A 57054-nucleotide genomic window follows, 5' to 3' on the forward strand; every position below is an offset into this window, starting at 1 on the left:
ACACCCTAGGCTTTCCTTTAAGCGGATAGCCCTAAATTTGGCGCAATACCTTATATAACATTATAAAATCAGGAATAAACGATGAAACTAAACACCCTAAACCGTTATCTTGCCTTACCGTTGGCGATGACCGCCATCAGCTTAGGCACCGCCCAAGCCCTTGAAGTCAAAGCGTCCAATAGCGTTTTGCAAGGCGGCAGCAATTCTTCCGTCACTTGGCCGGCACCGGCCAGCCAGCCGTATCGCGTCTATGTCCGTGTCCCTGCCGACAGCACCGCCACCAATGCCTTATACCGTGTTTACCCTAACGGCTTGCCAGCCACTGCCGGAGCGTGCTCAAGCACCGACGCAACTACCCCTTGTTTTGAAATCCCCCTAGACACCACGCAATCGCCGGGCGAATGGGTGCAACTGACCTTAGCGAATGATCCGGCAACCCAATGGGACTTCACCCAAAACCCTTACGTTAACGGCAATGTCACGGTTAACGCCAGCAACTTAAATTCTTCGGAAGTTTTGTCCACAGGCTCAGTGCTGTTTGATGCCCCCAGCATCGGCCAAGCCTACCAAGGCGGCATCTTGATCAGTCTCAGTAAAGACGGCAAGCACGGCCTGATTGCCGCCAACCAAGATTTGCCGGGGACTTACAACTTCCAAGCGGCAAAACAAGCCGTAAAAGACAGTGCCAATTATGATGCCGAAGGCCAAAAATACAGCGACTGGCGGTTACCTACCGTCGCCGAGTTGAATACCATTTATCAGCATCAAGATTTGGTCAAAGCTACGGCATCTTTTTATTGGACAGGCGTTTCATCCAGCAAAACGCTGGCTTGGATACAAATTTTTAGATATTCCAGCTACCCTGCCTACAGTGGTTTTCAAGCCAATGACGGCTATAAGACCGGCGCCTTATCGGTACGTCCCGTCAGATCGTTTTAAGCCCGCGTAAGCCTTGCGTATCGGGTTGCCAGCGTGGCGACCCGATATTAGCGCGGCTTCCCTCTGGGTGAGGAATGATACCGTTTAGTGGGGGAGACTTTAACACGCCACACTCTGAACGGTGAAGTTTTCGGTTTTTGGAGCGCGGGCATCTTGCCCGCAACGGGCGGGCAGGATGCCCGCGCTCCACCGCTTACAGTATATATCAACATCCCTACCCCTTTCGCTAACAGTCGCCTACCGTAAACCTAAGCTAAGGATATTCAATCATGTCACGTCATTTTTGGGTACTGGTACACCGCTATGCCGGGCTAACCATAGCTGGCTTTCTGACGGTTGCCGGACTGAGCGGCAGCATTTTGGCGTTCCGCCCAGAACTCGACGCGTGGCTAAATCCGCCCTATAGCGTGGCGGTGCAGGCGCAGCCCATGCTTAGCCCCTTGGTGTTGCGCGAACGGGCGCTGCGCCTAGCACCGCATACCCGTATTAACGCCGTCGATTTACAGCCCAAACCCGGCATAGCCTTTATGCCGAACCTGACCGCGCGTACCGACCCGGCCACCCAGCAACCCTATCCTCTAAAGCGGCTCCATCTTAACCCCTATAACGGCGAGCCGATAGCTATGCCGGAAACGCCTGCACCAACTGGCTACTGGCCGCTGACGCGTCACAATATCCTCGCTTTTATTTATGAGCTGCACTATTCGCTGGTACTCGGCGACATCGGCTTATGGCTGTTCGGCATTACCGCGACGCTATGGACGGCAGATTGTTTTATCGGCTTTTACCTGACCTTACCGATGCGGCGCAAACAGCCTTTCGCCGCCACGCCTATCGCAACAGGCCCAACCCTGGCCAATTTTTGGCAACGTTGGCAAATCGCGTGGAAAATCAAATGGCCCAGCTCCAAACAACGCCTGCATTTCGATTTGCACCGGGCGGGCGGCTTATGGTTATGGCCGCTATTATTAATATTTGCGTGGTCTGGCGTGGCGTTTAATCTGAATGCCGCCGTTTACCGACCCGTCATGCAAGCACTTTTTGAGATGACCGATTTCGACAACTTCCCTGCTTGGTGCACAATTATGCGCCAGCTTAAAGGAAATGGAGTCGACGGTGCAGATTATCCGTTCGCATCATGAACGTTGGAACGGCAGCGGCTACCCTGACGGCCTTAAAGGCGAGGCGATTCCGCTGTTAGCAAGGGCATTCCAAATAGTCGATATTTTTGATGCCCTGACATCGCCCCGGCCTTATAAGCCCGCCCTAGATTTTGCTGCCGTCATCGATATTATTAAGCAGGAAATTGCCGAGGGGTGGCTAGACCCGCAGTTAGGCCGTATCTTCTTGGAATTGCTAGAAACCCGTCCACAAGATTTTGCCGTTATCCCTTCCGTTGACGAAGCCGCTTAAGGCAATGCGCTAAGGGAAGTCGCTGTACTTCCCCCTTAGCGCCGTTGGCGGTAGGCTCAAAATCCTCTTTTGCTAAATCCTATCAAGCGGCCCGCCGCCATTTTTTGCTTTTTCTGTAGGCTAATGATAAAAGCGGCGAGTCTTGTACATTTCTCAAGGCCTATGCCTTATCAAATTAGGGCTTTCAGGGTAAACGGGGTTTATGGTACAAAGGCCATAAATTTTCGCTAGGCTCCTGGGCGACATTGTTGCAGGCGGCCTGTTTTTGCATCACTTCACTAAGGAACATTTGTATGAGCATCAGCTGGGAAACCGTCATCGGCTTGGAAATCCACACCCAATTGGCTACCCAATCAAAAATTTTCTCCGGCGCGTCCACCGCTTACGGGGCGGAGCCCAATACCCAAGCCTGTGCAGTCGATTTGGGCCTGCCGGGGGTATTGCCGGTGTTAAATGCCGATGCGGTGCAAAAAGCGGTGATGTTCGGTTTGGCGATTGATGCCCATATCGCCCCACGTTCGGTGTTTGCGCGGAAAAATTATTTTTATCCCGATTTGCCCAAAGGCTACCAAATTAGCCAGATGGATTTGCCGATAGTCGGCAAAGGGCATTTGGATATTGAGGTCGATGGCGAGGTTAAGCGCGTCGGCATTACGCGTGCGCATTTGGAAGAGGACGCGGGTAAATCCCTGCACGAAAACTTCCACGGTTTAAGCGGTATCGACTTAAACCGTGCGGGTACGCCATTGCTGGAAATCGTTTCCGAACCGGATATGCGCTCCGCCAAAGAAGCCGTGGCCTATATGCGCAAACTGCATGAACTGGTGCGTTATTTGGGGATTTGTGACGGCAATATGCAGGAAGGCTCGTTCCGTTGCGATGCCAACGTCTCGGTGCGCCCGAAAGGCCAAGCCGAATTTGGCACCCGCGCCGAAATTAAAAACATTAACTCGTTTAAGTTTGTCGAAAAAGCTATCAACCACGAAATCGAACGGCAAATCGAGCTGATTGAAAGCGGCGGCAAAGTCGTGCAGGAAACCCGTTTGTACGATGCCAACAAAGACGAAACCCGTTCCATGCGCAGCAAGGAAGAAGCCAACGATTACCGCTACTTCCCCGACCCCGATTTATTGCCTGTGGTCATCAGTGACGACTTTAAGGCCGAGGTAAAGGCGACCTTGCCGGAATTGCCGGAAGCCAAAAAACTGCGTTTTAAGGCCGATTACCAACTCGACCATGAAAGCGCCACCATCCTGACCGCTTCGCGCCCCTTAGCGGATTATTTTGAGGCGGTGGCCGCCCAATCCGGCTGTGAAGCGAAGTTATGCGCCAATTGGGTCACAGGCGAATTGTCCGCCGCGCTGAACAAAGCCGATTTGGACATTACCGATGCCCCGGTCAGTGCCGGGCAATTGGCGGGCTTGCTGGCGCGGATCAGCGACGACACCATTTCCGGCAAAATCGCCAAGCAAGTGTTTGAAGCTTTGTGGCAACAAAGCGACGCCAGTGCCGATGACATTATCGAGGCTCAAGGCCTGAAACAGATTACCGACACGGGCGCGATTGAGGCGGTCATCGACCAGATCATCGCCGCTAACGGCAAGCAGGTGGAGCAGTACCGGGGCGGCAACGAAAAAGTGTTCGGGTTTTTTGTCGGCCAAGTGATGAAAGCCATGCAAGGCAAAGCGAATCCGGCGGAAGTGAATAAAATGCTGATGGCTAAGTTGCAGAAGTGATGGGGCGGTTAGAGGACGGCGTTTAGGTGGGCAAGCGGTATCGTCGGACAATGGGATAAGCCGATAAGCTTGGCATTTTTCATTATTGCCAAGCTTATTCTCTGGCTAGCCGCTTAATTGTATTCTAACAACGCCAATAAGGTCTCTAACAGCAAATGAATATCAGCCGCCTCACGCGCGTCAACCCGCACGACAGGCCAAAGGTAGCCACGGTTTTCCAATACGCCGTAGTAGTCCTTAATAGCGGGGCGGCTGGCTTCGTCAAAATGGGTGATGCCGACAACGGCGGGGTTATCCATTAAAAATTCTTCGTTTAAGTGCAGATAGTAGTCCAATTGCGCCAGCGGGTCGTCGTCGCTGTTATCAATCAGAATGATCAGTCCTAAAGCCCCAGCCGTTAAAATTTCGGTCATGAAGGCGAAACGGATTTGGCCGGGTGTACCATACAAATGGACTTTTTCGCCGTTGTTTAAGGTCAGTTCGCCATAGTCCATCGCCACGGTAGTTTTACTTTTACGCAGCTTGACACTGGCTTCGGTCGAGATGACATCGGTGCTAATCGGCAAGGTTTCGCTGATGGTGGCAATCGCGGTGGTTTTACCGGCACCGACACTACCTGTAAAAATAATTTTGATCTGACTCTTCTCGTGCATAATCCCCTCCTTTTTTTACGTTATTATTATTTTTGTTGGTCAGGCTTTTATAGGTAAACCTGTTTTTACTGTGCTATTTAGCCCTAACGTTGTTAGATATAGCGGATAAAACCCTTTTAGCCACGGCTGAAAAATATGACACAAAATAGCCCATTTGAAAAGTTTGTGCCATCAATTAATGCAAGCTATTGTTTACTAGGGTATAAATTATATAATACTAAAGTTATTTATAGCGTGACTACAATTAAAATATAAAGGGTTTATGATAGCTTTGAAAGCCCCGATGTTGCCGGGAAAGGCAGTTTTGGTAGAGTATGTGATATTCCGGCAGCAAAGCCTTCTTTTCATGAGATAATGGCAGGACAAGCCCCTATTGAGAGGGTGCCAGCGAGATGGGCGCGGCTTCCGACCCTTTAGCTAATCGGCCTAGGCGGCTCTGTGCGGGCGGATAAGCAATGGCTACCCTGACTTTTTAGACTTAAAAAAACGATCATGCTTAAATACATTCTTCCTTTAATCCTATTCATCGTCATGGCGGTGTTTCTGGCCATTGGCTTAAACCTTAAGCCGAATGACATCCCCTCGCCGTTGCTGGACAAACCCGCGCCTAGCTTTACCGCCCCGAAGTTGCAAGCCCCGCAAGAAAAGCTCTCTACCAGCGATTTAAAAGGCCAAGTCTGGTTGTTTAATGTCTGGGCTTCATGGTGCGTCTCCTGCCGTGCCGAGCATCCGGTGTTGAATGGGTTGGCGCAGCATAAAGCCGTGACCCTCATCGGCCTAAATTACAAAGATGATCCGGCGGCGGCGCAAGGTTGGTTGGGCAGTTTGGGCAACCCGTACACCATCAGCATTATGGACCAAGACGGGCGGATCGGTTTGGATTGGGGCGTGTACGGGGTGCCGGAAACCTTTGTGATGGATAAAAAAGGCATTGTCCGCTATAAGCACACCGGCCCCGTAACGGTAGACGATGTCCAACAGATTTTCTTGCCTTTAATCGCCAAATTACAAGCGGAAGCACCATGAAACGCGGCCTATTGATTTTCTGTTTACTGTTGTTGCCTCTGGCTGCCCATGCCATTGACGCACGGCAGTTTGCCGACCCCAAACAGCAAGAAGCTTATGACACATTGACGGCGCAATTACGCTGTTTGGTCTGCCAAAACCAAACCATCGCCGACTCCAATGCCGAGCTTGCGGCGGATTTACGGCGGCAAGTGTATGAAATGCTGGCAAAAGGCCAATCGAAAGAAGAAATTATCCAATTTATGACCGACCGCTACGGTGATTTTGTCTTATATAAACCGCCGTTCACCGCAAAAACCGGCTTGTTGTGGCTGGGGCCGGCAGGCTTTTTGCTGTTGGGCTTATGGGGGGTATTTTGGGTAATCCGGCAAAAAAAAGCTGCCGCCGACCCAGCCAGTGGCCAAGCGGAAAAATTGGCGAAAATCCGCCGTTTATTAGATGAAGGGGATGCGTCTTGACTGTGTTATTTTGGCTGTTTGCCGCCCTGATGGTATTAGCTGCCTTGGCTTTAATCGTACCGCCGTTATGGCGGCAACGCGCGGTCGCCGCCGCCGATATGGACGGGCGCAATATCGCCATTGCCAAAATCCGTTTGGCGGAGTTGCAAGAGCAACGCGAGGTGGGGCTGTTAAGCCCGGCGCAATATACCGAGCAGCGCACCGAGCTGGAATTGGCGTTGGCGGATGATTTGGACATTGCCGCCCCCACTGCCGCCGCAACTCCCCAAAGCCGTTGGCTGGTGTACGCGCTGGTGCTGCTGATACCGTTGTTGGCGGTGTCGCTGTATGCTGATTTGGGTACTTATCAGGCATTGGAACCGACACCGGAAATGCTGGCGACCACCACCCCGACTGCCGCGACCCCCAGTATCGAACAGATTAACCAGATGGTCGCCAAGCTGGCCGAGCGCATGAAGACCAACCCTAACGATGCCGAAGGTTGGGTGATGTTGGGCAAATCGTATAAATATCTGCAACAATTCCCTAAAGCCGCCGATGCGTTTGGTCAAGCTTATAGGCTGTTGGGCGACAATTCTGAGGTGATGTTGCTGTATGCCGACGCATTGGCGTTTGCCAATAACGAGCAAATGGCGGGCAAACCTGCGGAGTTGGCGTTTAAGGTCTTGGCGAAAGAGCCGGACAATGTCACCGCCCTTTGGTACGGCGGTATGGCGAAAGCCCAAGCGGGGGAAGCGGTGGAAGGCGTTAAATTATGGCGCAAGCTCGCCGCCTTATTGCCGCCCGGCTCGCAAGCCCAACAAGAAACGCAAGCGATTTTGGCCAAACTGGAAGCGACCGTACCCGGCGGTGTGCCTAAGGAAGCGGGGACGGCGGCGACACCGGCCCCAGCGGCGGGCGTAACCCTGCAAGTACAAGTCAGTTTGGCGGCCTCATTACAAGCCGCCGCCGCGCCGGACGATACCGTATTTATCTATGCCCAAGCTTTGACCGGGCCGAAAATGCCGCTGGCGATTATCCGCAAACGGGTCGCCGACCTGCCCGTCACGGTCAGTTTAAGCGATGCCCAAGCCATGTTGCCGACCATGAAACTCTCGGCCTTCCCAAGCGTCAAATTATTGGCGCGGGTGTCCAAATCCGGCACCGCGACCACGGAACCGGGGGATTTGTTGGGGGTTATTGAGCCAGTGGCGACCGGCAGCAGCCAAAGCCAAGCCATCGTCATTGACACGCAGGTACAATAAGATGACGGAAGCACGGATTATCGAGCTGGAAATCAAAGCCGCCTATCAGGAAGATTTGCTCCAGACCCTAAATCAAGTCGTCAGCCAACAGCAGCAACAGATTGACCGCTTGGAAAAGACCTGTACATTGCTGAATGAGCGGATTAAGAGCGTCTCTAATGAACGCCGCGACGGCGGTAACGACGGTAATGGGCATGAGGTACCGCCGCATTATTAATCACGCTGCACAGGTAAAACCTATATTATGATTGACGCTATCGAGCTGAAAAATTTTGGCCCCATCACGCACTTGGCTTGCCCGACGCTGGGCAACATCAATCTGGTGATTGGTGAAAATAGCACAGGCAAAACCTTTTTGCTGAAAGCCCTGTACAGCACCATGCGTACCCTGGAAGACTACAAGCGCGGTAATGAGCAACGCAGTGCTGCCGAAATTCTCGCCGATAAGCTGTATTGGACATTCCAGCCGGAAAAAATCGGTGATCTGGTCAGCAAAAGTGCCGATGGCCCACTAGCGTTACAGTTGACCTTCAACGGCAAACCGTTTAGCTATAGTTTTGGCAAGGACACCAATAAGTCGATTACTGTCGATAACCAAGTGCCGCCCCGGGCCAGCAATAGCGTTTTTCTGCCTGCTAAAGAGGTGCTGTCACTGCATCATATTATTTTAAAATCCCGCGAGCAGGATAGGCTGTTTGGTTTTGATGACACTTATTTTGATCTGGCCCGCGCTTTGCGGCAAATGCCTGTAGCAGGGGATGGGGGCTTACAGAAAACAGCTCTTGCCACTATCCAATTTGGCCCATCCCGCAAGCAACTGGAAACTATCTTGGGCGGTAAAATCCAGTATGATGAAGAATCACAGCGCTGGCTGTTTAAAAAAGGCAACCAAAAATTCCCTATTGGGGTGACGGCAGAGGGGGTTAAAAAAATCGCCATTCTCGACACTTTGCTAAGTAACCGTTATCTTGATACCCAAGCCATTATTTTTATGGACGAACCGGAAGCGGCTTTGCATCCGGTCGCCATTGGCAAATTATTGGCTATTGTGGCCGATCTTGCAGGGTATGGCATCCAATTTGTCATCGCCAGCCACTCGTATTTTGTGGTGAAAAAATTATATTTGCTGGCTCAAGAGCGGGGCATGTCCATCCCCGTGTTATCTAAAGAAGGCGATAGTTGGCAATTGTCCGATTTACAGGATGGTATGCCCGATAATCCGATTATCAATGAATCGATTCGGCTGTATGAGGAAGAAGTCGGTTTGGCTTTTGCATGAGCGACGCTTTTATTACCGAATCTGGCATGACCTTTGGCCCCCATGCCGAAGGCTACCGTTTTGATATTGAGCAATCCGCCACGCTTAGCCAGCTTAATAAACGGGCAAAAACTCACGAAGGCATAAAGCCTGCCGAATTTTTGTTGCTACGCACAGATAACGGCAAGCCGACAATTTGGATCATAGAAGCAAAAAGCAGTGCGCCGCACCCTAGAAGCCAAGAGGATTTTTCTCAGTATGTTACCGACATTAAAGAGAAATTTGTTAATTCTTTAGACTTGTTTATGGCACTGTATCTAAACAGGCATCCGACCAGCGACGAGTTGCCAACGGCTTTTAGGTCTCTTGATATGGCTAGCGTTGACTTTCGCTTAGCCTTAATTATTAAAGGCTTTGACAAAGCGTGGTTGCCGCCTTTACAAGATGCCTTTAGCAAGGCCCTGAAACTTACCGTTAAAATCTGGGCGCTACCGCCTGCTTCGGTGCTTGTTATCAATGACAGCATTGCTAGGGCTTATGGCTTACTTAAGCCCGCCACCCCACCTTACTTGGATAAGCGATGAAAAAAATCCCCATCGGTATCAGCAGTTGTTTGCTGGGCCATAATGTCCGTTTTGACAGCGGCCATAAACGCGATGCCTATATCGTCGGTACCTTGGGCGAGTTTTTCGACTTTCGGCCTTTCTGCCCTGAAATGGCTATTGGCCTAGGTGCGCCGCGCCCGACCCTGCATCTGGTCAAGAGCGATGGCGAGCCCCGTTGCGTCGGCGTGAAAGACCCCAGCCACGATGTCACCGAGCGTCTGCGTGCTTATGCGGCGCAAGAACAACCCGCTTTTGCCGATTTGTGCGGCTATATTTTTAAAAAAGACTCGCCCAGTTGCGGTATGGAGCGGGTAAAGGTTTATACCAACGGGCAACCGCGCCGCGAAGGCATAGGCATTTATGCCGCCGAATTGCTGCATAATAACCCCTTGTTGCCTATGGAAGAAGAAGGCCGCTTGGGCGATCCTGGCTTGCGGGAGAATTTTATCCGCCGCGTGTATGTCTATCATCGGTGGCGGCAATTATTGGCGGAGGGGCTGAGCGTTAATAACCTGATGACCTTCCATGCCCGCCATAAATTGATTATTATGAGCCATGCCGATTACCGGGGTCTGGGGCAATTGCTGGCCTGTATCGGCAAGGACAACCTTGAAGCGGTGGCGGGCCAATATATTAAGGAGCTGATGCGGTTACTGAAAATCATCGCCACGCGGGGCGGCCATGTCAATGTCCTGCAACATATCCAAGGCTATTTGAAAAAAGACCTCTCCGCCGATGATAAGGCCGAATTGTGCGAGGTGATTGAAAGCTACCGCAATGGCGAAGTGCCGCTGATTGTGCCGCTGACCTTGCTTAAGCACCATTTCCGCCACTCCCCCGACCCTTATATCGAAAACTCTTATTACCTGTCGCCTTATCCGCAGGAGCTACGCTTGCTCAACCAATAACGCCCCGTCCGTTATTTTTAAGCTAGGCACACTTTTTTAACGCCCGCCCAATCTGGCCGACTCTCTAACCGCCAGATTGGGCCTATCTTCTCCTCTCTCTAAACTGAAAAGATTATCATGAACATACAACAAAAAGCCCACCCTTGGCACGGTATCAGTGCAGGCGATAATCCGCCTAATATTGTCACGGCCTTTATTGAGATAGTGCCTTCCGATACCGTCAAATATGAAATCGACAAAGTCAGCGGTTATCTGATGATCGACCGCCCGCAAAAGTTTTCCAGCACTGTGCCGACCCTGTACGGCTTTATTCCGCAAACCTATTGCGCCGAAGAAGTGGCCGAATTTGCCGAACAAAAATCGGGCAAAACCGTTGCCAAAGGCGATGGCGACCCCTTGGACATTTGCGTCCTCAGCGAGCGCACTGTCACCCATGGCAATATCATCTTGCAAGCCATCCCTATCGGCGGTTTCCGTTTATTGGATAAGGGCGAGGCCGACGATAAGATTATCGCGGTGATGAAAGGCGACGAGTTTTATCGGCAATGGAATGATGTCTCCGACTGCCCCGAATCGTACATCAATCGCTTGAAGCATTATTTTTTGACTTACAAAAACCTGCCCGACGAACCCAGCACTTGTGAGATAACCAATGTTTATGGCCGCGAAGAGGCCCATGAGGTCATCCGCCGCGCCCAGCGCGATTATCAAAACCATTATGGCAGCAGCCCTTGGGTTAAACGGCGGGTCACGGATACGGATTTGGTGTGACTGGGTTTTAAGTAATGGCTGATCGTGGGAGGCCGTAGCTAAAAGCCAACGGTTAGCAAACGGATGGCCTTTCTTAAAAGGCAAGTCGGGTCCGTCATGGTGATTATGCCACCAAATCAGGCAAAACACCTCTACATTCAATGCGGCAAGCCAAGCCCCCTGACGTATTAACGGCAAGGGGCGCACTGCGCCGCCCATACCAAAGCGCCTGCCTCAGCCGCTGCCCGTCCGCGCCACTTTTGTGCGTTAAGCGGAGAAAAATCCGTAATATCACTATTGATAAGCAGATTGGCTTTAATGGGCTTGCGTTTCCCCGCAAGTTACGATGAAATAGCAGGAATATTTTTATCCTCTGATTTTGTTAATTGTGTAATGACCGAAAAATATAAAATAGTCGTTGAGGCCAAGCCGCATTACATTGCCGCACAATCCGCACCGCAGGAACATCGCTATGTGTTTGCCTATACCATTACTATCACTAATCAAGGCACGGCGCCGGCCAAGCTGTTAAGCCGCCATTGGCTGATTACCGACTCTAATGGTAAAGTCCAAGAGGTTAGGGGCGATGGTGTTATCGGCGAGCAACCCTATCTTAAGCCGGGCGAGATGTTCCAATACACCAGCGGGGCGATGCTGGACACGCCGGTCGGTACCATGCAGGGCGAATATACGATGAGCTCTGATGAGGGCGAACATTTTAACGCTCTTATCCCTAAATTTACTTTATCCATACCCAGAACCTTGCATTAAGCCATGGCCATTTACGCTATCGGCGATATTCAGGGTTGTTTTGATGATTTGTTAAGACTTCTGGATGTTATCGCCTTCGACAAAAAAACCGACCAACTCTGGTTTGCCGGAGATTTGGTTAACCGTGGCCCTAAGTCCCTAGAAACCTTGCGCTTTGTCAAGGGTTTGGGCGACGCGGCGGTCACGGTGCTGGGCAACCACGACATGCACTTGCTGGCGGCGTCGTGTACACAGAAAATAGCCCTGAAAAAAGACGCACTGACCCCGGTGCTGGAAGCCCCCGATGCCCAAGAGCTGATCGATTGGCTGAGGAACAGGCCGCTGTTCCATCACAGCAACGGCTTTTGCCTAATCCATGCGGGTCTGCCGCCGCAATGGGATTTGAAAAAAACCCAAAAAATGGCGCAGTTGGCGGAAGCGACCTTAAGGGGGCCGGATTATGCGATGTTTTTAAAGCAAATGTACGGCAACAAGCCGAATATGTGGTCATCGAACCTGAAAGGCATGTCGCGGCTACGTTTTATCATTAATTGCTTTACGCGGATGCGTTATTGCGATGAGGCAGGGCGTTTGGATTTTGCCAATAGCGGGCCGTTAGGGTCGCAGCCGAAAGGCTTGATGCCGTGGTTTCAGGTACCTAACCGCAAAAGCGCGGGGTTGCGCATCATTTGCGGGCATTGGTCAACGCTGGGCTATTATGAAGGCGACAACTGCTATGCCATTGATACGGGCTGTTTATGGGGCGGACAACTGACCGCCATCCGCCTAGGCGAGACGGTCGAGCGTTTTAGTATTGATTGCCTTGGCGAGAAAAAGCCGGGCAAGTCGCGGCTGGTTGAAAAAACATCAGCGAAAGCGCAGATGGTAGGGACGGCGGCTTATTCATAAGGCTCGCCTGAGCCAAACCTGTTGATTAAGCTCTGATGTTACGCAGTCACTTTTTCGATATTGAAAAATGTAGCGATGAGTCGCTGTCGCGACGGTTTTTTTAATCGGGTTCTCGCACCCGAAGGCGAGATACTTTCTTTTGCTCCGCCAAAAGAAAGTATCCAAAGAAAAGGCGGCCCGGTTGCCGCTCGATCCTGCGCTTCTCGGTTTTGTCGGGGGTCGGCAGAGAGGGCTCCTGCCCACCTGCCGACGCGCGGCATCCCTGCCGCGCCCCTTCGGGCTGATCCCGACAAAACCTGCGATGCTCGGCGCGGCAAACGGGGGTAAAGCACGTTACTGCGTAACGTCAGTTAAGCCCTTATTGCGCCGCTTGCAAAAACTTGCGGTAATCGATGGACACTTTCAGCCCGGCAAACTTGCCCGCCATGATAATCAGGGCTTGGGTGTTCTTGGCAAAGGTGAGTTTAACTTCCGTCAAGGCATTATCTTCGTAGCCTTTTTCAATGCGGGGGGTGTCCAGTAAAAACAAGTAGCTGTATACCTCCTGTTCCGGTTCGTCCTCAATTTTTAACGGTGGCCCCAGTTTTGCCAAAACGGCGGCTTTACTTGGCAGCGGCGCGGTGATTTTGCCGATATGGTCGGTATTGGCCCGTAAAGATTGCTTCTCCTTATCAATTTCCGCCCCGGCGATGGAACGCAACGACACTTCTAAAAATTGGGGCGGGGCGATTTCTAAAAATAACCCCGAAAACGACCAGTCGGTGAGTTTTTTCTCGGCATTAAAAACCAATTGGGAATAAAACTTAATTTCCGGCTTCAGCACCTGTTTGTCCTGCCCGACTTTACGGAACCAATACCGCCACCGCCTGCCGTCCTTAAGGGGCAGGTCTTCGCTGGGGTAGAGATTGGCAAGGGCGACAAAGTCGCTGCTGTAGAGTCTTGGCTCCTTAAAATGCAGGGTAAACTCGTCGCTGACCTGCACGTTAAAATGGCGGTCGAAGTCGCTCATTTGCAGATAAGTCTGGTAGGCGTGCAGCCACTGCAAGCAGCCGGTCAGCGCGGCCGCTAGCACGAGGATGCCAAGACGGCGGGAATGGCGGGCTAACCAGCTTGGGGTCATTATTTTAGCCTAAACGTTAGTGGCGGGTGGTGGAGGTGATCGCCAAGCCTTCGGGTGCGAAGAGGGTTTCGGCATCGACTTTGTCGAAGCTATAATGCGCCCCGCAAAACTCACAGATCACTTCAATCTGGTTTTGTTCCGCCAAAATCCCTTCCAACTCGGCGCGGCCCATGGCGCGTAAGGTGCGCTCGATGCGCGGACGCGAACAGGCGCACTGGAAGGCGACGGGTTCAGCCTCAAAAACCCGCACTTTTTCTTCATTAAACAAGCGGTACAGCACTTGTTCGCAGTCCAGTTCCAACAATTCTTGGCGGGTAATAGTGCTGGCCAGCAGTTCGACGCGCTCCCAGTCGGCCTGAAAATGTTTCTGGGCGGGCAGTTCCTGCAATAACAGGCCGGCGGCATGGTATTGGTCGGCAAACAGCCACAAACGGGTTTTCAGTTGTTCCGACTGCACGAAATAGGTTTCCAAAGCATTCGCCAGCGATTCGCCTTCCAGTGGCACAATGCCTTGGTAGGGATCGCCATTGGCTATCTCAATGGTCAGCACTAAGCGGCCTTCGCCAAATAACTCGCTTAGGCTGCCTTGGTCTATCGTAGTGTTACTGCGCACCAAGCCGCGTATTTTCCGGTCATGGGTGGCTTGGGCGACTAAAGTCCTGATAGGGCCATCGCCTTGCGCCTGTAAAATCATCGACCCGGAAAATTTAACGGTGGCGGACAATAGGGCGACCGCCGCCAAGGCCTGCCCCAGCAGTTCTTGGACAAAAGCGGATTCTTGCTGATGTTGGCGGGCCGCTTGCCAACTGTCGCCCAGTTTGATCCATTCGCCGCGTACGCCTAATTCTTCGAATAGGAAACGGTGTAAAATATCTTGTTTAATCATGTTACTCTCATTAAAGGTTTGGCCTTTATTATAAGGCAAATTCCTGATAGTCTTAGGTAAAGGCTATTTCCGAACAGAACTTTACCTAAAATACCCGCCATTTAAAAGGTTGCCAATGATTTTCTCTACTAAAAAACTGGGCTTACCCACACCTGAAGAGGCTTTGCCGGGGCGGGACACGCCTATGCCTATCGTTAACCGGCATTTTGTCAGTGGCGAGCCGATTGCCCCACCTTTTCCTGAGCATTGGCAACTGGCGCTGTTCGGAATGGGCTGCTTCTGGGGGGCGGAGCGCAAGTTCTGGCAACAGCCGGGTGTGTGCAGCACGGCGGTGGGCTATGCGGGCGGCTATACGCCTAACCCGACCTATCAGGAAGTCTGCACGGGCGATACCGGCCATAACGAAGTGGTCTGCGTCTTTTATGACCCTGCCCACACCACTTATCAGGCGTTGCTGGAAGTGTTTTGGCAAGCCCATAACCCTACTCAAGGGATGCGCCAAGGCAATGACCGGGGCAGCCAATACCGCTCTGGCCTGTATACCTATACCGATGCGCAATTGGCCGAGGCTCTGGCTTCCCGGCAGCATTATCAAGCGCGTTTGCTTAAGGCTGGGCTGGGGGAGATTACCACCGAGATTCTGCCCGCACCGACGTTTTATTATGCCGAAGACTATCATCAGCAATATCTCGCCAAAGAGCCGCAAGGCTATTGTGGCTTGGGTGGGTTAGGGGTGGCGTATAGTTAAGGGCAAAAACGGCGGGCAAAAAAAAGGCGGTTAAAAAAACCGCCTCAAGAGTATTAGGAAGGATATAACGCAACTTTCAGCCAAGTAAGCTCTAGGAGCTTCAAAAGTTAGGTTAATAATATCAACACAGAGTGCAATTAAAAATGTGACATATTGTCGCAGGTGTGCAACAGGGCCGCTTAGGGCCGGCAAAAGCCGCCGTGGTAAGGCAAGAAAACGGTTTCCTAATGTATAGGCTGATTCGGACGACATAGTCTTATACCGTTAATAGGCTGATTTTTATGCTAATTAACACTATATCCTACTAAGGCACTCGGTTTTTAGCCGTTACCAGCCGTAACAGTGTACGCTTTTGGATACACACTATATCTAAAACCCCTGCATCAAACCAAGCCTTCCGAAAGCGTTTATGGGCGGCAGTCTGTGCCTCTGTCATTAAAAAGAGATTAGAAATGTTTGCCCACCCTATGGTACTAGGAATTTTGTATGTATGAAGTACATCCGGTTTTTGAGCAACCATCAGACGAAAACGAAAAAGTTTGGCGTTATATGGATTTTACAAAATTCATATCTCTGCTCGAATCAAGCGCATTATATTTTACCAGAGCTGATAAATTTGAAGATCCTTTTGAAGGCTGTTATCCCAAAGAGGAGATTTTGGCAGTCGAAGAAATGCTTGATGTTGACAAAAGCAGTCGTACTGAAGAACAAAGAAGACTCGAGATGGAGTTTTTTTGTGATAAAAGTCAGAGAAGAAAAAAGTATGTATTTATCAATTGCTGGCATCTAAATAACCATGAATCTGCCGCAATGTGGAAACTGTATTTGAAAAGCAATGAGGGCATTGCTATTCAATCCACATATCAAAAATTAAAAAACGCCTTTATATCCGACCAACGAATCTATCTCGGACACGTTAAATATATCGACTATGAGACTGAATATTTTGATCGCCGTAAACACCCATCAGCCAACTTACTTAGGCCTTTTATTTATAAACGAAAAAGTTTCGGGCATGAGAAAGAAGTCAGGGCTATTATTGAGAAATTAGATGGCTATACAGTAAATGAAAATCCCCATGAACAAAAAAATACCATTCATGGATTACAGGCTGCAATTAATCTTGATGTGTTAATTGAAAAAATTTATGTTGCTCCAAATGCCGAGCCTTGGTTTTTAGAAATAGTAAAATCAATTATAAGGCGTTACGATAAACACTATGAAGTGATGCAATCTGATCTTTATAAATCACCTTTATACTAATTGGCAGCATCAGGTTAGCTATAGGCCAAGTAGCGATAGGCGTGACCTGACAATTGCCGTTTGTATGAAAACACCTACTTTAAGGTTTATGGGGATAGCATAAGAAAAAACCGTCCATGGTTTGCTTTAAAACGGCATTTTTGCCCCAAACCTAAACAACAATAAAGCCGCCAAGCTTGCCCCCAAGGTATCCGCAACCCAGTCCATACTGTCGGAACTGCGGCCAGGGACAAAGCTTTGGTGCCATTCGTCAGACAGCCCATATAAACTGCTGAAAGCAATACTGGCCACCGCCAGTATAATAGGCGGCTGGACGAAGGTGCGGAAACCGCGCCACGCCAGCACCGCCAAGATAAAATACGCCCCGCTGTGGTAGAGCTTGTCTTGTCCGGCAAACCACATCGGTGCGGGTAAGGACGGCTGGTCTGACAGCCAATAAATAAAGCCGCAATACGCCAACAACCCAAAAACGTCTATACTTCTAACCATAATGAATAACCTGTTTGACTACGCGCAAGCCTGTTTGCATAACGCGGACATTGCCGAGAAATTGGCGTTAACCCATGAAGCGAAAGCCCGTTGTAGCCGTGGCGAGTTAAGTCTCGCCCAGCTAACGCCCGTGGCGGATATTAGCCACGTCACGTTTCCGGCCCAGCCGCAGTGGTTGCCGCCGCGTTTGGTGCCTAACCGCAAACTGACCCAAGCGGGCGGGGTGGCGGCGTTTTTCCATGCCATTGCCCATATTGAGTTTATGGCGATTTATCTGGCCTGGGATATTCTTTATCGGTTCCGTGGCTTGCCTGACGCATTCTATCAAGATTGGCTGAACATTGCCGACGAAGAGGCGCAGCATTTTGAAATGATTTGCCGCCATTTGCAGACCTTAGGTCTGGGATACGGCGACTTGTCCGCCCATGGCGGCCTCTGGGATCATGCGAGGGACACCGCCGATGATGTGCTGGCGCGTTTGGCCTTAGTGCCGCGCTGTATGGAAGCGCGGGGCTTGGATGTGACACCGGGCATCATCAAAAAATTCACCGCTATGAACGATACTGCCAGTATTGCGGTCTTGCAACGGATCTTGACCGATGAGGTCGGCCATGTCGAACGCGGCTCTTATTGGTTTAACACCCTGTGCAACCAACAAGGCTTGGAGCCGGAAAGCCATTATCGGCAGTTAATCCGCCATTACTACCAAGGCGGCAAGCCAAAAGGCCCATTTAACCGAGAAATGCGTATAATTGCAGGCTTTTCTGCTACTGAATTGGACTGGTTGGAAGAAGCATCCTCATGAAGACAAAAACACTATTCGATTACCCGCTGTTTGCCTTGGGCTTTAGGGCGTTTTTCGTCCTCGCTGGCCTGTCTGCACTGATGCTCATCTTGCTGTGGAACGCCATGTTGAAAGGCCAATGGCTACACGCCAATTACTTCGCCCCGAATGTTTGGCACGCCCATGAAATGCTCTTAGGTTATTCGGTCGCTGTGGTGGCGGGTTTTTTGCTCACTGCCGTGAAGAACTGGACAGGCCGCGCCACCGTCACCGGTGGTGCGTTGTTGGGCTTATGCCTGTTATGGCTGTATGGGCGCATTTTGCCGTTTTATGCGGGGCTGTTGCCGGATGGCCTGATTGCCTTAGCCGATCTGGCTTTTTTGCCGTTATTGGCGTTCCGGGTCGGCGTACCTATCGTCCAGGCTAAGCAGTATAAGAATCTGGTTTTTGTGCTGATATTACTGGTCTTAAGCGTCGGTAACGGCCTGATCCATGCCCAAGCCCTCGGTCTTGCCGACACTGCCAGCGTCGGGCTGGAACTGGTGCTGGCGACGTTAATCATCCTAATTTTGGTGATTGCCGGACGCATTTACCCGTTTTTTACCGAACGCGCCATTTCCGGCACTTTAATCCTGAAAAACCCGCTCATTGAAGGCTTGGCTATTGCCGGTGCCGTGCTGGTGTTCAGCCTGCAATTGGCTGACGTGGCGGGCGGCTGGCTGGCGTGGAGTGCGGGCTTTGCCGCGACGGTCAACTTCCTGCGCATCGCTAACTGGTATGTGCCTAGAATCCGCTATGTGCCCTTACTGTGGGTGTTGTATGTCGGCTATGGCTGGATTATCGCCGGGTTTGTCCTTACGGCTTTAGCTGCCTACGCCTGGGTGGCCCCGTCTTTGGCTTTACATGCCTTTACCGTTGGCGGCATCGCCGTAGTCACCTTAGGGATGATGGCGCGGGTGGCGTTAGGCCATACCGGACGGGCGCTGAGGGTCTCCAACGCCATTGCCTTGGCGTTTCTGCTGATTAATCTGGCTGCGGTGCTACGGGTGCTGTTGCCCATGGCCTTACCCGGCGGCTATGACTGGTTTATTTATGCCTCGACTTTATGTTGGTTGGCGGCGTTTGCGTTATTCATCTTCATCTATTTGCCGATTTTGACCCAGCCGCGCATAGACGGCCAAGAAGGTTAGCCCTGCCATGCTTTCACACGTCTCCCCCAAATCCGAATTTTCCGCCCGGCAAAATCTGCGCTGGCTGTTTATTTTAAGAAATCTGATGATCCTCAGCGAATCTTTGCTGATTATCCTCTCGACGTATGGTCTGAACATCCGCTTGCCTGAGCAACAGCTCTGGCTGGTAGTATTTATGATCTGCGCCTTAAACTTTTACACCTCCATGCGCCTCCAGGCCGAAGAACCGGTTAACGAGACGGAACTGTTCATCCAGTTAATTATGGATGTGGTGGCTATCGGGGCCTTGCTGTATTTGACGGGCGGTGCGTCCAACCCGATCATTTGGGTGTTTTTATTGCCGGTGATCATCACTGCCATCATGCTGCCGCACTCTTATGCGTGGTATATGGTGATTATCACCACCTCTATGTACACGGTGCTGATGGCGTTTAACATCCCTTTGCCCGCCATCGAGCCGCATTCGCCCAGCCCGCATTTGCTACATTCGACCATGAACTACGATCTGTTGCAGCAAGCCCATGCCATGAGCGACAAGCACTATTTCAACCTGCATATCTTCGGCATGTGGTTTGGTTTTGTGTTCAGTGCGGGTTTGGTGGCGTTTTTTGTCGTCGAATTGGCGATTGCCCTGCGCATCCAAGAGCGTAACCTTGCCGAAGCGCGGGAAAATGCCCTGCGTGATGAGCGCGTGGTCGCCCTCGGTACCTTAGCCGCCAGCGCGGCCCACGATATGGGCACACCGCTGGGGACAATCGCCATTGTCGCCCACGAGTTGGAACAAGAGTACCCCGAACACCGTTTCCCGGATCTGCACGAAAAGACCCTGATTATGAAGCAGCAAATCGAACGCTGCAAAGCCGCCTTGTCGGTGATGTCGGCTTCGGCGGGGGAGTTACGCGCCGAATCTGGCCGCGTCATCTTGCTGACTGAATATATCGACGAGGTGATCAAACAATGGCGCACCCATAAGGTCTCGACCAAACTCAGTTTTGTCATTGACCCGGATGTGCCGTTTGATGCGCAAATTATCGCCGAGCGTACCCTGACCCATTCGATCATTAATATCCTCAATAATGCCGCCGAAGCCTCACCGCCAGAAAAAGGCATCGAATTCCACGCCGACTGGAGCCGTCAACAGGCGGTTATCCGTATCCGTGATTTTGGTACCGGTCTCCCCCCGGAACTGCTTAATTTTGCCGGCAAACAGCCTGTGGTCAGTAAAAAACGCGGCTTAGGGGTCGGGCTGTTTCTTACCTACTCCACCATCCAACGTTTAGGCGGCAAAATTAACCTTTACAATCATGACGCAGGCGGTGCCTGTGTGGAGATTACTATTCCCCTTTTACATGCAGAAGAGCAACATGATGACCTTACAGGAATTGGACAAGCCCCGTTTATTGCTGGTGGATGACGACGAAACCTTTTGCAAGGTTTTAAAAGCGGCGTTGGAAAAACGCAATTACGAAGTCCTCGTCGCCAATAATGTCGGCAGCGGCATTGCCTTAGCCGAACAAAACCTGCCCGAATATGCGGTGATAGATTTGCGTATCGGCTATGAATCCGGGTTGGAATTGGTCAAAAAATTGATCTCGCTGGACGATAACACCCAAATCGTCATGTTGACGGGTTTCGCCAGCATCGCCACCGCCGTCGAAGCCATCAAGCTCGGTGCCACCCACTACTTGACCAAACCCGCCAACGCCGACGAAATCGTCAACGCCCTGAATAAAAACGAAGGCGATGCGTCTGTGTCCATTAGCGAAAACCCCTTATCGGTGAAACGCTTGGAATGGGAACATTTGCAAAAAGTGCTGATGCAGTATGACGGCAATATCTCGGCAGCGGCGCGGGCTTTGAACATGCACCGTCGGACTTTGCAAAGGAAGTTGGATAAGCGGCCCGTGCGGGAGTGAGTGTTGCAGACTCCCTCCGTTAACCGTTCCGGCAAGGTATCAAAACCAAACTGGCGCGGTTTTTTAGGGTAAGCACATAAACAATCGATTATATAATAATCCCTTAGACAGTATCAGGAAGTTTGTCCAGATACTTTTTATTTTTTACCAAGAGCCACCCCCATGACCGCCAAAGACCCCAAAGCCATCCGTATCGCCCCGAAAAAACAAGGCAGTACCTTATCGGCGGCGCAAAAACGCTTTAATAACCTCATCAAACAAATCGATAAAAATAAAAAATTGTTGCTGGACTGGAAAGACACCATTCCGGTTTACCAGCAAAAAGTCGGGCAAGAATACGAGCCGCTGTTCGATACCTTTAACGGCTACCGCTTGGAATGGTTACAATTATTAGACCAGTATTATGAGCAACCGCAGTTTAAGAAAACCGATAAGGCCAAAATCAAGCATATTATCAGCGCGGTCTGTGATGATTTAGTGGTTGATATGGAGTCGGAGGCGGTGAAAGCTCTGTTCAATAAATACAAAGACACCGACTACGATGCGATGGTGCAGGAACAGGAGCAAGCCATGGCTGAGATGATAAAGGGTCTCGCCAAAGAAATGTTTAAGGTCGATATTGACGACGACGTGGATGTCAGCACCCCAGAAAAATTCCAAGCCCATTTGCAAGACAAGCTACGCGAGCAGGCTGAGGCAGAAGAAGCCGTAAAGGCCGCTAAACCGAAGAAAAAAACCGTCAAGCAATTGGCACGCGAAGCCAAGCAACAGGAAGACGAAGCCTTAGCGGGTAAATCGGTGCAGGAAATTTACCGTAAGCTGGTCGCCGCCTTGCATCCTGACCGCGAACCGGACGAGCAAGAGCGGGCGCGTAAAACCGAGCTGATGCAGCGCGTCAATACCGCTTACGGCAAAAAAGATTTGTTGCAATTGCTGGAACTGCAATTGGAAGCGGAGCAGGTGGATGCCGCGCAATTAGGCCATATCGCCGATGACCGCTTAAAGCATTTTAATAAAATACTCGGCGAACAATTGGCGGAATTGACAGAGGAAATAGGCCATATCGAGATGACGTTCATGGAGCGTTTGAATATGCCGTTTTTTGGCAAAATCACCCCCAAACATTTGTTAGCGGAACTTGCACACGATATGCGGCAGGTCAAACAAGATATTGCTTATATTAAAGAAGACCTGCAAGACCATGCCGACCCGGCCACCTTTAAGGCGTGGCTAAAAGCTTACCGGATACCTAAGCCTAAGCGGCGGGATGCTTTTGATGAGCTGTTTGGCGGCGATCCTTTTGACTTTCGCTAACAGTCTGCATGGCCCTAACGCCTGTTAGGGCAGGTCAGCGGACTATGCCTTTGTGCTCCCGTTTTATTATCGGCTTATCCTTACCTTGGCGGCGGCTAAGGATACCGTAACCGTTTGTTACCTTGCCGCCCTAACCGAAAACCGATATGTTAAGAATCACCGAACTGAAACTCCCCCTAGACCATACCGAAGCCATGCTGAGCGCCGCTATTATCGGGCGGCTAGGCATTAGCCCAGAGCAGCTAAACGGCTATACCATTTTTCGGCAAGGCAATGATGCCCGCAAACGCGCGGCGATTTTGCTGGTCTATACCCTAGATGTGAGCTTGAGCAATGAGGCGGAGGTGTTGGCGCGTTTTCACGCTGACCCGCATATTTTGCCGACCCCCGACACCACTTACCGTTTCGTCGGCCAAGCCCCCAGCAACCTGAGCGAACGGCCTATTATTATCGGCATGGGGCCGTGCGGTTTGTTTGTCGGGCTGATTTTGGCGCAAATGGGCTTTAAACCGCTGATTTTGGAGCGTGGCAAGGAAGTGCGCGAACGCACTAAAGACACCTTCGGTTTGTGGCGCAAACGGGTGTTTAACCCCGAATCGAATGTGCAGTTTGGTGAAGGCGGGGCGGGGACATTCTCCGACGGCAAGCTCTATACCCAAATCAAAGACCCTAACCATTATGGCCGCAAGGTCTTGACTGAGTTTGTCAAAGCCGGTGCGCCGGCAGAGATTTTACGCGTCAGTAAGCCGCATATCGGCACGTTTCGGCTGGTGTCGATGGTCGAGCAGATGCGGGCCAGTATTGAGGCCTTAGGCGGGGAAATCCGTTTCCAATGCCGGGTTGATGATCTGGCGATTAGCGGCGGACAAGTCCAAGGCGTGACCCTCGCCAGCGGCGAAACCTTGCGTAGCCGCCATATCGTCTGTGCGGTCGGCCATAGTGCGCGGGATACCTTTGCCATGCTCTATGAGCGCGGTGTTTATATCGAAGCCAAGCCATTTTCGGTGGGATTGCGTATCGAACATCCGCAATCCTTAATCGACACCTGCCGCTTTGGCGCGGCTGCCGGACACCCCTTATTGGGCGCGGCGGATTATAAGCTTGTCCACCATTGCCAAAATGGCCGCTCCGTGTACAGTTTCTGCATGTGTCCGGGCGGTACAGTGGTGGCGGCGACCTCGGAAGCGGGGCATGTCGTCACTAATGGTATGAGCCAATATTCGCGCAATGAACGCAACGCCAATAGCGGTATTGTGGTCGGCATTACCCCGGAAACCGATTACCCCGGCCACCCCTTAGCGGGCATTGCCTTACAACGCCAGTTAGAAGCCCATGCCTTTGTCTTAGGCGGCGGCACTTATGATGCGCCGGGGCAATTGGTCGGCGACTTCCTCGCCCAACGCCCCTCGACCACCTTCGGCAGCGTTTTGCCTTCGTACACGCCGGGGGTGCATCTGGGCGATTTGTCCACCGCCTTGCCTGATTATGCCATTACCGCCATCCGCGAAGCCTTGCCCGCCTTCGGCAAAAAAATCAAAGGCTTTGCGATGGATGATGCGTTGTTGACGGGCGTGGAAACCCGCACTTCGTCGCCTATCCGCATCAAACGTAACGGAGATTACCAAAGCATCAACACCAAAGGCCTATATCCGGCAGGCGAAGGGGCGGGTTATGCGGGTGGGATTTTGTCGGCGGCGGTAGATGGTATTAAAGTCGCCGAAGCGGTGGCTTTGGCGATGTTAAGGAATGAGTAGGGGCTTACAAGTGTAGGTTTTTAAAAAGTGACGGGGCAAAGCGTTGAGGGTAAATTGATGAGTGTCATCAACATCCGTTTACCGAAGGTGCCGCCATGCCCCGCCATCCAGAACTATAGCTAATACAGTATAAGTTGATTGTAAAACCGTTCGCCCTGAGCTTGTCGAAGGGCTATGATGGTTCGACAGGCTCGCCACGAACGACATCATTTTATTGTGCTTTAGCCTTATACCAATGGATCGACACGATTGCCATGCATTTTCCGTCCCTCAGCAAGCCAGAGGCATTGGGCTTGGCGTTGTGGAGTTTTGGCATGGTCGTCGCGCGTTCATGCAGCCTGACCGCCGTGGCCGACGTGTTGTCGCCGCTGCTGGGGCAAAAGTACAACACGCTGCGTGAAAGGTTGCGGCGGCTTCCGGGATGGTCAGGCCCTGTTCTTTCATCACTGAAAGCAGTTTTTTTCTGAATGCCGCTGGATAAGCCATTCGTTTTCCATTCAAGATGATCGTTTTTACAATAGCCTATTATCATATCAAATTATATTGGCTTGGCTATATATTGACTTAAGCGTGTTAAGCGACGGTAAGATAGATACCACTAATGCTAAGGTGACTATTGGGCTTTCGCCAAATTTGCCCGCTAACACATTTATTCCCGGAACCTATATAGATGGGCAAGGTGCTACTTGTACGGTAGTGACTACGGTACTTCAGGGAGGACGTACGGAAGCAGCACTGTCATGCTCTGGTGATTTTGGTTATACTTTTCAAGCAAATTGGGTGACCGGCATTATTTTAGGCCATCCGTATGAATTGGACTTAAGGGCGGCGGGAATAGATAAGCTCAGCTCTTATACCAATTACTCTTGGGGTAAGGTTGCTAATAGTAGTTATGGTTGGTGGGGGTGCATGGATGCGAATGATATTGTGAGTGCCAGACAGATTGGCAATACTTTGGCAATCGGCGGGTACAATACGGCAAATCTAAAAAAATGTGGCGTTAACTTGACAAAAAAATAAGGTCACTGCGGGGAGCGGTAAGCTAACAGGGTGTTACGCCTTGTTAGCCTACCATCAGGCTTTAAACCGGATTCAACAAATTAAACAAAGTCTGTGCCATTTCTGCCGCTTCGTGGCCGATGGTGGTTAGGTAACCGCCGTCTGCTTGGGTGGTCAGGCCTTTGCTGTGTAGGCGTTGGGCGGCGGCTACGGTGGCTGGGCTGGCGCTGGAGCTGTGGACTTTAAGGCCTGCCAGGGTGGTGTCCAGATTGTAACGGGCCAACAAGTTCAGTTCGTCAATGGTGTCTTGGGTATAATTCATCGTTTATTCTCGTGTGGTGTGCCAAAACCTTTGCGGGTTTCGGCGGATATTAGGGTAGTGCTTACCCCGATGTTGCTTTTATTATTGTGAACCAATGCGCAAGTGGCGCAAGGATGGTGTACCGTACACCCTGACAGGGTTGTTTAGCAAGCACGTTTATACCACGCGGTCGGGTGGTTCGGTGCCGGCAAAAAATGCCGCGATATTATTCAAGACCCTATTGCCCATCGCTACCCGTGTTTCTTCACTGGCACTGCCCAAATGCGGCAATAAGGTGACGTTATCCAGCCCCAAAAAGCCGGGGTTAAGGTTTGGCTCGCCTTCGTAAACATCTAGGCCTGCTCCGGCGATCCAGTGTTCTGTTAAGGCCTTAATCAGGGCGTTGCTGTCCACTACGTCGCCACGCGCGGTGTTAATCAAGTGCGCGGACGGGCGCATCAGTTTCAGGCGTTGTTCGTTCAGCAGGTGTTTGGTGGCCGCGCCACCGGGGCAATGCAATGACACGAAATGGGCTTCGGTCAGCAGTTCTTCGACGCTATGGCAGCGTACCGCTTGCAATTCTTCGACGATTGCCGGATCGGGCGTAGACGGCACATAAAAGAGGATTTTCATGCCGAAGCCGTGGTGGGCTTTACGCGCCATTGCTTGGGCGATACGGCCAAAGCCGATCAGGCCTAGGGTTTTGCCGGTGACTTTTTGCCCGACCAGTTGCGTAGGCCCCCAGCCTGTCCATTGCCCATTCAGGATGAGCCGTTCACCTTCGGCGGCGCGGCGGGCGGACATCAGCAGCAACAGCATGGCGATGTCGGCGGTGCAGTCGGTGAGGACATGGGGGGTGTTGGTGACGGCGATGCCGTGTGCCTTGGCGGCGTTAATGTCGATATTATTGTAACCCACGCCAAAGTTGCCGATGATTTGCACCCGCCGGTTTTCTACACCGATAATGTCTGCGGTAATCGGGTCGGTGACGGTGGGCAATAAGGCATCGGCGGTTTGCATGGCGAGCTTGAGTTGCTCGGCGTTCATGGGGATGTCGGATTCGTTGAGTTGCACGTCGTACAAGTCTTTAAGCTGGGTTTCGACTTCGGCGGGCCAGCGGCGGGTGACGATGATTTTGGGTTTGTTCATGGATGAGGCTCCGTATTTTTAAGGGCTTCAAGTTTGGCAAGCAAGCTTTTGACTGCATGGAAGTGTTGGGCAGCTTCGGCACGATTGATATGCAAATGAATGTCGTAGTCGGCTTTGGTGCGTTTGTTTCGGCGTTGTCGGATGAATCCGCCTAATCTTTGTCAATGGTTGTTGTCATGTCGTTCACATTTAATGAAGACTTTTTCGTGGCTTCCTAGTTGCTGGTATGCCGATTCATCTATAGGGATAGGGAATGTTGCGGCAATGTCCTAGCTTAATAAAAATACCGCGTAGCATGAGCGGCTTATTAAGTTTCTAAAATCTATTTCCGTGCTGTTGGAATTATTCAGCAGGGCTTCGGCGGATTTAAAAAAGTCTTTAAATAATAAGCCAGTATCCAGATAACGCAAGGCTATTTTGATACTGGCCCAATTAAAACCCAAAAACGCTGAGCCGAGGCGCCCTCACGCCGCCTCGGATCTTAAGCTTTGTTGCGGATTTTGTAACTATTTCGCCGTCGCGCGATAATACTCAATCGCCGCCGCGACACCGCTACCGGGTTGGATGGCAAAACCGCAATCCAATAACGCCATTTCTACGCCCGCAATCGCGCCGAGCATGGATACGTCGTTCATATCGCCGACATGGCCGATACGGAACACTTTACCCGCCAATTCGGACAGGCCTGCACCCAGCGAAATATTGTATTTGCTGAACGCGGTGCTGATGACCAGACGCGCGTCTTTGTCTTCAGGCACGACCACCGCTGTGACGGTGTTGGACTCAAAGCCTGGATGGGCGCATAAGCCTAAGCCCCATGCGGCGACTGCTTTGCGTGTGCCTTTTGCAAGGCGGTAATGGCGGGCGTAGACATTTTCCATGCCTTCTTCCAGCAACAGGTCTAAGGCTTTGCGCAAACCGTACAGGATAGGCAGGTTAGGCGTGTAAGGGGTATATCCAGCGGCGTTGTTGGTCATTTGGTCTTTCAGATCCAAAAAGCACCGTGGGTAGGTTGAGGTTTCCACGGCTTGCAGGGCTTTTTGGCTGAACGCCAGGAACGCGCCGCCCGCAGGCAGCATAAAGCCTTTTTGTGAGCCGCTGATTGCACCGTCCACACCCCATTCGTCCATGCGGAAGTCTAGGCTGGCGATAGAACTTACGCCGTCAACAAACAAAAAAGCGGGGTGGTTGGCTGCGTCCATCGCTTTACGCACCCCGCCAATGTCGCTGGTGACACCGGTGGCGGTTTCGTTATGGGTGGCTAACACGGCTTTAATGTCGTGGTTAGTGTCTTCTTTCAGGCGGGCTTCCAGTTTGTCTAAGGGAATGCCTTTGCCCCAAGTTTCTTGGTGGATTTCGACATCAAAGCCTAGGCGTTTCGCCATTTCCGCCCACAAGTGGCTGAATTGGCCGAAGCGGTAGATCAAGACCTTATCGCCAGGGTTTAAGGTGTTGGTCAGCGCCACTTCCCAACCTGCCGTGCCCGTGGCCGGAAAAATAAAGGCTTGTCCGGTTTCGGTGTTAAAGATTTTTTTCAAATCTTGTAATAAGGGGGTCAGCAATTTGGGGAACACCGGCGAGCGGTGATCTTCCATGGTGACGTGCATGGCGTTCAGCACTTCGTTAGGGACGTTAGTCGGGCCTGGGATATAAAGGTGGTTACGACCAGCCATGGGGATTCCTCTTGTAAATGTAAGGTTAAGTAAGGGCGTGCCGCGCCGTACCACGGGGTACCCGTGCGGCGCGGCAGTGCGGACAGGTGCAGGTGGTTGACTTTATTTAAAAAAATAGGCCAACTGCCAGCCCTAAGTATAAGGCCGTTGGCAGTTTTTAATAAAGTCTCAGCAAAAAAACGAGCAATGATGACATAGCCACTGCCAATCGGCAAGATTTCATTGACGATTTCTCGCGGTAACAATTGACTTTACGGTGTCTGAAAGTAGAATGGGCGATTTATTTGTTTCTGGGGTATGCCAGAATTATTTTTTTCAGGTACTGCTGGTCAGTACGTTAACACCCAAAAAGCAGGAATGTACAGATGAGTCACACTTTATATACAGCGTCAGTCCAACGGGTACAGCGCTGCGAATTGGCTGTTCCGGGTTCTAACCCCGATATGTTCGAAAAAGCGATGAAGAGTGGCGCGGATTTTATTTTTTTGGATTTGGAAGATGCGGTCGCCCCTGACGACAAGCTACGCGCCAGAAAGAACATCATCGAGGCCATTAACGATTTGGATTGGCAAGGTCATGGCGTGACCGTTTCCGTGCGCATCAATGGCCTGGATACCCAGTATATGGTGCGTGACGTAGTGGATTTGGTCGAACAGGCCGGCAGTAAGATCGACACGATTTTGATTCCGAAAGTCGGCGTTTATGCTGATGTGTACATGGTCGAAGCTATGCTCAACCAATTGGAAATGCAGCAAGGCCTGAAAAATAAAATCGGCATTGAAGCCTTGATTGAAACCGCCTTAGGTATGGCCAATGTCGAAGATATTGCCCGCCAAGGCGCGTGTGGACGTTTAGAAGCCCTGCATTTTGGCGTTGCCGATTATGCCGCCAGCAACCGCGCCCGCACGACGAATATCGGCGGCCTTAACCCTGATTATCCGGGCGACCAATGGCACGCGGCCATCAGCCGTATGACCGTGGCCTGCCGCGCTTATGGCTTGCGCCCTATTGACGGCCCCTTCGGCGATTTTAAAGACCCTGACGGTTATGTGGCGGCGGCTAAACGGGCGGCGGCTTTAGGTTGCGAAGGCAAGTGGGCTATCCATCCTTCGCAAGTGGCGTTGGCTAACGAAGTGTTTACCCCGCCTGCGGCAGAAGTTGAAAAAGCCAAACGCATTTTGGTGGCTCTGCAAGAAGCGGCGGCACAAGGCAAGGGTGCGGCAGCGTTAGACGGGCGCTTGATTGATGCCGCTTCGGAACGGATGGCCAATAACGTGGTAAAAGCGGCGGAAGCGATTGCGGCGAAACAAAAATAATTATTTTGGCAGGTGACGGTAGTGGCATCTGCATTCAACTAGACATAAAGGAGATGCTGTGGATATTCATGAGTATCAAGCAAAAGAAATTTTAAGCGGTTATGGTATAAAAACCGCTGAAGGGGGCTTAGCGTATAGTCCTGAAGATGCGGTGCAACGTGCCAGAGAAATCGGCGGTCATGTTTGGGCGGTTAAGGCTCAGATCCATTCGGGCGCGCGCGGTAAGGCAGGTGGCATTAAAATCTGCAAAACGCATGATGAAGTCGAAGCTGCCGCCGAAGCCCTGTTAGGTAAACGTTTGGTCACGCATCAGACCGGCCCTGCGGGTAAGGTTTGCGCCCGTTTGTATATTGAAGCGGGTACTGATATTGCCAAAGAATTGTATTTTTGCTTTCTGGTCGACCGTAGTTCTGAGCGTATTGTGATGGTCGGCTCCGCCCAAGGCGGTATGGATATTGAAGAGTTGGCAGTGACCAATCCCGAAGCCATCACCAAGATTTATATTGAGCCTGCGGTCGGCCTGCAAGATTATCAGGCTAGGGAAATGGCTTTTGCGTTAGGTTTGGATGCCGAAATCATCAGCCATGCTGTCAAAACCATCCGGGGCTGTTACCGCGCCCTGCGTGATTTGGATGCCAGTATGTTGGAGATCAACCCCTTGGTCATCACCCGCAATAATGAGTTGCTGGCTTTGGATGCGAAAATGGGCTTTGATGAGAACGCCCTGTTCCGGCAACTGAAAATCTCCGAATTGCGTGATAAGACCCAAGAAGACCCCCGCGAAACCGCTGCCGCTGACCGTGGCTTAAGCTATGTCGGCCTAGATGGCGACATCGGCTGTATGATTAACGGCGCGGGCTTGGCAATGGCGACAATGGACATGATTAAGTTGGCGGGCGGTGAGCCAGCCAATTTCTTGGACGTGGGCGGTGGTGCTTCCGCTGAACGTACCGAGAAAGCTTTCCGTTTGGTACTGGCGGATAAAAACGTTAAAGCCATGCTGGTCAATATTTTTGCGGGTATTAACCGTTGCGATTGGATTGCCGAAGGGGTGGTGCAGGCGGTCAGAAAAATTGATATGAAAGTGCCGCTGATCGTCAGATTATCCGGTACAAACGTCGAAGAAGGCCAACGGATCATTAAGGAAAGCGGCTTGCCTATCATCACCGCTGAAACGTTGGCGGAAGCGGCGGAAAAGGCCGTACAAGCGCGTAATGAAGTTGTTGCCCGTACTACAGCGGCTTAAGGAAATATTATGGCTATTTTAATTAACGAAACCACCCGCATCATCGTTCAAGGCTTTACCGGAAAAATCGGCAGTTTTCATGCCCAAGACATGCTTAACTATGGCTCGCAAGTCGTCGGTGGCGTCACCCCCGGCAAAGGCGGCCAAACCCATTTAGGCTTGCCGGTTTTTAATACGGTCAAAGAAGCCGTGCAGCAAGTCGGCGCGGAAGCCAGCATCGTCTTTGTACCGCCCGCGTTTGCCGCCGATTCCATTATGGAAGCCGCTGATGCAGGCATTAAATACTGTGTGGCGATTACTGACGGTATCCCTACCCAAGACATGATGACGGTGAAAAACTTCCTGCGCCGCTTCCCGAAAGAACAGCGCATGGTGTTGACCGGCCCTAACTGTGCGGGCACCATCAGCCCAGGCCGCTCCATGCTGGGCATTATGCCGGGGCATATTTATCAGCAAGGCAATGTCGGTATTGTTGGCCGTTCAGGTACTTTAGGTTACGAAGCCGCTGACCAGCTCAAACGTTTGGGTATCGGTATTTCCACCTCGGTCGGTATCGGCGGCGACCCGATTAACGGCAGCTCGCACCGCGATATTCTGGAAATGTTTGAGGCAGACCCGGAGACTAAAGTGGTGGTGATGATCGGCGAAATCGGTGGCCCGCAAGAAGTGGAAGCCGGGTTGTGGGCGCGGGACAATATGACTAAGCCGGTTGTGGCATATATTGCCGGTTTGACCGCCCCCGAAGGCCGTCGCATGGGCCATGCCGGGGCGATTATTTCCTCGGCGGGCGAAAGCGCGGCGGAAAAAGTCGCTATGCTGAGGGAGTTGGGCGTGATTATCAGCCCGACCCCGGCGGCGATGGGCGCGACTGTGGCGGAAGTATTGGCTAAGCTGTAAAAATTGCTGGAAATAAGCCTATTGCGCTGTATGGTGCGGTAGCAGGGTGATGAAAAAGGGGTAAAACGTCTGTTTTACTCCTTTTTTTGTGCCTGAATTTTGGTGGTTTGCGTTTTAAGGCATATTAAAAATCGCCAAGCCTTAAATGTTTTGTTATATTTGTAACAAAAAAGTTATAATAAAGACATGAATACTTTATTGTTGATTATCTCTCTTTCCACCGACAACACCGCCGGACGGATGCGGGCGTGGCGGGCTATTAAAGCGTCGGGCGCGGCGGTGTTGCGTGACGGGGTTTATCTGTTGCCGGAGCAGCTTGCGTGTCTGACGGCTTTCCAAGCGGTGCAGGCCGATGTGCAGCGCTGTGGCGGCACGGCTTATCTGCTGAAAATAGCGGCCTTGGACGAGACGATGGATTTGCCCGCGCTCTTCCGGCGTGACGGCGATTATGCCGTGTTGTTACAGGCCATTCAGGCGGAGCGGCAGGGCGTGGCGGCGGGTTTGCCCCCCGATATTTTGAAAAAAACCGCCAAGCTGCGTAAAGAGTTTACGCAATTGGCCGCGATTGATTTTTTCCCCAATGCTGCGCAACAGCAAGTCGGTGCCGCCTTAGCCGAGCTTGATAGTGCTATCCGGCGGTTGGTTGCACCTGATGAGCCTCAGCCTACCGATGCGGTGCTGGCACCGTTACGTTGCGCCGATTATCAAAACCGTTTGTGGGCGACACGTTGCCGACCGTGGGCAGACCGTTTGGCCTGTGCGTGGCTGATCCGCCGCTTTATTGACCCGCAAGCGCGGTTTGTGTGGTTGGAAACGCCGTCGGCTTGTCCGCCGGAGGCTTTGGGGTTTGATTTTGACGGCGCGGCGTTTACCCATGTCGGCTCTTACGTCAGCTTTGAGGTGTTATTAATCCGTTTTCAGCTAGAGACGGCCGCCTTGAAGCGCTTGGCGGCTCTAGTGCATTATTTGGATGTTGGCGGCGTACAGGTCGCCGAAGCTAGCGGTGTGGAATCGGTATTGAAGGGCTTGTCGGCAACGTTTAACGATGACGGGCAACTTTTGGCGGCGGCCAGCGGCGTGTTTGACGGTCTGCTGGCGGCTTTTGCAATGGCAACAGAGGAGTAAGGGGAATGGCAAAAACAAGCAGCACGGCATCCGCCGTAACAAGGCCTGCCGCCGTGTCTTTGGCAACGGCTTTTAAGTTTTGGCTAAAAATGGGCTTTATCAGTTTTGGCGGTCCGGCGGGGCAAATTGCCATTATGCACCAAGAGCTGGTGGAGAGCCGCCGTTGGATTTCTGAGCGGCGGTTTTTGCATGCACTGAATTTTTGTATGTTATTGCCGGGGCCGGAAGCCCAGCAATTGGCGATTTATATCGGCTGGCTGATGCACAAAACGTGGGGTGGCATTATCGCTGGGGTGCTGTTTGTTTTGCCGTCGTTGTTTATTTTGATTGCCTTATCGTGGTGTTATGTCGCCTTTGGCGATGTGCCATGGGTGGCGGGGCTGTTTTATGGCATTAAGCCGGCGGTGACGGCTATTGTGTTGCAGGCCGCGCACCGTATCGGCTCGCGGGCGTTAAAAAACCGTGTCTTATGGGCGTTGGCGGGGTTGTCGTTTGTGGCGATTTTTGCCTTTGACGTGCCGTTTCCGGCGATTGTCGCCACGGCGGCGGTGATTGGCTATGTGGGTGGACGGTTTACGCCGGATACCTTTAAAGCGGGCGGTGGGCATGGTAAAGCCGATAAGTCTTTCGGCCCCGCCCTTATTGACGATGACACGCCCAAACTGGCGCATACGGTTTTTAAAGGTTCGCGCTTGCTGATGCTGGCGGCGGTCGGCGGCATATTGTGGCTAGTGCCGATGGCTTGGCTGACCGTGCAGTACGGCTGGGATAATGCCCTCACGCAAATGGGCTGGTTCTTCACCAAAGCGGCGTTGTTAACCTTTGGTGGGGCGTATGCGGTGCTGCCTTATGTCTATCAGGGGGCGGTGGAGCATTACCATTGGCTGATCCCGCAACAGATGATAGATGGCCTAGCCTTGGGCGAAACCACCCCAGGGCCGCTGATTATGGTGGTGACGTTTGTCGGTTTTGTCGCGGGTTGGACACAAGCCCTGTTCGGTGGCGAGGCTTTGTTTTGGGCAGGGGCGGTAGCAGCGACTGTGGTCACTTATTTCACCTTTTTACCGAGTTTTTTATTTGTGCTGGCAGGCGGGCCGCTGATTGAATCCACCCACGGTAACTTGCATTTTACCGCTCCGCTGACTGCCATTACCGCCGCTGTGGTTGGGGTGATCCTCAACTTGGCGTTATTCTTTGCGTGGCATGTGTTTTGGCCGTCGGGTTGGGCGGGGGCGTTTGATGCCGTCGCGGCGGTGGTGTCGGCTTTGGCGTTGCTGGCTTTATTACGTTATAAAATCGGCGTGATTAAGGTTATTGTTAGTGCGGGGGTGTTGGGTTTGGCGGTGACATTGGCCAAGCCTTGGGTTATGGCCTTATTGGCTACAGCAATGACGGGAGCTTAAGATGCAATGGATTACGCGTGAGCGGCCAAAAATAGACCGTATAGCTTGTCCGTGGCTGGTGGCGCGGTTTATTGATACAGAGGCCGAATTTTTGTATGTGCCAGCGGCGCAAGTGTTGCCGATAGCCGAAATGACAGGCGCGATACCTTACGATGTGCCGGATGTGGAATTGTCGCATGTCGGCGAATTGTGCAGCTTTGATGCGTTTTTGTTGAAGTATGGGCTTGATGATCCGGCTTTGGCGCAACTTGCTGTTATTGTCCGTGGCGCCGATACCTCGCGTTTGGACTTAAGCCCGCAATCGGCGGGGCTGTATGCGATTTCTTTAGGCCTGTCGCACACCTTTGCCGATGACCATGAGTTGCTTAAATACGGGATGGTGATGTATGACGCTTTGTATGCCTGGTGCCGGGATGGTCAGGCGGAGACGCATAATTGGCCACCGCAGTAGGGGGGGGGCTAAATTTCCAGCAAATTTTGAAATGATGATAAGCGTCTTTTTCCTGAGCGGTCAGAGCTGATAAATAGGGGCGGTTTTCCATATCTATACTTTGCTTGATTTTCTATATTTTTTCAAGGGGAGGGGGCTGGGCAGTTACTTTTAAACACAATCAATCGCATGGTTTCTTAACGCACCCCATAATCCGGTACAATCAGAAATAGATTTCAATACACTGTTTAATTCATCAACTATTGTGGAGTAATGACATGTCGGCTGTAAAAAATATCGGTTTGATCAGTGAGGAAGATTATTTACAAGGCGAAATGGCCAGTGAAGTCAAGCATCAGCTGGTTGACGGTCATGTTTATGCTATGGCTGGAGCGAGTGAAAATCATGACAGAATTTCTGGAAATATTTATCGGAAATTTGGGAATCACTTGGAAAAATCACCTTGTGAGCCTTTTACATCAGATATGAAGCTAAAAACGTCCACGGGCAATTTTCGTTATCCCGATTGTATGGTGGTTTGTGATAAGGATGATGAAAATCAGTTTTACAAAACAAAACCCGTCATATTGGTTGAAGTCCTTTCCCGTTCCACCAGAAAAGCCGATGAAAAAGATAAGTTGATAGAATACATAAACATTCCGACATTACAGGAATATGTTTTAATCGAACAGGATTATGTCGACATAACCGTTTACCGTAAAAGTGATAATTGGCATTCGGTGCATTATTTCTTGGGCGAAACGCTCTATTTTGAATCTATTGACCTTACGTTATCCGTGGAAGAAATCTATCATCGGGTACAAAATGACGATATGGCGGAATTCTTAAGCAGTAACGTGGCTGGGGTATGAAAGTGCAACTTGACAAAAATAGATTCTAATACACGGTTAAATTCGTCAATTATTTTGGGGTAATGCTATGTCAGCAGTAAATGCTATTGGTTTAACCAGTGTGGAAGACTATTTGAAATGGGAACTGACCAGCGAAGCCAAACACGAATTGATTGATGGTCATGTGTATGCAATGGCTGGAACGAGTGCCAATCACGAAAGAATATCTGTAAATATTTTAAGAAAATTCGGTAATCATTTAGAAAATAATCCTTGTGAACCGTTTGGTTCAGATATGAAATTGAGAGTCAATTCAAATTTTTTCTACCCTGATGTGATGGTGGATTGCAATTTTGACAATTCCGAGCCTTATTTTACGAAAACACCTGTCATCATTGTTGAAGTTTTATCTAAGTCCACTCGACGAAAAGATACAACCATTAAGTTTATGTCGTACATAAACATCCCTAGCTTACAAGAATATGTGATGGTTGAACAAGACATTGTGGATGTCCAGATATTCAGAAGAAGTGAAGGTTGGTTAGCAAAACATTACTTCCTAGGCGATGAAATCACTTTTGAATCCATTGGGTTAACCTTGTCAGTAGAAGACATTTATCATCGCGTACAAAACGATGATATGGTGGAATTCCTGAACAACACAGCCGGACAGTAGTTCTGTTTTTTTGATCCCTTAGGGATACCATTCCAATAGTTCGAACCATGGGTTATTTTTTAGACGGAAAGCCGAAAAGTCTGCTTTATCAACAGTTAATATCTGTTGTTGCCGATAGGTATTGGTCAGCCAAACCACAGCGGCATCCGTAAAATCAATATCATGGTCAGCATATTTTTCAATAGTTTGTATTATGTCGCCATAAGCCATTACTGGCACGTCAATCACGGTGATTCCCCCGCAGGCCGCCCAGTTTAATAAGGCTATTTTTGCTTTTGCATCTAAAAAATAACAGCTTTCGGCAATTACGGGGGCGGCAGTAATTAATGCTTGTTAGTTTTGCCGGAGAAAGTTTAAGGCATGTTGGTGCAGTTTATCGCGCCGAATAGAGAGTGCGACCAAAAATCCCGTGTCAATTATCAGTATTGCCAATAAACCGTGCTTTTAGCAAAGCCTTACTCTGTTGGGCAATGTCGCCTTCGTGGGTTTGGTCTGCACCAAAACCTGCCTTGCCTAGTTCGTAGGGGCTTAATGGGCTATTAGGGATAGTCAGTAAGCGTCCGAGAGCCAAGCGGATGGTTTCAGTTTTGGACACTTGATGTTGTTGGCAATACAGGGTGAGTTGCTGTTCTAGGTTGTTGGGATAGTGTGAAAGCTTTAATCTGTTTCGTCAAGCCGATAGCTACACAAGCAAAACGCTGGGGTAGATACCCATTGCCCTCTTGCCACTACTTAAGTTCAATCATTATCCTCATCAGGGATTTGTCCGCGCAGTTCTTCGGACAGGAGCATTTGTGCGCCTGTGGTGACGAGGGTGTCGCCGGGTTTAAGGGTGTCGCTGAGGAAATAGCCTTGGGCGGTGGGGGTGTAGTGGCTGATGGCGCGGCGGCTGAAGGTGTCGTCGGTGGTTTTTAGGTAGACGTAGGCTTGCCCGTTAGCCCAGCACACGGCGGAGGTGGGGATGATGACCCCGGTGTGTTGTTGGCCTTGTTCGGGTAGCCACGCGCTGACGCTCATGCCAGTTTTGATGGCTTTGCCGCTGGTTTGGAAAAAATAGCTGATGCCTTGGTTGGTGCTGTCGGTTTGTGGGGAGCTGGCGATCAGTTCGGCGGTCTGGGCTTGGTTGCGGTCGCCGGAGGCGGCCACGGCAATGCTGTGGAGGTTTTCGGCGGGGCTATGGTGGCTGGGCACGGTGACTTGTAATAAGGTTTGTTGGCCGCTCAGAAACGGGTTCAGTTTTTCGGCCCGTGCGGTCAAAGCCCAAGCGGATAGGGTGGCTCCCCAATTGAGCAGGGCTTCGTCAAGTAAGGCTTGGTCTTGGTATTGGGTGGCATCGAGCAGGGCTTTGTCGGTTTGCCATTGCGCCTGTTGGTCTTGCAAGTTGCGTTTAGCGGTGACACCGTGTTGGTATAAGTCCTGTTGACGTTCGATGCTTTGCTCGGCCTGCTTGAATTTGGCGGCGGCACGGTTGCGCTCGGTCAGTGTCGCCAGATAGCGGTGGTGCAGGGTGACCAAGGGTTGGACGCTGATGGCTTTGCCGTAGCTTAAGAATTCGGCATAGTGTTGGGCGGCTTGCAGTACGGTGGTGGCAAGGCCGGACAGTTGTTGGGTTTTCTCTGTCAGTTTGATGACGGTTTGGCCGTTGGCTTGTTGGACTTTGCGGTTGGTGGCCGTGTCGTCGTCATCGTCGTCCGCATGGGTGCTGTTAAGGCACAGCAGGGTGATAATCAACAGGGTAAGGCCAGGTTTCGGCTTTGGTGTTAAGTGTGTTAATCCAGCCATTAAGATAGGTTTTTGGGGGGTTGGTGGGCTTGTCGGTTAAAGGCGGCTATTTTAGTTGATATGGGCTGTTTCTGCTTGCCTGAAAATAAAAAAGCCCTGGCTGAAACCAGCCAGGGCTTTTAGGGCGTGCTAAGGTTTAAGTCTGACTTATTCTGGTAATGCGAATACAGTCAATACACCGCCTAATTTAGTGTAAGAGCTTAAGCTTCTGTACGCGCCTACTGCACCCAGGCCTTCTGAGCCAGATTTATCGGTGCCGTCATCCAGACCAGCGGCGATACCGATACCTGCCCAGCCGCCGATACCTGACATTACGCCGACATATTGTTTGCCGTTGTATTTCCAAGTATTGACGTTACCGATGATGCCTGATGGGGTTTTGAATTTGTACAATTCTTTACCAGTTTTAGCATCAACCGCTTTCAGGTAGCCTTCCAGTGTGCCGTAGAAAACGACGCCGCCAGCAGTAGCGACTGAACCTGACCAAACAGAGAATTGCTCTTTGTTAGACCAAGCAATTTTGCCAGTTTTCGCGTCATAAGCGGTGAATTGGCCCAGGTTGGTAGTGCCGTCTGGTTTACCTGTCAGGACATCAGCACCAGCTGGCATCATGGTCAGGGTGGCGCCAACGTAAGGTTGGCCAGCGGTGTAAGCGACTTCAAACGGTTCGTAGTCCATACACAGATGGTTGCCTGAGATGTAGAACAGGCCAGTTTGTGGCGAGTAAGAAACAGGCTGTTGGTTTTTAGAGCCTAACGCCGCAGGGCAAGCGCCTTTGGTGTTGACATCTTCGCCGTTGTGTTCGGTACTGAACTCAGGCACCACTTGTGGGCGGCCTGTTTTCATGTCAACGTGGGTTGCCCAGTTAACGGATTTGTCGAATTTTTCAGCAACCAACAGTTCGCCAGTTTCACGGTCTAAGGTATAGCCAAAGCCGTTACGGTCGAAATGCACGATAGTTTTGTGCATTTGGCCTTTCACTTCTTGGTCAACCAGAACGGTTTCGTTGATACCGTCAAAGTCCCATTCGTCGTGTGGGGTCATTTGGTAAACCCATTTTACCGCGCCGGTGTCAGCGTCACGCGCCCACAATGACATAGACCATTTGTTGTCGCCAGGACGTTGTACTGGGTTCCAAGTCGATGGGTTACCTGAGCCGTAATAGACCAAGTTCAGTTTAGGGTCATAGCTGTACCAGCCCCAAGTGGTGCCGCCGCCGATTTTCCATTGGTCGCCTTCCCAAGTGCTGGTGCTGGATTCTGGGCCAACAGGGGCTACTTTGCCGTCTTTCCACGCTGTGGTTTTTTTGCCGTCAATCAGGGTGTCTTTATCAGGGCCGATGCTGTAGCCTTTCCACGCCAATTTGCCGGTGTTGATGTCGTAAGCGGCCAAGAAGCCACGGACACCAAATTCACCGCCGGAGATACCGGTCAGGACTTTGTCTTTAACGACTAAAGGCGCGTTGGTGTTGGTCATACCCAGTTTTGGGTCGCCGTTTTGTACGCTCCAAACACGTTTGCCGGTTTTTGCGTCCAGTGCAGTCAGGACAGTGTTGGATTGTTGCAGGAAGATTTTGCCGTCGCCGTAAGCTAAGCCGCGGTTAACGGTATCGCAGCACATGACAGGGATGGTGACATCAGCATCTTGGGTTGGGGTGAATTCCCAGATGACAGATTGGGTTTTTTGGTCGATTGCGTAAACAGTGTTAGGGAACGGGGTGTGGATGTACAGGACATCGTCAACAACCAATGGGCCGCCTTCATGACCACGCAATACACCTGTGGAGAAAGACCATGCCGGTTGCAGATTTTTGACGTTGCTGGTGTTGATGTCGTTCAGTTCGCTATAACGGGTACCGGCATAGTTACCACCCCAAGTCGCCCAGTTGGCAGGGTTTTTGGTCAGTTGCTCAACACCGCTATTAGCAGTTGAAATCGCTGGTGCGGCTAATAAAGCGGCTACGCTAGAAGCAAGTAGCAAGCTTTTTAAAGGCTTCATCATAATTTATTTCTCCTGATATTTTGTTGTACAACAAAATACTGATTATGTTTTTTTAGACTAATATTAGTTTTTGGGTGAACTTCTTTCATCCCCTCGTGTGCAGGAAATTTTCACGCCAAGTGCCTAGATTTAATGATTTTGGGTCAAAAGTCAACTATTAATAGAAGCGGCATCGTTTGACAGGGTTTTATCGCCGTTAAGACGCTCCATTGGGGATGCTTAGCCCCTTGTTTCCTAAATAACTTCTTAAATAATTTCGCGTCGGTAAGCCCCCCCGTTCCAGCTCAATGCCTCGCCTGCTTGCTTATGCCATGCCGCAAGCACAAAACGTTGCGCCGCTTGGCCGTCAACCGAGAGATCATGCACGGCGGGGCGGTGGGTATGCCCGTGGATCAGGCGCAGGCAAGCGTATTCGCGCAAGGTGTTCACCACGGTATCGGCATTAACGTCCATAATGGCCTGACTTTTTTGGCGTTTATGGAAAAAGCTCCGCAGACGGAACCAACGGGCGGCGAGCAAGCGTACCAGCAACGGCTTGCTGAGGACGTTCTGTTGCCATTGCGGTGTCCGCGCTTTGACGCGGAAGGTTTGGTAAGGCAGGTCGTCGGTACACAGCAGGTCGCCGTGGGTCAGCAGGGTAGGGATGCCGAACAAGTCGATGACGGCGTAGTCGCCTAACAGGGTGATACCCGTCTCTTGGCAAAAGCGCTGCCCCAGTAAAAAGTCGCGGTTGCCGACTTGCAGGTAGACTTTTGTGCCTGAGTCGGTCAAGTGCTTGAGGTGGCGGCGTAGGCTACGGTTAGGCGGGGTGTAGTCATCGTCGCCTAGCCAGGCATCGAATAAGTCGCCGAGAATGTACAGGGCGGATGCTTGCGGCGCACGGTGCTGGAGAAAATCCACAAAGTGGCGGGTAATCTCTGGTTTATCGAGTGCCAGATGCAGGTCGGATATGAACAGGATGTCTTGGGGCATGGGCTGAAGACGGTTGGCCTGAGGTTGCGGGGCGGTTTAGGAGGGCGTAAAAACGTTTTTGCGCCCTCCGCAAATCCTGACGGCAGTTTAAGGCTTATTCGACCACTTCGGCCTTTTCGACGATAATATCCGTTTTTGGCACATCTTGGTGGCCACCGCGGTTGCCGGTGGGGGCTTTGGCCATGGCATCGACGACTTCCATGCCGGAAATGACTTCGCCGAACACGGCGTAGCCCCAGCCGCTAGCGGTTGGGCTGGTGTGGTTTAAAAAGGTGTTGTCTTTCAGGTTGATGAAAAATTGGCCGGTAGCGGAATCAGGGACGTTAGTCCGCGCCATTGCCAAGGTGCCGCGTTTGTTCGCCAGACCATTGTTGGCTTCATTTTTGATGGGTGCGTGGACGGCTTTTTGCGTGAACGAGGTGTCAAAACCGCCGCCTTGCGCCATAAAGTCAGGGATTACCCGATGGAAAATCGTGCCGTTGTAAAAGCCTTCTTTAACATAAGTCAAAAAATTGGCGGATGAAATAGGGGCTTTTTCGGGGTTAAGCTGAATGGTGATTTCACCTAAGGAGGTGGTCAGTTTAACTTTAGTCGGTTCGGACATGGTTTTTTCCTGTGCAAAAGAGAGCGATGTGGTTAATGAAAACAGTAGGGCAAGCATCAGTGGACGCATTATTTTTCCTCAAATTAATGGAAACAGGCAATTCTATGTGTTTTTATCTTGAAAGAGAAGTACGCGCTTGGTAAATTGTACAGATTTGTTGCTAACGTATTGCTAAATAATTGGGCCTAATGACAGTATGCTAAAAATTTATAACACTCTGACCCGTAAAAAAGAACCCTTCCGCCCACGCGTGGCGGGTCAAGTCGGCATGTATGTCTGCGGCATGACGGTTTACGATTATTGCCATATCGGCCACGCCCGCGTGATGGTAGTGTTTGATACGGTCGCCCGGTTCCTGCGCCATAGCGGCTACGCACTGACTTATGTGCGCAACATCACCGATATTGACGATAAGATCATCCAACGCGCCCATGAGAACGGCGAGGCGTTTACCGCATTAACCGAGCGCTTTATCGAGGCGATGCACGAAGACGAGCGGGCGTTGTCGGTATTGCCGCCGGACATCGAGCCGAAGGCCACCGAATCCATCGCCGATATTATCGCCATGATCGGCACCTTAATCGCTAAGGGGCTGGCTTATGTCGGCGGTAACGGCGATGTGTTTTATTCGGTGCATAAGTTCGCCAATTACGGGCAGTTATCGGGCAAAAATCTGGCTGACTTGCAGGCGGGCGAGCGGGTCGATATTGACCATGCCAAGGATAATCCCTTGGATTTTGTGTTGTGGAAAATGGCGAAACCGGACGAGCCTGCTTGGCCGTCGCCTTGGGGGCTGGGTCGTCCGGGCTGGCATATCGAATGTTCGGCCATGTCCACTTGCTGCTTAGGCCACCATTTCGACATTCATGGCGGCGGTATGGATTTGCAGTTCCCGCACCATGAGAACGAAATCGCCCAATCCGAGGGGGCGACGGGTGAGACGTTTGTTAATGTCTGGATGCACAATGGCTTTGTGCGCGTCAATGAAGAAAAAATGTCCAAATCATTGGGCAATTTCTTTACCGTGCGCGAAGTGCTTAAGGCCTATAAGCCGGAGATTATCCGCTTCTTCATTTTGCTGAGCCATTACCGTAGCCCCCTGAATTATTCTGATGAGCAACTGAACGAGGCGGGCGTGGCCTTGACGCGCTTGTATACGGCTTTGCGCGGTTTGGACAGTACGGTGGCAGGCGTGGATAGCGCTTATGTCAGCCGTTTTGAACAGGCGATGGACGATGATTTTAACACGCCTGTGGCGTTGGCGGTGTTGTTTGATCTGGCGCGGGAGCTAAATAGCGCCAAGCAGGCGGCAGATACGGCCAAAAGTGCCGAATTGGCGGCGACTTTGCGGTTTTTAGGCAGCTTGTTAGGTGTTTTGCAACATGATGCCGACAGTTTCTTGCAAGGCGATGCCGACGACGCGGTAGCGCAACAAATCCAGGCGCGTATCGATGCCAAAAAAGCCAAAAACTGGGCGTTGGCCGACCAGATCCGTGATGAACTAAAAAGCCAGGGCATAATCTTAGAAGACGCGCCAAACGGCACAACGACGTGGCGGCGCGAAGCCTAAAGGCATTTCGCGGCCTAGGCCCTTTAACGCGGCAATTGCTGTCTAACCCATTATTGAATGATTAACCCCATGACTGAAATAAAAGATAAATCCATCCAGCTCTTTCTGGACGAATTGGCCAGCAAATCACCTACGCCCGGCGGTGGCAGTGTCGCCGCGCTGATGGGCGCACAAGGGGCGGCATTGCTTAGCATGGTGTGCAATTTGACCATAGGCAAGCCGCAGTATGCCGAGGTTGAGCCGCAGATGCGGGAGTTGTTGGCAAAAGCTGAAATCTTACGCGCCGAATTGACCGCGCTGGTCAAGGCTGATGTCGAGGTGTTTGGCCGTTTGATGGCGACTTATGGGCAAGCTAAAGAGACTGACGAAGAAAAGGCCGCGCGTAGCGAAGCCATACAGGCGGTTTTGAAAGAGGCTACCGAAGTGCCGCTGGCTTGCGCCCGTGCTTGCCATGAAGTGATGGTGTTAAGTGAGATTGCCGCTACCCACGGTAATCTGGGCGTTATCAGCGATGCGGGTGTGGCGGTGATGGCGGCGTACAGTGGTTTAAAAAGCGCGGCTTTAAATGTCCATATCAATACCGGCTGTTTAAAAGACGAAGTTTATGCGCAGGCGAAGGTTGCCGAATTGGCGGAGGTGTTGGCCGGGGCGGACGCACGCGCCGAAGCGGTATTTGCTAAGGTTAAGGGTAAGTTATAGACGGCGGGTTTGCGTTATAAACGCCTGCCAGAAACCTGTAATATATACTGTGAACGGCCAAGTTTTCGGCTTTTACAATTCACCGTAGGGTACGCTGTACCCTCAGGGGCATAAATGCGTACCTTTTGCACTTGACCGTTTGAAGTATAGTTTAATAGGTGGCTTTTAGGAGCGCGGGCATCTTGCCCGCTCTTGCGGGCAAGATGCCCGCGCTCCCAGCTTAAGCCAAACGGTGTTTGCACTTGTTGTAATCCTAAGCTTAGCTGGCTTGGGAGTGACCTAAGGGGAATCTGCCATGACCAATAGCGAATCTGTCCGCATAGCGGAGAATGTCGGCGAGCAGCCGCCATGGTGGCGGTGGGGGCCGTATCTCAGTGAGCGGTCATGGGGGACGGTGCGGGAGGATTATAGCCCTAATGGTGATGCGTGGCGGTATTTGCCGCATGATTTGGCGCGGAGCAAAGCCTACCGCTGGGGCGAGGACGGCTTGGCGGGGATTTGTGACCGTTACCAGCTTTTGGTGTTCGCCCTCGGACTCTGGAATGGCCGTGACCCTATCTTGAAAGAACGCGCCTTTGGCCTGGATATGTGGGAAGGCAACCATGGCGAAGATGTCAAAGACTACTACTTTTATCTGGACAACACGCCGACGCATAGCTATATGCGTTATCTCTACAAATACCCACAAGGCGAATACCCCTACCAAGAACTGATCCGCGAAAATCAGCGGCGGGCAGGCAGCGGTGCTGAATTTGAATTGTTGGATACGGGGATCTTTAAGGACAACCGTTATTTCGATGTCGAAGTGGAATATGCGAAAGTGTCCCCCGATGACATTTGCATCCGCATCAGCGCTCATAATCGCGGCCCTGATGCCGCCCCGCTGCATATCCTGCCGCAGTTGTGGTTCCGCAATACTTGGGCATGGTCGGAACCGCGCGGCCCTATCCCGACTATCCGCTTGTTGAAGAAGGCGGGGGTTTATACCTGTCTGTTGGCGGACAGTTCCGAACTGCCGCCCTTACCCGGCCTGTTGTTTCCTTATCAGCTAGGTAAACGTTATCTGTATGCCGATGGTGACTGTACACCCTTATTCACCAATAATGAGACCCATAGCCAGCGGGTGTACGGAGGTCATGCCGCTAATCCCTCGCCTTATGTAAAAGATGCCTTTCACCGCCATATAATTAATGGCGAAGCCTGCGTCAATCCCGCGCAGACCGGCACGAAGTCCTGTCTGCATTATCGCCTGGATATTCCCGCTGGCGAATCGGTGCAATTGACTTTACGGTTAACGCCCACCGCCATGCAACAGCCGTTTGCAGACATTGGCCGCGTGTTTAGCCAACGCCGGGCGGAAGCCGATACGTTTTATGAGGCTCTCCATCCGCCTAAAGCCACGCTTGAGGAGCGGCGGGTACAACGGCAAGCCCTGGCGGGATTGTTGTGGAGCAAGCAGGTGTATAGCTAATCCGATATAAAAAGATGTCCTGTAACCGCCCCAGTGAAGAGGTCGTCAACGGAACATCGTGCTTGGTTGCGGATGGATTTAAGCTGTGCCCATTTGTGTTCGATAGGGTTAAGGTCTGCTGTAATCCTGTGTAGTTCTTGGCACTACTATATAAGTATCTTTGGGAAGCAAGACAATCAAGATTGTCTATTTTATTCTGTTCAATATTAATCATTTTATTTTTTATTACCAATAAGTAGGAAATTCAGAGCCAAATATTTCTCTCCATTTATTTATAGATTCTTTTTGTTTTCCTTGATCCTCTAAGCTTCTTGCTTCTACTGATCTATCGTAATCAAAGTTTGCTCTATCCCAGATCTTTGATTTCTCATCATAAGTTAAATGGTTTATATTACCTTGTATTCCCTTGGGATCTTGAACAGAATTGTAAACATTATTCCTTATATAAAGAAATATATTAGGAAGTTCCATATCAACATAATTACTGGCATCATCTCTGTATTCATAATAATTTAATATCATATTTTCTATTAGATAAGATGACATTGAAGGCATTGTTGGTCTTTTGTTCCAAAATTTCATTATTCTTATAACATTTAGAACATTTCCTTTATTTTTTTGATTTATGTCCGATACCTTTTCTTGGTCAATTCTTGGGTCTGTTTTTTTCCAGCTCCCGCTACCATTAGGTATTAAGTAAAATGTTTTTCCATAGGAGTCTTCTCTGGTAAAGAAGCAGGGGACTATATCGAAGCTCCAATCGTAACTTGTTAAGTTTAAAACGGCGGCCTCTTGTCTTCTATTTATTTGAGAATTTTTATACTGCGAAACACTACTTAAGGAACTAACAAATTTATTAACAACTTTTATTGAGTTCAACTGATAAGTATTTGGGTTGCATAAATATTTTAAATTTTTTTCGTTATAGTCAATTGTTATTTCAATATTATCATGACTGTATTCAAGATAAGTTCCACCCATAGCATTTAGGCAAATCATCATATCAATATCATCGAGAAGTCGTTTTTTTGTATTTCTATCGAATGAACCGAAATTTATATCTTTCTCTGAATATAGAGCTGGAAAACTTGAATCATGTATTGGAAAATCGTGTATTTTTCCTTTAAGCAAAGTTCTACTAATTCTTGCCGACTTTACATCATCGGCATCTAAATTAACTGTATCCTTTAAAAATTCATTGAAAGCTGATATTACGGTTGATGCCATAAATTTTACCTGATATTAAAAATTAAACTGATCTACCCACTAATCCCATCAATAAATGTATTAACGAAATTCATTATTTTTTCAATAACTCGCTCAACAACATTTTTTCTTTCAAGCAACTTTGGTTTTTCTTTGAGAATTCCAACCACTTCATCACGGATTGGCTTTCTTTCGGTGTAAATGTAGTTCCCTATTACATCCTGGAGCTTTTCAGGTATTAAGCCCTCTTCTTGGCACATCAGGTCAAAGGCTTTTTGTTTTTCAATTTCCCAATAGCTTTCAAATTCCGCCCCAACATCCGTATCTTCGTTAGTTTCGGATTTTATCAAGCTGGAGTTTATGAAATTTTCAATCAGCTCTTTTTTGCTTCTAAGATTAGCTTCACCCGTCAACAGGTCAATAATCGCTTTTTTCTTCTTTTCCCGTTCTGAGGTGTCGCCTTCTTTAAGTTTAGCCAGTAATTGCAAAATATAGGCAACATTGACTTCATCACGGTGAATAAGCTCTAGTTCAAAGTCCACATCTTCCAGGATCGAGACTTTTTCTTTAGTGTGATCGCTTTTTACCTTGTCGTGCAAGTCTAAATATTTGCTTTTATAATCCTCAAAGCTTTGTTCAGTCATAGCCAAATCACTAAAATTGAAGTCGGCAAAGCTGGTTAGCACATTTTTTAACCTCATCAACTCCCTAAAGGCTTTGATAAATTCTAGTTCTTCGGTTTCGCTTGGAAGGGTATCAACACTTTTAACCGTTGGTGCAATCGCCAACAACTGAGAAAAAGCCTTGTTGAACTTTTTTACATAGTCCTCGTAAGGCTCAACCAGAATAATCTCTTTGGCTTCTAAATTAGAGAACAAAGCAATGGCATCATCGGTTAGCTTTTTCAGGTTACGGAAACAAACAATATTCCCTTGTGATTTTTGTTCGTTTAAAATCCTATTAGTTCTTGAATAAGCTTGTATCAAACCATGATATTTTAGGTTTTTATCAACATACAAAGTGTTTAGTGTTTTGCTGTCAAATCCCGTCAAAAACATATTAACGACAAGTAAAATATCAATCTGCCTTTCTTTTACTTTCTTGGCAATATCATTATAATAGTTGTAAAAAAGTTGGCTGGTTTTGGTTGAAAAATTTGTATTATATAGCTTATTGTAATGCCCTATATATTCATCCAGCTTATCCCTACTATGCTGGTTTATAGTCGCCCCTTCTTTTATTTCAATTTCAGTATCAGGAATAAATCCATTGGCATCCTTATCATCTTCATTAGCGGTAAAGCTAAAAATAGTAGCCATCCTTAAATTATGCTTGCCTGATTCTTTTTTTGCATAAAAAAGATCATAATATTTTATTAATGTCTCAATACTGCTTACACAAAATAAAGCGGTATAGTCCTTGTTGTGGGTTTTTCTATTGTGATTGGCAATAATATAGTCGGTTATCTTTTCTAGTCTCTGTGGGCTTTCCAGTAGCTCTTTTGTGTCAATATCTTCGACTTCAATATCAATTTCATTTTTACTGCCCTCTTTTTCCTTGTACTTCCCGATGTACTCAATAGAGAATTTCAAAACATTTTCGTCTTTTATGGCATCAGTAATTACATATTTATGCAAACGGTCGTCAAATAGCTCTTTAGTGGTTCTTTTCCCGCTTTCATTGGCAACGGCATTTTGCACAAAAATGGGTGTTCCGGTGAACCCAAACATTTGATGATTATTAAAAAATTTCTTGATTCTCTTGTGGGTTTCGCCGAACTGTGAACGGTGGCACTCATCAAAGATAAAAACAATTTTTTTATCCTGGAGCTGTTCCATTTTTGCTAAATATTGCTGTTTGCTGATAGCGGTATTGAGCTTTTGAATCGTGGTAACAATCAGCTTGGTATCGTCTGAAAACTGCTTAACTAAGGCTTTGGTGTCGTCTGTCCCGTCAATACTACCCTTTGAGAAGGCATTAAATTCTTTGGTCGTCTGGTAATCCAAATCTTTCCTATCCACCACAAAAACCACCTTGTGGACTTGGGGCAGTTTCATCAAGACTTGGCTGGTTTTGAACGAAGTCAGGGTTTTTCCTGATCCGGTGGTATGCCAGATATAGCCGTTTTTCGTGCTATTTTTTACCCTATCAATGATGCTTTCCGTTGCATAATACTGGTAAGGGCGAAGCACCATCAAAACCTTTTCGGTTTCATTCAGCACGATGTACTTCGTGATCATTTTTGCGATGTGGCAAGGCTCTAAAAAGTCCTTGGTAAATTCCTCTAGCTGGGTGATGTTCTTGTTATCGAAGTCCGACCAGTAAAAAGTCTGTTTAAAGGACTGGTGGCGGTTATTGGCATAGTATTTTGAGTTTACACCGTTGCTGATAACGAAAATTTGCAAATATTGGTACAAACCATGAGACGAACCGAAAGAATGCCTCTGATAGCGGTTAATCTGGTTAAAAGCCTCTTTGAGTTCAAGCCCCCTTCTTTTTAGCTCAATCTGAACCAATGGCAAGCCGTTGATAAGAATCGTTACATCGTAGCGATTTTTATAACTGCCTTCCATTGTGACTTGGTGAGTCACCTGGAACTGGTTTTTGCACCAGTGATCCTGATTAATGAATTCTAGGTAAGCTGTTTCGCCATTGTCCCTTTCAAAATTCATTTTGTCCCTGAGAATTCTCGCTTTTTCAAACACATTACCCTTATTAAGATGATTTAGCACTTTGCTAAATTCTCTGTCCGATAGTGTTGTTTGATTATGCTTTTCAAGTTGGGCTTTTAGGTTTGCCAGCAAATCAGCTTCATTTTTTATAGTAACCGACTGATGACCTAATGAATTAAGCTGTTTAATCAGGTTCGATTCTAAAACTTGCTCAGGTTGTGTACTCATCCATTGCCTTATTAGGAAGTAAATTTAAACAAACATTTGTTGAAGTAAGCCTTTTTTATACTTTTTAGTCCCTTCTAGTTGTTTTGATGCTTGATTTATTTTTTCGTCTATTTCGGTTAGGAATTTAGCTATTTTTGTTTGTTCTGGTAGTGATGGAATATGAATTTTTAATTTTCTTATTTTTCCTAAAGCAATAAATTTTTGTGTATTTCCAACAGTGACATCATCAAATTGTTTTAAAACAAGACTACTATTTAAATAATGGACAAGAAATATATTTTTAAGCTCTTGTTTTTCTTTAATTAAAGCAACATTTTTAATCGCAAAGCCTGACGTTTTTATTAAAACAGGATTTCCAATCGTTCCAATCATTCCGAATAAAATATCACCAATATCAACTTTAGATCGTTTATTAAAATTATTAAAATCAAGTTCAGAAATTAAACTAACATTTTCAAAGTCTATTGAACCATTTGCTAATAAATTTTTTGATGTAATAAATGCAAAGCCATTTTGATGATATTTTGGTGAATCATGTGTACCATCTCTAACATCAGAAATATCGCCTAATTCTTTTTCTTCCCAATCAGGGTAATCATTCCCTTCATTATCTTTAAAACGAAGTTCCTGATTAAAAATATTCTGCATTACTCCTTTTTTATATTTTTCTAAAAGCTGTTTTTTCTTTATGAGTTTTTCTATTCTATTATCTATTTGTAAAAGAAAATCGGCTATTTTTTGTTGTTCTGAAATCTGAGGAAAACTTATAGGAAAACCTGCTACATCACTTCCCGTTATATTAGGGTCTTTTCTACTGCTTCCTGCGAATTTTCTCCAAAGATTAACTTTTGCATTAAGCCAAGTTAATAAATATTGAGGTAAAACCACTTTTTCATTGGTATTTAAAATAGAAAGAGCTTGATTTGTTGTAGCATCAACTTTCAATATCCCTGTTCTTCCTATTTGATTAAATCCACCATACATAGCTACTAAAACAGAATTTTTCGGGTATATTTTTACAGATGTTTCTTTAAGTGCTAATTCAGTTATACATTCTTCCGTTTTTATAATATTTGAATTATTTAAATCGGTTGTCTTTACCCACCATATATGTCCATTTTTAAAAAAATCTTTATTTGACCTTAATGGAGTTGAACCTGATTTAATTGTAGAAATATCCTTAATTTTCTTAACTACCCACTCCTCTGAAAACTCAGGAAATCTCAGCACTGGCACTTTTTTTGTATTTTCCATATTAAAAAGGTGTTGAAATATTAAGCTGTTTACAGAATTCGGCAATGTTTGAATCCGTTATTTTTATTTCATCATCAAGCGATGCTAATTCACGGGCTACCGCTTCCAAATCAATAGATTCTTGCTCTTCAAAGGTATCGACATAACGGGGAATATTGAGATTATAGTCGTTGTCTTTTATTTCTTGTAACGAAGCTAAATAGCTGTATTTTTCTTGAGTGGTTCTGGCTTTGTAAGTTTCAACTATCCTTTCAATATTTTCAGGTCTTAAAACATTTTGATTGCCTACTTTTTCAAAGCCTTGACTGGCATCAATAAACAATACATCTTCGTTGTGTTCCCTGCACTTTTTGAATACTAAAATACAAGTTGGTATGGATGTGCCATAAAAAATATTGGCTGGTAAGCCGATCACAGCATCCAAGTAGTTCCTTTCTTCAATCAGGTATTGCCTGATACGACCTTCAGAACTAGCTCTGAATAAAACTCCGTGTGGCAAAACGATTGCCATTTGCCCGTTGTCAGCAAGCTGGTGGATCATGTGTTGAACAAAGGCAAAATCAGCCTTGGTTTTCGGTGCTAGGCTTCCGTATTGGCTAAAACGGTCATCACTCATAAACAACGGGCTTGCACTCCAATGAGCCGAAAATGGCGGATTTGCTACGATAGCCTCAAATCGTTCGTTTATATGTTGAGGGTGTTCAAGGGTGTCTTCTTGTTTAATGTCGAATTTTTGATAATGAACCCCGTGCAAGATCATATTCATTCTTGCTAGGTTATAGGTTGTACGGTTGAGTTCTTGCCCGTAGAAGTTTGAGACATCCTCAACTTCCCTTTTGACACGAAGCAACAACGAACCAGAACCGCAAGTGGGATCATAAACCGACTTTAAGCGAGTTTTCCCGACCGTTACCAGCTTGGCTAACACGGTTGAAACTTGTTGTGGAGTGTAGAACTCCCCTGCTTTCTTCCCCGCTCCACTTGCAAATTGCCCGATTAAATATTCGTAGGCATCCCCCAAAACGTCAGATTTTGGATCATCCAGGTTAAAGCTGATTTTGTCTAAATGAGCCAATACCTTGGCTATCAGGCTGTTTTTATCTTTTTCGGTTCTCCCCAGCTTGGTAGATGTTAAATCCAGGTCTTCAAACAGGTTATCAAAATCATCTTCGCTGGCTGTCCCCATCGTGCTTTGTTCGATGTTCTTAAGGATTTTCCCTAATTCTTCAAGGATGAAGTTATTTTGATTTTCGTCCTTGATTTCCGAGTTTCCTTTTTTAGCAACCTCGCTAAACAATTCAGAAGGCTTTAAAAAATACCCCAAACTTTCAATGGAGGCTTCTTTTACCGCTTCAAGGTATTCTTTTCCTTCTTTGCTATTTTCGTCAATTTGATTGTAAATAAGAGCATCTTCCTTTAGTTCATTATTAGCAAAAATGAACATTTTTTCAGAAAGATATTTATAAAAAATGAATCCTAAAATGTAATCGCGAAACTCGTCCGCATCCATTTTCCCCCTAAGTGTATTGGCAATATTCCAAAGCTGTTGCTCAAGTAACTTTTTTTGTTCTTCTGACATGAAAATCCGTTTTTTTAAGTAAGTAAAAAATTATTAATTAGCTATATGTTTATTATATGATTATTATATAATAATCAAGTTTTTTAAACATTAAATGTCTATTTTAATGTGCTTTTCCGTTTATTGTTGAAATTTAAACTAACGCCTATCATTAGCTTTAATATGCTTATAGCTTTATTTTCAGCAATTAAGGTATATTCTGAAAAGAATCATACCACCCTAGACGGCAAACTTGCTTTGTATTCGGAAATTTAGTGGGGATTATCTTACCAGTAAGTGTTAACCATCGGCATTAGATTTCTCGTCTTAAAGCCACGCTAAAGACTTAAAATCCCGCTTCGGTCAACTTCTGCTTAATATATTGATCTCTCCTTAGCTCAAACTGAGGAATCTTCTTTATAATCCACATACCAGCAATAGGGCTACTTAAACCTTTCTTTTTTAATAGTGAAACAGACATGCTATCAAGCTGAACCTCTTCAAGAATTTGGTTTTTAAGTTCTTCTTTTTCGGCATCGCTTAGTGAATTCAAGAATTTTTCCTTTTCTGATCTACCAAACTCTAACGAGAATTTTGATCTTAGCTCTTCCCTTCTTTCCTCCAGCTTTCTTTCCTTTATAACTTGATCTTCTTTCTTCTTGTTATCAATTTCAAACAATGAAACCGTGTTTGCATAGTCATTTTTGATAGCATCCACTAGGTAGCCAGTCAGATTTTTACTCACATTACCGCTTTTATACTCTTGCTTAGTGTATTCGATATTCCTTATTATTTTTTCTTCACTAACAGTTTCAACAATTTTTAAGGCTATCTTTTTACTGATTTTGTATTCATCCACAAGAGTTTTAAAAATTGCCAACCCCTCCAAATCTGATTTTTTATCAGCATCCAGTTTTTTAATATCCTCACTTATAGGTAAATTTTCGTAATTTTTATTATTTTTAAAAATAAGGAAATTTATTTTTTCAACCTTTTTTCCTTGTTTTATTTCTTCAAATTCAAAATAAATATCTGTTTTTTCTTCAATTTCCTTTTGAGCAACTAATATGACTTTAGACTTAAAATGACCATATTGATGATATTTATCAGATTCAATCATTAAAAAGTATCTAAGTTCATTTAAAGAAATTTTCCTGCTTTTAATTTTTTCATACTGTTTTAGAAGTTCATAAATCCTTATTGAGTAGGAGCTTTTTAACCGAGCAATATTTTTAAAGTAAAACTGAGTATAATTCCCATTAGATAACTCAATAATAAATGGTTTTAGTAAATTATTAACTTGAAAACCAATAAGCCCAGCTTTTTTTATAAAAATGTTGGGAAACAATGTAGCTAAAACTTCGCCATCATCTAACAAAATATTTATATCTTCTGTTTTTTTCATGCTTTCGGCTATTTCTTTTAATGCCTTATAATTTTTTTCATTGCTATTAATTTCATCCAATAACTGTTTTATTGAAAACCAATAAACGTCTTCGTCTGGACTCTCACTAATAGAGATAATAATTTTACAAAAAAGCTTAATTTGAACAGTCGATTTAAACAATGGAGCTTCCAAAAGTTTATTAGATTGCCTCACTAACTGATTTTCAGTTTTTTTATTTATTTTCATATTGCCACTAAAAAATATTTTTAAGTATTTTAAAAATATAATAATTTTTGTCAAATTAAATATCACCTTTCACAAAAAAAGTGATAGTTTAACCGTAAAAAAGTGATCTTTACCTTCAACGATAGGCACTTTTACGGAATAAAAAACAGTGATCAACCCCTTCAAAAATTAGCCAACCGTAAAAAGGTGATACTTGACCGTAAAAAGGTGATGTTTACACCGTAAAAAGGTGATACTTGACCGTAAAAAGGTGATGTTTACACCGTAAAAAGGTGATACTTGACCGTAAAAAGGTGATGTTTACATGCAAATTATAGCTATAAATCAATAATTAAAGACTACCGAAAAGATTAAAATGTTATTAAATCTTTTAAAAACAACAACAACAACAAATGAAAAATGTTGTTGTTGTTTGAAAAAAGAAGAGCCAACGGCAGAAAGGCTCAAGAGCCAAAAATCATAAAAACGAAATAATTGGCAATATGACGGCTTTAAATAATTTTAAGCTACCAGTCTATGGTTTTTTGTTTTTTGACCGCCTACGGCGAAATTTGAAGGGTTTTTGGTGTGGTTTTAGACTGTTACGGGCATTGAAAAACAGCCAGCCAGGAAAACAAACAGTGCAACATATAATTATTAATTAATTGTTATATGGTTTTTATATGCTTTTTTCGATTAGAGCCACCACTGACAACAGGAACAGCACGATGAAAACGACCAGGTAAGTTTTCAGCGAATAAAATTTCTTGATCCATTCGGTTTTCTCTTGATTGATTGCCTCGTATTTCTTAATCCACAGCTCCTTTTCTTTTTGCTCTTCCATTTTCAGCAAGGCATATTTTTGGGTTTGCTCCTCCCTGATGCTGATGATTTTATCTTTCTGTCCGATTTCCAACTTCAAACCGTTTTCTTTGTCCTCAAACTGTTTCTTTACCGTTTCCAGCTCATCCATAAGCGACTGTTTAAAATTGTCCGGCAGACCGTTTAAAAACTGTTTTTGATCATCTCAAAACGGTTTTAAAACCGTTTTAGTTTCGGTTTTTTTCGCTTCGGTTCCATAGTCCAGCAAGGTTTTTTCTAAGCCATGCACCTTATAGAACTTAACCATCTCCAGGTCTTTTTCATTAAAGACCCTTTTATTTTTTATAAATTTATTTGAGAAAGGCAAACGGTTTTTTAACGCCCCATACAGCAAGCTTTTATTGATTCACTGCTTGCCAAAGTCTTTTATCGAGTAGTCCATAGCCTGAAAATTATGCAAATAAAAAAACAGTTTTCAAACCGTTTTTGAAGTGTTTATAAAACGGTTTGGCTACTGTTTTTTATATTCATTTTTATTGATAATGCAAGGGCTTTTATATTTTCTCTTCCCTATCGAGCTTTTCCTTAATCGCTTGGCAAATGAAATTGGAACGGCTTAGGCCAATGCTGGAGGCTTCCAGGTACTCGTCCAATTCTTTCAGCAGTTGGGGGGAGATCACCAACGGCACTTGGCTTTTCTTGACCTTGGCTTTCTTCACCTCACCTTCGGTCAGATTGCTTCCGGCTTGCTCAATAAACGCATCCGTCTTTTGCTTGGCGTGGCTGGGTTTTTTGGCGACTGTCGTTTTCATAGTCAATAATTATAGTGTTGTTAAATGGTTTACAAACAGTTTCGATACAGTTTATAAACGGTTTTCATTTGATTATTATATGGTTGTCAGATGGCTTTGTTTTCTTCAAAAGACTGTTTGAAAACCGTTTGGTAGAGTTCCTTTAACTCATCTATGGCTTTTTGGTCTTTGGGCTTGTATTCAACGACCCCCAGCCCTTGGCCGGAAGCATTCCTGAAAACCTTGCGGTTTTTGATGGGGCAGTCGATAAAGCCAATATCAGGATAATCCCCGATAAGGATGTTTGCGGTGTCATCGTTTTGGTTGCCGATGGCATCCGCCCGACTCAGGAAGCAATACGCCTTAAGCTTGGGATTGATCAGGCTGGCCTCTCCGACCAAGGTGTTGATGGATTCAATGACCCAAGTGTCAAACGAAGAAGGGAAGACCGGAACCAGCAACAGATCGGCGACCGTTAGGGAAGCCCGTTGCGACACCGAATCATGCCCGCCGACATCAATGATAATGTCGTTGAACTTCTGGGCGAGTGTGGGGATTTCCTTAGCAATGGCCTTGCCATTGAGCTTGATCGCGGTGTAATGCTTATTTTGCAGGGCTTCATCCCTGATGGCGGAAAAATCCGAAGCGTTGCCGTTGTCGATGCTGTCGGCATCGACCAGCAACACTTCAAAGCCCGCCAGCCCGCGCATAATCGCCAAATTGATGGCGGTTGTGGTTTTCCCACCCCCGCCCTTGATACCGCCACAAATAATGATCATACCCCGCCCCTTTAGGTGTAGTTTTGATAAACGAATAGTTACCATACCGTTTTTAAATAAAATCCATACAGTAACAATATAATTATAATATAAAAACCATATAACTTTATAAAAATGGGGATTTTATTTTCACCCGTGTTGCGGGTGAAAATAAAAAACAGGGCAGGGGAGCTTAAAGACGGTGCGGGGGAGGTGGGGGAAGGCGGAAGCCTGAGCTGTTCGGGTCAGGTTCCCGCCCTGTTTTTAGCGGTCAGACGGCAAACTCCTCTAGTTTCCTGCCAGCACCGAGCTGGGTTATCAGCCAAGCGGGTTTACGGCCTTTGCCCGTCCAGCCCTCATCCTTGTTGTCGGGGTTGCGGTACTTGACCTTGGCCGTGGCCTTCTTGAGGTTCTTCTCGCTGGGGACATGGGTCAACAAATCCGCCAGCGAAAAACCCGCCTCCAAAGCCAGGGACTGGATTTTATCGTACACCTCCCGCTTATCCTTTTCCTTCCGGTTTTCCACCGCCTTATTTAGCTTTTCCTGAAAAGCCAACAAGTCCTTCAAAGGCCTGTTTACCAATTCCTCAACCGTGATTTTATTCAGTTCAAACTCGCTCATTTGGTTTATTCCCCATCGTCATTTCGTTAAAGTCGTTATAGCCCTGATACAGGCCGGATTTATCGGTTATCGGTGTGTTTTTGATACGGTCAATAAAAAACTGCGTAGTGCTTTTTCCCGCCCCATCGTTATCCAAAAAAAGGTACACCTTGGAAAAAGTATAACGGTTAATGGTCTCCAACGCTTGGTTTCTTAAATTAACCGTATTCAGGATAATCACCGAATTTTGAAAAGCGTTTATTTTATGAAAAGA

The 57054-nt window shown here is 48.2% G+C and carries 59 protein-coding genes (1 of these 59 only partly in view); 36 read left to right on the forward strand and 23 right to left on the reverse strand.

Going from position 1 to position 57054, the window contains the following annotated elements; all coding sequences use genetic code 11:
- The first annotated feature begins 81 nt into the window (after positions 1-81).
- The 4 genes from CEK71_RS17875 (at position 82) to gatB (ending at position 4088) form a co-directional block, all read left to right on the forward strand.
- Entirely contained in the window at positions 82-939 is an 858-nt protein-coding gene (locus tag CEK71_RS17875) for an Lcl domain-containing protein (protein WP_088620653.1), read from the forward strand.
- A gap of 269 nt (positions 940-1208) precedes the next feature.
- Positions 1209-2081, forward strand: coding sequence for a PepSY-associated TM helix domain-containing protein (locus tag CEK71_RS17880; protein ID WP_088620654.1), 873 nt, complete (start codon positions 1209-1211; stop codon positions 2079-2081).
- The gene (locus CEK71_RS24075; RefSeq protein WP_332455528.1) at positions 2056-2352 is read left to right on the forward strand and encodes an HD-GYP domain-containing protein; all 297 of its coding nucleotides are present in this window, start codon (positions 2056-2058) and stop codon (positions 2350-2352) included. The genes CEK71_RS17880 and CEK71_RS24075 overlap by 26 nt, the downstream gene beginning before the upstream one ends.
- Before the next feature lie 299 nt (positions 2353-2651).
- Positions 2652-4088, forward strand: a complete 1437-nt coding sequence (gatB, locus tag CEK71_RS17890; protein ID WP_198328599.1) for an Asp-tRNA(Asn)/Glu-tRNA(Gln) amidotransferase subunit GatB — start codon at positions 2652-2654, stop codon at positions 4086-4088.
- Between the two features lie 113 nt (positions 4089-4201).
- Here gatB and CEK71_RS17895 read toward each other — a convergent pair whose 3' ends face one another.
- A complete protein-coding gene (locus tag CEK71_RS17895) occupies positions 4202-4741 on the reverse strand; it encodes a GTP-binding protein (protein ID WP_088620657.1) in 540 nt (179 codons plus the stop codon).
- 492 nt (positions 4742-5233) lie between these two features.
- Here CEK71_RS17895 and CEK71_RS17900 point away from each other — a divergent pair, with 492 nt between their 5' ends.
- From CEK71_RS17900 to CEK71_RS17945, 10 genes are all read left to right on the forward strand, one after another.
- Complete coding sequence (locus CEK71_RS17900) at positions 5234-5767, forward strand: DsbE family thiol:disulfide interchange protein (protein WP_088620658.1); 534 nt, start codon at positions 5234-5236, stop codon at positions 5765-5767.
- Positions 5764-6225, forward strand: coding sequence for a cytochrome c-type biogenesis protein (locus CEK71_RS17905; RefSeq protein WP_088620659.1), 462 nt, complete (start codon positions 5764-5766; stop codon positions 6223-6225). Before CEK71_RS17900 ends, CEK71_RS17905 begins: the two co-directional genes overlap by 4 nt.
- Complete coding sequence (ccmI, locus tag CEK71_RS17910) at positions 6222-7469, forward strand: c-type cytochrome biogenesis protein CcmI (RefSeq protein ID WP_088620660.1); 1248 nt, start codon at positions 6222-6224, stop codon at positions 7467-7469. Before CEK71_RS17905 ends, ccmI begins: the two co-directional genes overlap by 4 nt.
- A 1-nt stretch (position 7470) precedes the next feature.
- Positions 7471-7686, forward strand: coding sequence for a SlyX family protein (locus CEK71_RS17915; RefSeq protein WP_088620661.1), 216 nt, complete (start codon positions 7471-7473; stop codon positions 7684-7686).
- 27 nt (positions 7687-7713) lie between these two features.
- Complete coding sequence (locus CEK71_RS17920) at positions 7714-8748, forward strand: AAA family ATPase (protein ID WP_088620662.1); 1035 nt, start codon at positions 7714-7716, stop codon at positions 8746-8748.
- On the forward strand, positions 8745-9311 hold the full coding sequence (locus CEK71_RS17925; protein WP_088620663.1) for a hypothetical protein: 567 nt from the start codon (positions 8745-8747) through the stop codon (positions 9309-9311). The genes CEK71_RS17920 and CEK71_RS17925 overlap by 4 nt, the downstream gene beginning before the upstream one ends.
- Positions 9308-10240 carry a YbgA family protein gene (locus tag CEK71_RS17930; RefSeq protein ID WP_088620664.1) on the forward strand — a complete coding sequence of 311 codons (933 nt, stop codon included), beginning with the start codon at positions 9308-9310 and terminating at the stop codon, positions 10238-10240. The genes CEK71_RS17925 and CEK71_RS17930 overlap by 4 nt, the downstream gene beginning before the upstream one ends.
- Before the next feature lie 117 nt (positions 10241-10357).
- A complete protein-coding gene (locus CEK71_RS17935) occupies positions 10358-11011 on the forward strand; it encodes an inorganic pyrophosphatase (protein WP_088620665.1) in 654 nt (217 codons plus the stop codon).
- 372 nt (positions 11012-11383) lie between these two features.
- Entirely contained in the window at positions 11384-11761 is a 378-nt protein-coding gene (gene apaG, locus CEK71_RS17940) for a Co2+/Mg2+ efflux protein ApaG (protein ID WP_088620666.1), read from the forward strand.
- Between the two features lie 3 nt (positions 11762-11764).
- Positions 11765-12649 carry a symmetrical bis(5'-nucleosyl)-tetraphosphatase gene (locus tag CEK71_RS17945; RefSeq protein ID WP_088620667.1) on the forward strand — a complete coding sequence of 295 codons (885 nt, stop codon included), beginning with the start codon at positions 11765-11767 and terminating at the stop codon, positions 12647-12649.
- 358 nt (positions 12650-13007) lie between these two features.
- Here the strand turns inward: CEK71_RS17945 and CEK71_RS17955 are convergent, their stop codons facing one another.
- Positions 13008-13769 (reverse strand): hypothetical protein, encoded by a 762-nt coding sequence (locus CEK71_RS17955; protein ID WP_088620668.1) that lies wholly within the window; start codon positions 13767-13769, stop codon positions 13008-13010.
- Between the two features lie 16 nt (positions 13770-13785).
- Positions 13786-14655 carry an Hsp33 family molecular chaperone HslO gene (gene hslO / locus CEK71_RS17960; protein ID WP_088621682.1) on the reverse strand — a complete coding sequence of 290 codons (870 nt, stop codon included), beginning with the start codon at positions 14653-14655 and terminating at the stop codon, positions 13786-13788.
- A gap of 115 nt (positions 14656-14770) precedes the next feature.
- Between hslO and msrA the strand changes: the two genes are divergently transcribed.
- Together msrA and CEK71_RS17970 are read left to right on the forward strand one after the other, a co-directional pair.
- Positions 14771-15403 (forward strand): peptide-methionine (S)-S-oxide reductase MsrA, encoded by a 633-nt coding sequence (msrA, locus tag CEK71_RS17965; protein ID WP_088620669.1) that lies wholly within the window; start codon positions 14771-14773, stop codon positions 15401-15403.
- Positions 15404-15889: 486 nt separating this feature from the next.
- On the forward strand, positions 15890-16666 hold the full coding sequence (locus CEK71_RS17970; RefSeq protein WP_088620670.1) for a hypothetical protein: 777 nt from the start codon (positions 15890-15892) through the stop codon (positions 16664-16666).
- A 126-nt stretch (positions 16667-16792) separates the two neighbouring features.
- Here CEK71_RS17970 and CEK71_RS17975 read toward each other — a convergent pair whose 3' ends face one another.
- Positions 16793-17155, reverse strand: coding sequence for a VanZ family protein (locus tag CEK71_RS17975; RefSeq protein WP_088620671.1), 363 nt, complete (start codon positions 17153-17155; stop codon positions 16793-16795).
- A gap of 1 nt (position 17156) precedes the next feature.
- On the opposite strand from CEK71_RS17975, the gene CEK71_RS17980 reads away from it, so the two are divergent.
- The 8 genes from CEK71_RS17980 (at position 17157) to CEK71_RS18015 (ending at position 25133) form a co-directional block, all read left to right on the forward strand.
- Positions 17157-17960 carry a ferritin-like domain-containing protein gene (locus CEK71_RS17980; RefSeq protein WP_088620672.1) on the forward strand — a complete coding sequence of 268 codons (804 nt, stop codon included), beginning with the start codon at positions 17157-17159 and terminating at the stop codon, positions 17958-17960.
- Positions 17957-19129, forward strand: a complete 1173-nt coding sequence (locus tag CEK71_RS17985) for an NnrS family protein (RefSeq protein WP_088620673.1) — start codon at positions 17957-17959, stop codon at positions 19127-19129. The genes CEK71_RS17980 and CEK71_RS17985 overlap by 4 nt, the downstream gene beginning before the upstream one ends.
- Before the next feature lie 7 nt (positions 19130-19136).
- Positions 19137-20543 (forward strand): ATP-binding protein, encoded by a 1407-nt coding sequence (locus CEK71_RS17990; protein ID WP_198328304.1) that lies wholly within the window; start codon positions 19137-19139, stop codon positions 20541-20543.
- Positions 20497-21045 (forward strand): response regulator transcription factor, encoded by a 549-nt coding sequence (locus CEK71_RS17995; protein WP_088621683.1) that lies wholly within the window; start codon positions 20497-20499, stop codon positions 21043-21045. Before CEK71_RS17990 ends, CEK71_RS17995 begins: the two co-directional genes overlap by 47 nt.
- Before the next feature lie 162 nt (positions 21046-21207).
- Positions 21208-22359 carry a J domain-containing protein gene (locus CEK71_RS18000; protein ID WP_088620674.1) on the forward strand — a complete coding sequence of 384 codons (1152 nt, stop codon included), beginning with the start codon at positions 21208-21210 and terminating at the stop codon, positions 22357-22359.
- Positions 22360-22505: 146 nt separating this feature from the next.
- Positions 22506-24113: an NAD(P)/FAD-dependent oxidoreductase gene (locus CEK71_RS18005; protein WP_088620675.1), complete on the forward strand. Its 1608-nt coding sequence runs from the start codon at positions 22506-22508 to the stop codon at positions 24111-24113.
- A gap of 134 nt (positions 24114-24247) precedes the next feature.
- Positions 24248-24580, forward strand: coding sequence for a hypothetical protein (locus CEK71_RS23285; RefSeq protein WP_198328306.1), 333 nt, complete (start codon positions 24248-24250; stop codon positions 24578-24580).
- A gap of 76 nt (positions 24581-24656) precedes the next feature.
- Positions 24657-25133, forward strand: a complete 477-nt coding sequence (locus CEK71_RS18015; protein ID WP_088620677.1) for a hypothetical protein — start codon at positions 24657-24659, stop codon at positions 25131-25133.
- Between the two features lie 61 nt (positions 25134-25194).
- Here CEK71_RS18015 and CEK71_RS18020 read toward each other — a convergent pair whose 3' ends face one another.
- Together CEK71_RS18020 and CEK71_RS18025 are read right to left on the reverse strand one after the other, a co-directional pair.
- Positions 25195-25434 (reverse strand): TIGR02647 family protein, encoded by a 240-nt coding sequence (locus CEK71_RS18020; RefSeq protein ID WP_088620678.1) that lies wholly within the window; start codon positions 25432-25434, stop codon positions 25195-25197.
- 156 nt (positions 25435-25590) lie between these two features.
- Complete coding sequence (locus CEK71_RS18025) at positions 25591-26562, reverse strand: 2-hydroxyacid dehydrogenase (protein ID WP_088620679.1); 972 nt, start codon at positions 26560-26562, stop codon at positions 25591-25593.
- Positions 26563-26564: 2 nt separating this feature from the next.
- On the opposite strand from CEK71_RS18025, the gene CEK71_RS22775 reads away from it, so the two are divergent.
- Entirely contained in the window at positions 26565-26717 is a 153-nt protein-coding gene (locus tag CEK71_RS22775; RefSeq protein WP_157679388.1) for a hypothetical protein, read from the forward strand.
- A 351-nt stretch (positions 26718-27068) separates the two neighbouring features.
- Here the strand turns inward: CEK71_RS22775 and CEK71_RS18030 are convergent, their stop codons facing one another.
- Positions 27069-28235, reverse strand: a complete 1167-nt coding sequence (locus CEK71_RS18030; protein WP_088620680.1) for an aminotransferase class V-fold PLP-dependent enzyme — start codon at positions 28233-28235, stop codon at positions 27069-27071.
- A gap of 365 nt (positions 28236-28600) precedes the next feature.
- Here CEK71_RS18030 and CEK71_RS18035 point away from each other — a divergent pair, with 365 nt between their 5' ends.
- From CEK71_RS18035 to CEK71_RS18070, 8 genes are all read left to right on the forward strand, one after another.
- Positions 28601-29551, forward strand: a complete 951-nt coding sequence (locus CEK71_RS18035) for an HpcH/HpaI aldolase/citrate lyase family protein (RefSeq protein ID WP_088620681.1) — start codon at positions 28601-28603, stop codon at positions 29549-29551.
- Positions 29552-29609: 58 nt separating this feature from the next.
- Positions 29610-30797: a malate--CoA ligase subunit beta gene (locus tag CEK71_RS18040; protein ID WP_088620682.1), complete on the forward strand. Its 1188-nt coding sequence runs from the start codon at positions 29610-29612 to the stop codon at positions 30795-30797.
- A gap of 9 nt (positions 30798-30806) precedes the next feature.
- Positions 30807-31694, forward strand: a complete 888-nt coding sequence (gene sucD / locus CEK71_RS18045) for a succinate--CoA ligase subunit alpha (RefSeq protein WP_088620683.1) — start codon at positions 30807-30809, stop codon at positions 31692-31694.
- A gap of 186 nt (positions 31695-31880) precedes the next feature.
- A complete protein-coding gene (locus tag CEK71_RS18050) occupies positions 31881-32819 on the forward strand; it encodes a chromate resistance protein ChrB domain-containing protein (protein WP_088620684.1) in 939 nt (312 codons plus the stop codon).
- Positions 32820-32824: 5 nt separating this feature from the next.
- Positions 32825-34222: a chromate efflux transporter gene (gene chrA, locus CEK71_RS18055; RefSeq protein ID WP_088620685.1), complete on the forward strand. Its 1398-nt coding sequence runs from the start codon at positions 32825-32827 to the stop codon at positions 34220-34222.
- Position 34223: 1 nt separating this feature from the next.
- On the forward strand, positions 34224-34673 hold the full coding sequence (locus CEK71_RS18060) for a chromate resistance protein ChrB domain-containing protein (protein WP_088620686.1): 450 nt from the start codon (positions 34224-34226) through the stop codon (positions 34671-34673).
- A 257-nt stretch (positions 34674-34930) separates the two neighbouring features.
- Complete coding sequence (locus CEK71_RS18065) at positions 34931-35524, forward strand: Uma2 family endonuclease (protein ID WP_088620687.1); 594 nt, start codon at positions 34931-34933, stop codon at positions 35522-35524.
- 67 nt (positions 35525-35591) lie between these two features.
- A complete protein-coding gene (locus CEK71_RS18070) occupies positions 35592-36179 on the forward strand; it encodes a Uma2 family endonuclease (protein ID WP_088620688.1) in 588 nt (195 codons plus the stop codon).
- 18 nt (positions 36180-36197) lie between these two features.
- Here the strand turns inward: CEK71_RS18070 and CEK71_RS18075 are convergent, their stop codons facing one another.
- From CEK71_RS18075 to CEK71_RS18100, 6 genes are all read right to left on the reverse strand, one after another.
- Positions 36198-36407, reverse strand: coding sequence for a PIN domain-containing protein (locus tag CEK71_RS18075; protein ID WP_157679390.1), 210 nt, complete (start codon positions 36405-36407; stop codon positions 36198-36200).
- A gap of 184 nt (positions 36408-36591) precedes the next feature.
- Entirely contained in the window at positions 36592-36774 is a 183-nt protein-coding gene (locus tag CEK71_RS18080) for a hypothetical protein (protein WP_088620690.1), read from the reverse strand.
- A gap of 143 nt (positions 36775-36917) precedes the next feature.
- A complete protein-coding gene (locus tag CEK71_RS18085; protein WP_088620691.1) occupies positions 36918-37961 on the reverse strand; it encodes an efflux RND transporter periplasmic adaptor subunit in 1044 nt (347 codons plus the stop codon).
- 147 nt (positions 37962-38108) lie between these two features.
- Positions 38109-39962 (reverse strand): methanol/ethanol family PQQ-dependent dehydrogenase, encoded by a 1854-nt coding sequence (locus CEK71_RS18090; protein WP_088620692.1) that lies wholly within the window; start codon positions 39960-39962, stop codon positions 38109-38111.
- A gap of 246 nt (positions 39963-40208) precedes the next feature.
- A complete protein-coding gene (lpxH, locus tag CEK71_RS18095; protein ID WP_088620693.1) occupies positions 40209-40934 on the reverse strand; it encodes a UDP-2,3-diacylglucosamine diphosphatase in 726 nt (241 codons plus the stop codon).
- A gap of 94 nt (positions 40935-41028) precedes the next feature.
- Positions 41029-41538 (reverse strand): peptidylprolyl isomerase, encoded by a 510-nt coding sequence (locus tag CEK71_RS18100; RefSeq protein WP_088620694.1) that lies wholly within the window; start codon positions 41536-41538, stop codon positions 41029-41031.
- A gap of 196 nt (positions 41539-41734) precedes the next feature.
- On the opposite strand from CEK71_RS18100, the gene cysS reads away from it, so the two are divergent.
- The 3 genes from cysS (at position 41735) to CEK71_RS18115 (ending at position 45278) form a co-directional block, all read left to right on the forward strand.
- Positions 41735-43108 (forward strand): cysteine--tRNA ligase, encoded by a 1374-nt coding sequence (cysS, locus tag CEK71_RS18105; protein WP_088620695.1) that lies wholly within the window; start codon positions 41735-41737, stop codon positions 43106-43108.
- Positions 43109-43177: 69 nt separating this feature from the next.
- Complete coding sequence (fchA, locus tag CEK71_RS18110; protein ID WP_088621685.1) at positions 43178-43807, forward strand: methenyltetrahydrofolate cyclohydrolase; 630 nt, start codon at positions 43178-43180, stop codon at positions 43805-43807.
- 295 nt (positions 43808-44102) lie between these two features.
- Positions 44103-45278 carry a hypothetical protein gene (locus tag CEK71_RS18115; RefSeq protein WP_088620696.1) on the forward strand — a complete coding sequence of 392 codons (1176 nt, stop codon included), beginning with the start codon at positions 44103-44105 and terminating at the stop codon, positions 45276-45278.
- A 225-nt stretch (positions 45279-45503) separates the two neighbouring features.
- Here the strand turns inward: CEK71_RS18115 and CEK71_RS18120 are convergent, their stop codons facing one another.
- The 10 genes from CEK71_RS18120 to CEK71_RS18170 form a co-directional block, all read right to left on the reverse strand.
- Positions 45504-46505 carry a nucleotidyltransferase gene (locus CEK71_RS18120; protein ID WP_088620697.1) on the reverse strand — a complete coding sequence of 334 codons (1002 nt, stop codon included), beginning with the start codon at positions 46503-46505 and terminating at the stop codon, positions 45504-45506.
- Between the two features lie 32 nt (positions 46506-46537).
- Complete coding sequence (locus tag CEK71_RS18125; RefSeq protein WP_088620698.1) at positions 46538-49384, reverse strand: type I restriction endonuclease subunit R; 2847 nt, start codon at positions 49382-49384, stop codon at positions 46538-46540.
- Between the two features lie 24 nt (positions 49385-49408).
- On the reverse strand, positions 49409-50638 hold the full coding sequence (locus CEK71_RS18130; protein ID WP_088620699.1) for a restriction endonuclease subunit S: 1230 nt from the start codon (positions 50636-50638) through the stop codon (positions 49409-49411).
- A gap of 1 nt (position 50639) precedes the next feature.
- Complete coding sequence (locus CEK71_RS18135) at positions 50640-52217, reverse strand: type I restriction-modification system subunit M (protein ID WP_088620700.1); 1578 nt, start codon at positions 52215-52217, stop codon at positions 50640-50642.
- 325 nt (positions 52218-52542) lie between these two features.
- Complete coding sequence (locus CEK71_RS18140; protein ID WP_157679392.1) at positions 52543-53883, reverse strand: replication initiation protein; 1341 nt, start codon at positions 53881-53883, stop codon at positions 52543-52545.
- A 604-nt stretch (positions 53884-54487) separates the two neighbouring features.
- The gene (locus CEK71_RS18145) at positions 54488-54781 is read right to left on the reverse strand and encodes a hypothetical protein (RefSeq protein ID WP_088620702.1); all 294 of its coding nucleotides are present in this window, start codon (positions 54779-54781) and stop codon (positions 54488-54490) included.
- 403 nt (positions 54782-55184) lie between these two features.
- Positions 55185-55442 (reverse strand): ribbon-helix-helix domain-containing protein, encoded by a 258-nt coding sequence (locus tag CEK71_RS18155; RefSeq protein WP_088620704.1) that lies wholly within the window; start codon positions 55440-55442, stop codon positions 55185-55187.
- An 86-nt stretch (positions 55443-55528) separates the two neighbouring features.
- Complete coding sequence (locus CEK71_RS18160; protein WP_088620705.1) at positions 55529-56200, reverse strand: AAA family ATPase; 672 nt, start codon at positions 56198-56200, stop codon at positions 55529-55531.
- A 250-nt stretch (positions 56201-56450) separates the two neighbouring features.
- Positions 56451-56801 carry an H-NS histone family protein gene (locus tag CEK71_RS18165; protein WP_088620706.1) on the reverse strand — a complete coding sequence of 117 codons (351 nt, stop codon included), beginning with the start codon at positions 56799-56801 and terminating at the stop codon, positions 56451-56453.
- Positions 56788-57054 carry the final stretch of a toprim domain-containing protein gene (locus CEK71_RS18170; protein ID WP_088620707.1) on the reverse strand. The gene runs 753 nt beyond the window's last position, so the window shows 267 of its 1020 coding nt (coding positions 754-1020); the start codon falls outside the window, past its right edge — the gene reads right to left on this strand; it ends in the stop codon at positions 56788-56790. The genes CEK71_RS18165 and CEK71_RS18170 overlap by 14 nt, the downstream gene beginning before the upstream one ends.

It is taken from the genome of Methylovulum psychrotolerans, from assembly GCF_002209385.1.
In the GTDB taxonomy this organism is placed as follows: domain Bacteria; phylum Pseudomonadota; class Gammaproteobacteria; order Methylococcales; family Methylomonadaceae; genus Methylovulum; species Methylovulum psychrotolerans.

What these genes read in the sequence shown, in the direction of transcription:
- CEK71_RS17875 (WP_088620653.1), top strand. Translation starts at nt 82, where the DNA reads ATGAAACTAAACACCCTAAACCGTTATCTTGCCTTACCGTTGGCGATG.
- CEK71_RS17880 (WP_088620654.1), top strand. Translation starts at nt 1,209, where the DNA reads ATGTCACGTCATTTTTGGGTACTGGTACACCGCTATGCCGGGCTAACC.
- CEK71_RS17895 (WP_088620657.1), bottom strand. Translation starts at nt 4,741, where the DNA reads ATGCACGAGAAGAGTCAGATCAAAATTATTTTTACAGGTAGTGTCGGT.
- CEK71_RS17900 (WP_088620658.1), top strand. Translation starts at nt 5,234, where the DNA reads ATGCTTAAATACATTCTTCCTTTAATCCTATTCATCGTCATGGCGGTG.
- CEK71_RS17905 (WP_088620659.1), top strand. Translation starts at nt 5,764, where the DNA reads ATGAAACGCGGCCTATTGATTTTCTGTTTACTGTTGTTGCCTCTGGCT.
- CEK71_RS17915 (WP_088620661.1), top strand. Translation starts at nt 7,471, where the DNA reads ATGACGGAAGCACGGATTATCGAGCTGGAAATCAAAGCCGCCTATCAG.
- CEK71_RS17920 (WP_088620662.1), top strand. Translation starts at nt 7,714, where the DNA reads ATGATTGACGCTATCGAGCTGAAAAATTTTGGCCCCATCACGCACTTG.
- CEK71_RS17925 (WP_088620663.1), top strand. Translation starts at nt 8,745, where the DNA reads ATGAGCGACGCTTTTATTACCGAATCTGGCATGACCTTTGGCCCCCAT.
- CEK71_RS17930 (WP_088620664.1), top strand. Translation starts at nt 9,308, where the DNA reads ATGAAAAAAATCCCCATCGGTATCAGCAGTTGTTTGCTGGGCCATAAT.
- CEK71_RS17935 (WP_088620665.1), top strand. Translation starts at nt 10,358, where the DNA reads ATGAACATACAACAAAAAGCCCACCCTTGGCACGGTATCAGTGCAGGC.
- apaG (WP_088620666.1), top strand. Translation starts at nt 11,384, where the DNA reads ATGACCGAAAAATATAAAATAGTCGTTGAGGCCAAGCCGCATTACATT.
- CEK71_RS17945 (WP_088620667.1), top strand. Translation starts at nt 11,765, where the DNA reads ATGGCCATTTACGCTATCGGCGATATTCAGGGTTGTTTTGATGATTTG.
- CEK71_RS17955 (WP_088620668.1), bottom strand. Translation starts at nt 13,769, where the DNA reads ATGACCCCAAGCTGGTTAGCCCGCCATTCCCGCCGTCTTGGCATCCTC.
- hslO (WP_088621682.1), bottom strand. Translation starts at nt 14,655, where the DNA reads ATGATTAAACAAGATATTTTACACCGTTTCCTATTCGAAGAATTAGGC.
- msrA (WP_088620669.1), top strand. Translation starts at nt 14,771, where the DNA reads ATGATTTTCTCTACTAAAAAACTGGGCTTACCCACACCTGAAGAGGCT.
- CEK71_RS17970 (WP_088620670.1), top strand. Translation starts at nt 15,890, where the DNA reads ATGTATGAAGTACATCCGGTTTTTGAGCAACCATCAGACGAAAACGAA.
- CEK71_RS17975 (WP_088620671.1), bottom strand. Translation starts at nt 17,155, where the DNA reads ATGGTTAGAAGTATAGACGTTTTTGGGTTGTTGGCGTATTGCGGCTTT.
- CEK71_RS17980 (WP_088620672.1), top strand. Translation starts at nt 17,157, where the DNA reads ATGAATAACCTGTTTGACTACGCGCAAGCCTGTTTGCATAACGCGGAC.
- CEK71_RS17985 (WP_088620673.1), top strand. Translation starts at nt 17,957, where the DNA reads ATGAAGACAAAAACACTATTCGATTACCCGCTGTTTGCCTTGGGCTTT.
- CEK71_RS17990 (WP_198328304.1), top strand. Translation starts at nt 19,137, where the DNA reads ATGCTTTCACACGTCTCCCCCAAATCCGAATTTTCCGCCCGGCAAAAT.
- CEK71_RS17995 (WP_088621683.1), top strand. Translation starts at nt 20,497, where the DNA reads ATGACCTTACAGGAATTGGACAAGCCCCGTTTATTGCTGGTGGATGAC.
- CEK71_RS18000 (WP_088620674.1), top strand. Translation starts at nt 21,208, where the DNA reads ATGACCGCCAAAGACCCCAAAGCCATCCGTATCGCCCCGAAAAAACAA.
- CEK71_RS18005 (WP_088620675.1), top strand. Translation starts at nt 22,506, where the DNA reads ATGTTAAGAATCACCGAACTGAAACTCCCCCTAGACCATACCGAAGCC.
- CEK71_RS18020 (WP_088620678.1), bottom strand. Translation starts at nt 25,434, where the DNA reads ATGAATTATACCCAAGACACCATTGACGAACTGAACTTGTTGGCCCGT.
- CEK71_RS18025 (WP_088620679.1), bottom strand. Translation starts at nt 26,562, where the DNA reads ATGAACAAACCCAAAATCATCGTCACCCGCCGCTGGCCCGCCGAAGTC.
- CEK71_RS22775 (WP_157679388.1), top strand. Translation starts at nt 26,565, where the DNA reads ATGAGGCTCCGTATTTTTAAGGGCTTCAAGTTTGGCAAGCAAGCTTTT.
- CEK71_RS18030 (WP_088620680.1), bottom strand. Translation starts at nt 28,235, where the DNA reads ATGGCTGGTCGTAACCACCTTTATATCCCAGGCCCGACTAACGTCCCT.
- CEK71_RS18035 (WP_088620681.1), top strand. Translation starts at nt 28,601, where the DNA reads ATGAGTCACACTTTATATACAGCGTCAGTCCAACGGGTACAGCGCTGC.
- sucD (WP_088620683.1), top strand. Translation starts at nt 30,807, where the DNA reads ATGGCTATTTTAATTAACGAAACCACCCGCATCATCGTTCAAGGCTTT.
- CEK71_RS18050 (WP_088620684.1), top strand. Translation starts at nt 31,881, where the DNA reads ATGAATACTTTATTGTTGATTATCTCTCTTTCCACCGACAACACCGCC.
- chrA (WP_088620685.1), top strand. Translation starts at nt 32,825, where the DNA reads ATGGCAAAAACAAGCAGCACGGCATCCGCCGTAACAAGGCCTGCCGCC.
- CEK71_RS18060 (WP_088620686.1), top strand. Translation starts at nt 34,224, where the DNA reads ATGCAATGGATTACGCGTGAGCGGCCAAAAATAGACCGTATAGCTTGT.
- CEK71_RS18065 (WP_088620687.1), top strand. Translation starts at nt 34,931, where the DNA reads ATGTCGGCTGTAAAAAATATCGGTTTGATCAGTGAGGAAGATTATTTA.
- CEK71_RS18070 (WP_088620688.1), top strand. Translation starts at nt 35,592, where the DNA reads ATGTCAGCAGTAAATGCTATTGGTTTAACCAGTGTGGAAGACTATTTG.
- CEK71_RS18085 (WP_088620691.1), bottom strand. Translation starts at nt 37,961, where the DNA reads ATGGCTGGATTAACACACTTAACACCAAAGCCGAAACCTGGCCTTACC.
- CEK71_RS18090 (WP_088620692.1), bottom strand. Translation starts at nt 39,962, where the DNA reads ATGATGAAGCCTTTAAAAAGCTTGCTACTTGCTTCTAGCGTAGCCGCT.
- lpxH (WP_088620693.1), bottom strand. Translation starts at nt 40,934, where the DNA reads ATGCCCCAAGACATCCTGTTCATATCCGACCTGCATCTGGCACTCGAT.
- CEK71_RS18100 (WP_088620694.1), bottom strand. Translation starts at nt 41,538, where the DNA reads ATGTCCGAACCGACTAAAGTTAAACTGACCACCTCCTTAGGTGAAATC.
- cysS (WP_088620695.1), top strand. Translation starts at nt 41,735, where the DNA reads ATGCTAAAAATTTATAACACTCTGACCCGTAAAAAAGAACCCTTCCGC.
- fchA (WP_088621685.1), top strand. Translation starts at nt 43,178, where the DNA reads ATGACTGAAATAAAAGATAAATCCATCCAGCTCTTTCTGGACGAATTG.
- CEK71_RS18115 (WP_088620696.1), top strand. Translation starts at nt 44,103, where the DNA reads ATGACCAATAGCGAATCTGTCCGCATAGCGGAGAATGTCGGCGAGCAG.
- CEK71_RS18120 (WP_088620697.1), bottom strand. Translation starts at nt 46,505, where the DNA reads ATGGCATCAACCGTAATATCAGCTTTCAATGAATTTTTAAAGGATACA.
- CEK71_RS18125 (WP_088620698.1), bottom strand. Translation starts at nt 49,384, where the DNA reads ATGAGTACACAACCTGAGCAAGTTTTAGAATCGAACCTGATTAAACAG.
- CEK71_RS18130 (WP_088620699.1), bottom strand. Translation starts at nt 50,638, where the DNA reads ATGGAAAATACAAAAAAAGTGCCAGTGCTGAGATTTCCTGAGTTTTCA.
- CEK71_RS18135 (WP_088620700.1), bottom strand. Translation starts at nt 52,217, where the DNA reads ATGTCAGAAGAACAAAAAAAGTTACTTGAGCAACAGCTTTGGAATATT.
- CEK71_RS18145 (WP_088620702.1), bottom strand. Translation starts at nt 54,781, where the DNA reads ATGGATGAGCTGGAAACGGTAAAGAAACAGTTTGAGGACAAAGAAAAC.
- CEK71_RS18155 (WP_088620704.1), bottom strand. Translation starts at nt 55,442, where the DNA reads ATGAAAACGACAGTCGCCAAAAAACCCAGCCACGCCAAGCAAAAGACG.
- CEK71_RS18160 (WP_088620705.1), bottom strand. Translation starts at nt 56,200, where the DNA reads ATGATCATTATTTGTGGCGGTATCAAGGGCGGGGGTGGGAAAACCACA.
- CEK71_RS18165 (WP_088620706.1), bottom strand. Translation starts at nt 56,801, where the DNA reads ATGAGCGAGTTTGAACTGAATAAAATCACGGTTGAGGAATTGGTAAAC.